47 protein-coding genes and 3 pseudogenes (2 of these 50 only partly in view) are annotated in these 57,671 nt (G+C 72.2%); 27 read left to right on the top strand and 23 right to left on the bottom strand.

Annotated features, from left to right (window positions below; all coding sequences use genetic code 11):
• From OG594_RS20470 to OG594_RS20460, 3 genes are all read right to left on the bottom strand, one after another.
• Positions 1-150 carry the 5' end (the start) of a thioredoxin family protein gene (locus OG594_RS20470; RefSeq protein ID WP_266600970.1) on the bottom strand. 618 nt of this gene lie to the left of the window's left edge, so only the first 150 of its 768 coding nucleotides appear in the window; its start codon is at positions 148-150; its stop codon lies off the left edge, out of view.
• Between the two features lie 403 nt (positions 151-553).
• Entirely contained in the window at positions 554-1,117 is a 564-nt protein-coding gene (locus OG594_RS20465) for a hypothetical protein (RefSeq protein ID WP_266600968.1), read from the bottom strand.
• Positions 1,118-1,329: 212 nt separating this feature from the next.
• Complete coding sequence (locus OG594_RS20460; protein ID WP_266600966.1) at positions 1,330-2,217, bottom strand: CAP domain-containing protein; 888 nt, start codon at positions 2,215-2,217, stop codon at positions 1,330-1,332.
• 342 nt (positions 2,218-2,559) lie between these two features.
• On the opposite strand from OG594_RS20460, the gene OG594_RS20455 reads away from it, so the two are divergent.
• The gene (locus OG594_RS20455) at positions 2,560-3,270 is read left to right on the top strand and encodes a hypothetical protein (protein ID WP_266600964.1); all 711 of its coding nucleotides are present in this window, start codon (positions 2,560-2,562) and stop codon (positions 3,268-3,270) included.
• Between the two features lie 54 nt (positions 3,271-3,324).
• On the opposite strand, the gene OG594_RS20450 is transcribed toward OG594_RS20455, so the two are convergent.
• A complete protein-coding gene (locus tag OG594_RS20450) occupies positions 3,325-4,020 on the bottom strand; it encodes a GNAT family N-acetyltransferase (protein ID WP_266600962.1) in 696 nt (231 codons plus the stop codon).
• A gap of 185 nt (positions 4,021-4,205) precedes the next feature.
• Between OG594_RS20450 and OG594_RS20445 the strand changes: the two are divergent.
• From OG594_RS20445 to OG594_RS20435, 3 genes and pseudogenes are all read left to right on the top strand, one after another.
• A pseudogene (locus OG594_RS20445) lies at positions 4,206-4,874 on the top strand (NADPH-dependent F420 reductase); the annotation flags it as partial.
• Positions 4,875-4,977: 103 nt separating this feature from the next.
• Positions 4,978-5,316 (top strand): PadR family transcriptional regulator, encoded by a 339-nt coding sequence (locus OG594_RS20440; RefSeq protein ID WP_266600958.1) that lies wholly within the window; start codon positions 4,978-4,980, stop codon positions 5,314-5,316.
• Positions 5,313-6,206, top strand: a complete 894-nt coding sequence (locus tag OG594_RS20435) for a hypothetical protein (protein ID WP_266600956.1) — start codon at positions 5,313-5,315, stop codon at positions 6,204-6,206. The genes OG594_RS20440 and OG594_RS20435 overlap by 4 nt, the downstream gene beginning before the upstream one ends.
• Positions 6,207-6,216: 10 nt before the next feature.
• On the opposite strand, the gene OG594_RS20430 is transcribed toward OG594_RS20435, so the two are convergent.
• Positions 6,217-7,017, bottom strand: coding sequence for a class I SAM-dependent methyltransferase (locus OG594_RS20430; protein WP_266600954.1), 801 nt, complete (start codon positions 7,015-7,017; stop codon positions 6,217-6,219).
• Positions 7,018-7,299: 282 nt separating this feature from the next.
• Here OG594_RS20430 and OG594_RS20425 point away from each other — a divergent pair, with 282 nt between their 5' ends.
• On the top strand, positions 7,300-7,704 hold the full coding sequence (locus OG594_RS20425; RefSeq protein ID WP_266600952.1) for a RidA family protein: 405 nt from the start codon (positions 7,300-7,302) through the stop codon (positions 7,702-7,704).
• Positions 7,705-7,734: 30 nt separating this feature from the next.
• Here the strand turns inward: OG594_RS20425 and OG594_RS20420 are convergent, their stop codons facing one another.
• Positions 7,735-8,574 (bottom strand): dienelactone hydrolase family protein, encoded by an 840-nt coding sequence (locus OG594_RS20420; protein WP_266600950.1) that lies wholly within the window; start codon positions 8,572-8,574, stop codon positions 7,735-7,737.
• A 287-nt stretch (positions 8,575-8,861) separates the two neighbouring features.
• Here OG594_RS20420 and OG594_RS20415 point away from each other — a divergent pair, with 287 nt between their 5' ends.
• Together OG594_RS20415 and OG594_RS20410 are read left to right on the top strand one after the other, a co-directional pair.
• Complete coding sequence (locus tag OG594_RS20415) at positions 8,862-10,763, top strand: alkyl/aryl-sulfatase (protein ID WP_266600947.1); 1,902 nt, start codon at positions 8,862-8,864, stop codon at positions 10,761-10,763.
• A gap of 63 nt (positions 10,764-10,826) precedes the next feature.
• Positions 10,827-11,477: an HAD family phosphatase gene (locus tag OG594_RS20410; protein WP_266600945.1), complete on the top strand. Its 651-nt coding sequence runs from the start codon at positions 10,827-10,829 to the stop codon at positions 11,475-11,477.
• Positions 11,478-11,486: 9 nt separating this feature from the next.
• Here OG594_RS20410 and OG594_RS20405 read toward each other — a convergent pair whose 3' ends face one another.
• The 3 genes from OG594_RS20405 to OG594_RS20395 form a co-directional block, all read right to left on the bottom strand.
• A complete protein-coding gene (locus OG594_RS20405) occupies positions 11,487-12,221 on the bottom strand; it encodes a hypothetical protein (RefSeq protein WP_266600943.1) in 735 nt (244 codons plus the stop codon).
• Positions 12,222-12,340: 119 nt separating this feature from the next.
• Positions 12,341-13,120: an IclR family transcriptional regulator gene (locus OG594_RS20400; RefSeq protein ID WP_266603068.1), complete on the bottom strand. Its 780-nt coding sequence runs from the start codon at positions 13,118-13,120 to the stop codon at positions 12,341-12,343.
• 953 nt (positions 13,121-14,073) lie between these two features.
• Entirely contained in the window at positions 14,074-14,649 is a 576-nt protein-coding gene (locus tag OG594_RS20395; protein WP_266600937.1) for an RNA polymerase sigma factor, read from the bottom strand.
• A 632-nt stretch (positions 14,650-15,281) separates the two neighbouring features.
• On the opposite strand from OG594_RS20395, the gene OG594_RS20390 reads away from it, so the two are divergent.
• Complete coding sequence (locus tag OG594_RS20390; RefSeq protein WP_266600935.1) at positions 15,282-17,174, top strand: hypothetical protein; 1,893 nt, start codon at positions 15,282-15,284, stop codon at positions 17,172-17,174.
• Positions 17,175-17,231: 57 nt separating this feature from the next.
• Positions 17,232-18,452 carry an FAD-dependent monooxygenase gene (locus tag OG594_RS20385; protein WP_266600933.1) on the top strand — a complete coding sequence of 407 codons (1,221 nt, stop codon included), beginning with the start codon at positions 17,232-17,234 and terminating at the stop codon, positions 18,450-18,452.
• Between the two features lie 179 nt (positions 18,453-18,631).
• On the opposite strand, the gene OG594_RS20380 is transcribed toward OG594_RS20385, so the two are convergent.
• Entirely contained in the window at positions 18,632-19,288 is a 657-nt protein-coding gene (locus OG594_RS20380) for a hypothetical protein (RefSeq protein WP_266600931.1), read from the bottom strand.
• A 135-nt stretch (positions 19,289-19,423) separates the two neighbouring features.
• Between OG594_RS20380 and OG594_RS20375 the strand changes: the two genes are divergently transcribed.
• Positions 19,424-20,101: a response regulator transcription factor gene (locus tag OG594_RS20375; RefSeq protein WP_266600929.1), complete on the top strand. Its 678-nt coding sequence runs from the start codon at positions 19,424-19,426 to the stop codon at positions 20,099-20,101.
• Entirely contained in the window at positions 20,094-21,560 is a 1,467-nt protein-coding gene (locus OG594_RS20370; protein WP_266600927.1) for a cell wall metabolism sensor histidine kinase WalK, read from the top strand. Before OG594_RS20375 ends, OG594_RS20370 begins: the two co-directional genes overlap by 8 nt.
• A 48-nt stretch (positions 21,561-21,608) precedes the next feature.
• On the opposite strand, the gene OG594_RS20365 is transcribed toward OG594_RS20370, so the two are convergent.
• A complete protein-coding gene (locus tag OG594_RS20365; protein WP_266600925.1) occupies positions 21,609-22,511 on the bottom strand; it encodes a nuclease in 903 nt (300 codons plus the stop codon).
• 508 nt (positions 22,512-23,019) lie between these two features.
• Here OG594_RS20365 and fusA point away from each other — a divergent pair.
• Complete coding sequence (gene fusA, locus OG594_RS20360) at positions 23,020-25,107, top strand: elongation factor G (protein ID WP_266600923.1); 2,088 nt, start codon at positions 23,020-23,022, stop codon at positions 25,105-25,107.
• Between the two features lie 345 nt (positions 25,108-25,452).
• On the opposite strand, the gene OG594_RS20355 is transcribed toward fusA, so the two are convergent.
• From OG594_RS20355 to OG594_RS20340, 4 genes and pseudogenes are all read right to left on the bottom strand, one after another.
• A complete protein-coding gene (locus OG594_RS20355; protein ID WP_266600921.1) occupies positions 25,453-26,322 on the bottom strand; it encodes an alpha/beta fold hydrolase in 870 nt (289 codons plus the stop codon).
• Between the two features lie 97 nt (positions 26,323-26,419).
• Positions 26,420-27,157, bottom strand: a complete 738-nt coding sequence (locus OG594_RS20350) for a cyclopropane-fatty-acyl-phospholipid synthase family protein (protein WP_266603066.1) — start codon at positions 27,155-27,157, stop codon at positions 26,420-26,422.
• A gap of 18 nt (positions 27,158-27,175) precedes the next feature.
• A pseudogene (locus OG594_RS20345) lies at positions 27,176-28,366 on the bottom strand (glycosyltransferase); the annotation flags it as partial.
• A 169-nt stretch (positions 28,367-28,535) separates the two neighbouring features.
• Positions 28,536-29,177 (bottom strand): hemerythrin domain-containing protein, encoded by a 642-nt coding sequence (locus OG594_RS20340; protein WP_266600919.1) that lies wholly within the window; start codon positions 29,175-29,177, stop codon positions 28,536-28,538.
• A gap of 244 nt (positions 29,178-29,421) precedes the next feature.
• On the opposite strand from OG594_RS20340, the gene OG594_RS20335 reads away from it, so the two are divergent.
• The 3 genes from OG594_RS20335 to OG594_RS20325 all read left to right on the top strand — a co-directional run bounded on the left by OG594_RS20335 (position 29,422) and on the right by OG594_RS20325 (position 32,130).
• On the top strand, positions 29,422-30,318 hold the full coding sequence (locus tag OG594_RS20335; protein WP_266600917.1) for a LysR family transcriptional regulator: 897 nt from the start codon (positions 29,422-29,424) through the stop codon (positions 30,316-30,318).
• 360 nt (positions 30,319-30,678) lie between these two features.
• Positions 30,679-31,221, top strand: a complete 543-nt coding sequence (locus OG594_RS20330; protein WP_266600915.1) for an FABP family protein — start codon at positions 30,679-30,681, stop codon at positions 31,219-31,221.
• Positions 31,222-31,341: 120 nt separating this feature from the next.
• The gene (locus OG594_RS20325; protein ID WP_266600913.1) at positions 31,342-32,130 is read left to right on the top strand and encodes a polysaccharide deacetylase family protein; all 789 of its coding nucleotides are present in this window, start codon (positions 31,342-31,344) and stop codon (positions 32,128-32,130) included.
• Here the strand turns inward: OG594_RS20325 and OG594_RS20320 are convergent.
• Positions 32,084-33,433 (bottom strand): cation:proton antiporter, encoded by a 1,350-nt coding sequence (locus tag OG594_RS20320; RefSeq protein ID WP_266600911.1) that lies wholly within the window; start codon positions 33,431-33,433, stop codon positions 32,084-32,086. The two genes, OG594_RS20325 and OG594_RS20320, sit on opposite strands and share 47 nt — an antisense overlap.
• Before the next feature lie 228 nt (positions 33,434-33,661).
• On the opposite strand from OG594_RS20320, the gene OG594_RS20315 reads away from it, so the two are divergent.
• From OG594_RS20315 to OG594_RS20290, 6 genes and pseudogenes are all read left to right on the top strand, one after another.
• Positions 33,662-34,369 (top strand): thioredoxin domain-containing protein, encoded by a 708-nt coding sequence (locus tag OG594_RS20315; protein WP_266600909.1) that lies wholly within the window; start codon positions 33,662-33,664, stop codon positions 34,367-34,369.
• Between the two features lie 122 nt (positions 34,370-34,491).
• Positions 34,492-35,385 (top strand): sigma-70 family RNA polymerase sigma factor, encoded by an 894-nt coding sequence (locus tag OG594_RS20310; protein WP_266600907.1) that lies wholly within the window; start codon positions 34,492-34,494, stop codon positions 35,383-35,385.
• A gap of 121 nt (positions 35,386-35,506) precedes the next feature.
• Positions 35,507-36,712, top strand: coding sequence for an NAD(P)/FAD-dependent oxidoreductase (locus OG594_RS20305; RefSeq protein ID WP_266600905.1), 1,206 nt, complete (start codon positions 35,507-35,509; stop codon positions 36,710-36,712).
• Between the two features lies 1 nt (position 36,713).
• Positions 36,714-37,379 (top strand): annotated as a pseudogene (locus OG594_RS20300) (sigma factor-like helix-turn-helix DNA-binding protein).
• A 482-nt stretch (positions 37,380-37,861) separates the two neighbouring features.
• The gene (locus tag OG594_RS20295; protein ID WP_266600903.1) at positions 37,862-39,880 is read left to right on the top strand and encodes an RICIN domain-containing protein; all 2,019 of its coding nucleotides are present in this window, start codon (positions 37,862-37,864) and stop codon (positions 39,878-39,880) included.
• A 116-nt stretch (positions 39,881-39,996) separates the two neighbouring features.
• Positions 39,997-40,632 carry a hypothetical protein gene (locus OG594_RS20290; protein WP_266600901.1) on the top strand — a complete coding sequence of 212 codons (636 nt, stop codon included), beginning with the start codon at positions 39,997-39,999 and terminating at the stop codon, positions 40,630-40,632.
• 137 nt (positions 40,633-40,769) lie between these two features.
• On the opposite strand, the gene OG594_RS20285 is transcribed toward OG594_RS20290, so the two are convergent.
• Positions 40,770-41,654, bottom strand: coding sequence for a RimK family alpha-L-glutamate ligase (locus OG594_RS20285; protein ID WP_266600899.1), 885 nt, complete (start codon positions 41,652-41,654; stop codon positions 40,770-40,772).
• Between the two features lie 179 nt (positions 41,655-41,833).
• Here OG594_RS20285 and OG594_RS20280 point away from each other — a divergent pair, with 179 nt between their 5' ends.
• Entirely contained in the window at positions 41,834-42,811 is a 978-nt protein-coding gene (locus OG594_RS20280; protein ID WP_266600897.1) for an endonuclease/exonuclease/phosphatase family protein, read from the top strand.
• Here the strand turns inward: OG594_RS20280 and OG594_RS20275 are convergent.
• The 4 genes from OG594_RS20275 to OG594_RS20260 form a co-directional block, all read right to left on the bottom strand.
• Positions 42,806-43,774, bottom strand: coding sequence for an NAD(P)-dependent alcohol dehydrogenase (locus OG594_RS20275; protein ID WP_266600895.1), 969 nt, complete (start codon positions 43,772-43,774; stop codon positions 42,806-42,808). The genes OG594_RS20280 and OG594_RS20275 overlap by 6 nt on opposite strands.
• Complete coding sequence (locus OG594_RS20270) at positions 43,771-43,974, bottom strand: helix-turn-helix transcriptional regulator (RefSeq protein ID WP_314246239.1); 204 nt, start codon at positions 43,972-43,974, stop codon at positions 43,771-43,773. Before OG594_RS20270 ends, OG594_RS20275 begins: the two co-directional genes overlap by 4 nt.
• 23 nt (positions 43,975-43,997) lie before the next feature.
• On the bottom strand, positions 43,998-44,426 hold the full coding sequence (locus tag OG594_RS20265; RefSeq protein ID WP_266600891.1) for a hypothetical protein: 429 nt from the start codon (positions 44,424-44,426) through the stop codon (positions 43,998-44,000).
• A gap of 143 nt (positions 44,427-44,569) precedes the next feature.
• Positions 44,570-45,313 (bottom strand): SOS response-associated peptidase, encoded by a 744-nt coding sequence (locus OG594_RS20260; RefSeq protein ID WP_266600889.1) that lies wholly within the window; start codon positions 45,311-45,313, stop codon positions 44,570-44,572.
• A gap of 289 nt (positions 45,314-45,602) precedes the next feature.
• On the opposite strand from OG594_RS20260, the gene OG594_RS20255 reads away from it, so the two are divergent.
• Positions 45,603-46,676, top strand: coding sequence for a hypothetical protein (locus OG594_RS20255; protein ID WP_266600887.1), 1,074 nt, complete (start codon positions 45,603-45,605; stop codon positions 46,674-46,676).
• Positions 46,677-47,036: 360 nt separating this feature from the next.
• Entirely contained in the window at positions 47,037-48,359 is a 1,323-nt protein-coding gene (locus OG594_RS20250; RefSeq protein ID WP_266600885.1) for a hypothetical protein, read from the top strand.
• Between the two features lie 27 nt (positions 48,360-48,386).
• Here the strand turns inward: OG594_RS20250 and OG594_RS20245 are convergent, their stop codons facing one another.
• Positions 48,387-50,354, bottom strand: coding sequence for a transglycosylase domain-containing protein (locus OG594_RS20245; protein ID WP_266603064.1), 1,968 nt, complete (start codon positions 50,352-50,354; stop codon positions 48,387-48,389).
• A 429-nt stretch (positions 50,355-50,783) separates the two neighbouring features.
• Here OG594_RS20245 and OG594_RS20240 point away from each other — a divergent pair, with 429 nt between their 5' ends.
• Together OG594_RS20240 and OG594_RS20235 are read left to right on the top strand one after the other, a co-directional pair.
• On the top strand, positions 50,784-51,923 hold the full coding sequence (locus OG594_RS20240; RefSeq protein WP_266600883.1) for an amidase domain-containing protein: 1,140 nt from the start codon (positions 50,784-50,786) through the stop codon (positions 51,921-51,923).
• A gap of 552 nt (positions 51,924-52,475) precedes the next feature.
• Entirely contained in the window at positions 52,476-53,792 is a 1,317-nt protein-coding gene (locus OG594_RS20235; protein WP_266603062.1) for a M1 family metallopeptidase, read from the top strand.
• A 15-nt stretch (positions 53,793-53,807) separates the two neighbouring features.
• Here the strand turns inward: OG594_RS20235 and OG594_RS20230 are convergent, their stop codons facing one another.
• The gene (locus OG594_RS20230) at positions 53,808-54,500 is read right to left on the bottom strand and encodes an N-acetylmuramoyl-L-alanine amidase (RefSeq protein ID WP_266600881.1); all 693 of its coding nucleotides are present in this window, start codon (positions 54,498-54,500) and stop codon (positions 53,808-53,810) included.
• A gap of 2,146 nt (positions 54,501-56,646) precedes the next feature.
• Here OG594_RS20230 and OG594_RS20225 point away from each other — a divergent pair.
• Positions 56,647-57,671 carry the 5' portion of an endonuclease gene (locus tag OG594_RS20225; protein WP_266600879.1) on the top strand. Its footprint extends 1,177 nt past the window's final position, so only the first 1,025 of its 2,202 coding nucleotides appear in the window; its start codon is at positions 56,647-56,649; its stop codon lies off the right edge, out of view.

Raw genomic sequence — 57,671 nt, 5'->3', positions numbered from 1 at the left:
GACGGTCTCGGAGGACGGCCCGCAGGCGGCGCACAGACCCGCCGCGACCACGGCAGCGGCGACGAGCGGCAGTCGGGCACCCAGGAGCGCGGCGGAGCGGGGCCGCGCGGTGTGGCCGGCACGGGCGGGTCGGAGTATGCGAGAAGTCATGACGAAGACACCCCAAGGCGCGCTGAGAACTACGGGAAGGGCGAGCAGCCTCCCGACTCGGTGAAGCCGGCGGTCCTGCGGTTCGCGGGGGCGGTGTGCCCGGGCGCCGGAGGCCGGTCGGCTGACGTGAGCATAGGACCGCGGCGGGCCCTGCGAACCGCCTGGGCGCGATCTTGAGGTTCCCCTAAGGAACAGCTCACCTTCCGCTTCACCGGGCCCCGTCCGATGAGTGCATACGGGGAGGGGAATCCGGCGAAAGGAGTCAGGGGGACCGAGCGGTGCGTACGGGCCGAAACGGTCACGCAGCCGCGGTCCGGCCCGGCAGCCGATCAGCCAACCCCCTGCCGACGACCGACGCCCGGCGACCGACCGGCGACCGACCGTCCGGCCGTCCAGGCAGCCCTCAGAACGACGTCTCGCGGACGCTGGCCTTGGCCATCGGGTCGATCGTCGCGGTGATGACCGACCGATGGTCCGAGCCGCTGAAGGTGACCGTCAGGGTGTCGTCGTCGGTCTGTGACGTGGTGGCCTTGAAGCCGCGGCTCGGCACCGCGGAGATCAGGCACACGCCGCGGCTCCCGTACCGCACCGTGACCTTGCCGCCCTGCGAAGGGACGGTGTGCAGGCCCGGTCCGCCGTTCTCGCAGTCGACGCGGGGCTTGGGCGCGGGGGTCCGAGCGGCTGCCGTGGGCTTCGCGGGCGGGGAGGACGGGGCCGAGGGGGTCGGAGCCTCGGTCACCGTGGGCGAGGGGCTCGGGGACGCGGAGGCGGTCGGGGACGGCGGACCCGGCGACGGTTCCTGCGCCAGCCACGCCGGCGGCGAATCGAAGACCATGGGGGCGGAGCGGGCCACCGGCGGCGTATGGCGGGTGGAGCCGACCACGAACTGGACCGTGCCGAGCACGGCCGTCACGCTGGTGGCCGTGCACGACAGCCATATGAACAGGTAGCGCGGAAATCGAGGCACGGCCCCATAGTGGCCGATGACCCGGCCGGCCCGTCACCGAGTCCCCCGCACAGCACGACGGAGCGCCGCCGCCCCGTGCTGCCACGCGTACGAACGCGCACGTCCTCCGACCCGCGTACGGGTCGGAGGACGTGTGCGGCCCGGCAGCCGGTGGGGGGTGACCGTTGCCAGGGGCCGGGGAGGGACCGGAGAGAGGAACAGGGGGAGGGTTCCTACTTCGACGTCCCGAAGTTCTGCGTCCACCACGGGCCGCCGTCGCCCTTGTGGACGCCTATGCCGATCTCCTTGAAGGAGCAGTTGAGGATGTTGGCCCGGTGGCCGGAGCTGTTCATCCAGGCCTTCATGACCGCGTCGGCGTCCGACTGGCCGCGGGCTATGTTCTCGCCGAGCCGGGACCACGCGTAGCCGGCGGCCTCCACGCGGCTGGTCATGGTGGACCCGTCGGGTCCGGTGTGGGACATGACGCCGCTGCGGGCCATGGTGTCGCTGTAGGCGCGCGCCGCGGCGCTCAGCTTGGCGTTCACGGTCAGGGGGCCGCAGCCGGCCGTGGCCCGCTCCTTGTTGACCAGGGCGAGGACCGCGGATTCGGCGTCGCTCGAGGAGCTGCCGGAACCACCGGACGAACCGCCCGAAGAGCCGCCGGACGAGCCACCGGACCCGCCCGACCCGCCGGACGTACCGGAGCCGCCGCCGGTGCTCCCGCCGGACGTACGCGGGGGCTTGCCGGCCGGGGCGGACTTGGCCGGGCTGTCCTCCTTCGCCGCGGGCTTCTCCGGAGCCGCAGACTCCGTCCCCTCGGCGGCCGGCGTCTCGGGCGGCAGCGAGCCCGTGGCGGCCGCGGCGTCGGCCGTCACCTCGGGGAGCGGAGCGGTGGGGCTCGCCGTCCCGGCGGTGTCCGCGGGGGTCGGCGTCCCGGTCTTCGATCCGGTGGCGCCGTCGGCCCGCTGGTCCACCTGCGTACCGCCGCCGGAATCGGCAACGGCGACGCCGACCGCCACCGCCGCGGCGGCCGCGGTGAGGGACAGGACGATGCGCGTGCGCACCGCCTTCTTCCGCCGCGCTTCGACGCGGGACGGCGTTGCGGGAGTTCGGCTGCTCATGCCTGTAGCACCTCACAGAGGGAAAGGGGGTGGGGTACGACCGAGCCTAGGGTCGTGATCAGTGAAATCCGCACGCTGGAGGGGTTCTTCAAGTTCTCTTAAGGAAGCCCGCAGGGTCGGTTCAGGGGACGAACCGGGGCACTCCCCCGTCGTTCGGTCGATACGGCCCCGACGAACCGGAGGCGAGCCCTCGACGAACCCGCGCCGAGCGCCCGTGCGTAGAGTTCGGCGCAGGTCACAGCCCGTACACCTCGTCTTGGGCTCGGGGCTCGGCCGCGGGCGGGCGCGCACCGGCGGCGTGTGATCATGTCCGTCGATAGATCCGCACCTCATGGGGGGACCATGCGCACCCGCACCACCACCGCCACGACCGGTCTCGTGACCGCGCTCGCAGCGCTGCTCGCCCTCGCCGGCTGTACCTCGCCGGGAGACGGCCGGCCCGCGGCGTCGAGCTCCGTGGCCACCGTGCCCGCGCAGGGCGGCGGCGGGTCCGGCTTCGAGGGACCGCGGCCGCAGGACCAGAACTTGCTGGCGTGGACCGGGGACCCCAATGACGCGGGGCACGTCACCGCCCAGTCGCCGGCCGGGGTCGGCGGTCGGGTCACCCTGGTACGCATCGTCCTGCGCGAGCAGATCACCTGGTCGAACGTCTGGCTGGGCCTGGCCGGCATCGACCCGAACGCCCAGCTCGCCAACTGCTACCTCGGCGTGTACGACGCCAAGGGCGCCCTCGTCGCGACCACTCCGGACATCTCCCCCCAGCTGATGACCGACGCGATCGCCAAACCGTTCGCCCTCGGCAAGCCGTTCACCGCCGCCCCCGGGACCTACTTCATCGCGCTGCTGCTCAACGGCACTTGGGCGACCAACGGCCTCACCCTGAAGTCCACGGGCGCCGGCATCTCGGTCAATGCGGGTCTGACGCCGCCGAACCTCCGGTACAGCACCCTGCTGACCGGTCAGACCTCGCTGCCGCCCACCGTGAACCTCGCCGAGCAGTCCACGAGCACCATCAACACCGGCTGGGCCAGCCAGTGGTACGCGATTTCCTGACCTGCGGGTTCCGCGAGGTCTGCCGGGTCTGGGGGGCCTGCGGGGCCCGCGGGCTCACGCCCGGCTGACCGCACTGTCCGGGAGTGCGGCGCAGCGGGAGGTACCGGTCGCGTCGTGCCGGTACCAGGCGCCGTCGACGACCCTGCCGTCGGGCAGCGTGTGCTGCTCCGGGCCGTCGTCCGGGACGAATCCCGCGGCGCGCAGGGCCCCCCGGCACCGGTGGTTCGCGTTCTCGGTGCCGGCCCGCACGGACTGCAGACCGAGGTGCTCGTGGCCCAACAGGGCGGTCGCCGCGACGAGTTCGGTACCCAGGCCCCGGCCCCGGAAGGCCGGGGCGAGCCAGATGCCGATGGCTCCGCCGTCGTCCCCGGCGAGTGAACTCATCCCGGCCACCCGGCCCGTGGCCGGGTCGACGGCGAGCAACCGCTCGTCCACACCGGGGGCGGGGAGCACCACCGGTCGCGTCAGCTCCCGGCGGACGTCCTTCGGGAAGGCGCGGAGCCGCTCGGCCCGGTTCCCGTCGTGGATTGCGAGGAGGTGCGCGGCGGTCTCCGCGGTGACGAGCGAGTCGGCGATCCAGCCGAACCAGCGCTGTGCGTCGGCGTCGGCACCGGCCGCGGCGCCGATCTCGACGTCCAGGACGTCGCGCGGTGTGTGCAGGACCAATCGCGCGGTCCGTATCGCGTGGCGGCCGTCGCCGCACCGGTCGGGCGCGGGCTGCGGGCCGCGCGCTCCCCTGCGCCAGATCATCGCCGTCTCCTCACGCGGGCACTGTATGCGGCTCCCGCCCGCCCGCCGCCGGAGGGGTCGCTCCCGGCCGGAGACGGCGGCGGCCCGGCCCCGTCGCCCGTCCGGGGGATGAGCGGTACGGGGCGGAATGCCGGGCCGCCGACGGGGGTTGATGCAGACGCGACACTGATCCCGGACGCACTGGAGAGCTCATGAAGATCGGCATCATCGGCGCGGGCAACATCGGCGGCAACCTCACCCGTCGGCTCACGGCCCTCGGCCACGAGGTCTCCGTGGCGAACTCGCGCGGCCCCGAAACCCTGGCCGCACTGGCCGAGGAGACCGGCGCCACCCCCGTCACCGTGGCGCAGGCGGCGCGCGGTGCCGAGATCGTCGTGGTCACGATCCCCTTCAAGAAGGTGCCGGACCTGCCGGCGGGCCTCTTCGACGAGGCCGCCGAGGGCTTCGCGGTCATCGACACCGGCAACTACTACCCGCGCCAGCGCGACGGCCGGATCGCCGGCGTCGAGGACGAGGGTCTCACCGAGAGCCGCTGGACCGAACGCCACCTCGGACACCCCGTCATCAAGGCCTTCAACGGCACTTACGCCCAGGACATCCTCGACCGGCACCGCCCGGCGGGCGCCGCGGACCGGATGGCGCTGCCCGTCGCGGGCGACGACGCCGCGGCGAAGAAGGCCGTACGCGCCCTGATCGAGGAGCTCGGTTTCGACACGGTCGACGCGGGCGGCCTCGACGACTCCTGGCGCCAGCAGCCCGACACGCCCGTCTACGGACTGCGGGACGGCGTCGAAGCGGTCACCAAGGCCCTCGCCGAGGCCTCGCCCACCCGCCCGGAGGATTTCCGCGGCTGACCGCCACCAAGGTTTCCGGTCCCGAGGGGGCGCTCTCCGCCGAGCCGCGGCGGGGCGCGTCCCCTCGGGCGGCATATGCCGGTGGGTGACCTATCATGCAGGCATGAGTGATCGTGCGATGCAGGAACCGACCCTCCTCCTCCTGACCGCGCTCGCGGACGAGCCCCGACACGGGTACGCGATCGCGCGCGAGGTGGAGTTGATCTCGGGCGGACGCGTCAAGATGCGCACCGGCACCCTGTACGGGGCCCTGGAGCGGCTGCTGGGTCAGGGACTGATCGAGGTCCACGAGGAGCAGATCGTCGACAGCCGACTGCGCCGCACCTACCGCCTCACCACCGAGGGCCGGCAGAGCCTGGCCGCCGAAGCGCAGCGGATCGCCGCCACCGCGCGCGAGGCGGCGCGCCGCCTCGGCGTCTCCGGAGAGACGGCCACGGCGTGAACCGCCGTCTGCTGCGCCTGTATCCCGCGGGTTTCCGCCGCGCGTTCGGCGACGAGATAGCCGAGGCCTACCGGGAGGCGACCGAGGACGCCGGTCCGCTCACCCGGCTGCGGGAGGCCGGGGACATCGTGGCGCACGCGCTGCGGCTGCGCCTGGGGGTGGGTTCGGCGCAGCGCGGCGGGCGCCTCTTCGCAGCGGCGGCTCCCTTCGCGCTGGCCGCCACGGGCGCACATGCCGCTTTCCTGCTCGCCTCGTCCCTCAACCGTGCGTACGTCACCGGTCGTCCCGACGTCGAGACCCCGTTCGGGTACGTGATGAGCGGCTTCTCCGTACTGACCCTCATCGGCGCCGTGGTGGCGCTGAGCGGGCGCTTCGCCGCCGGCGCGCGGACCACGTTCGCCGGCGTTGCGGGAAGCACGGCGTGCTTCGTCATCGCGGTGCTTCCGGACGCCCTGGAGATGCCGCTGGAGTACCTGGCCTACCTGGCCCCGCCCCTGGCGATCGCCGCGCTCCCGCTGCTCTGTCCCCCGGACCTGCACCCGCCCTGCCGGATCAGGACCACGACGGGGCTGGTCGCGCTGATGCTCTGGGCCCCGCTGTCCGTGGTGCTCCTGGGCCTGCTGGACGCGGGCGGGTTCGGCATGATCGTGCTGTGGCGCTTCGCCGTGACCGTGACCGCCGCCCTGGTCCTGGCGGGTCGTCCAGCGCTGTCGGAGATCCGTACGGCCGGTCAGTTCGCCCTGGCTGCGGCCCCGTTCCTCGTCCTGGGGTATTTCGCGGGTGTGGTGAGCGAGGACACCGCGCTGCCGTGCCTGGTCCTGCTCGCGTCCGCGGGCCTGGCCGTGCGCCTGTGGCGCCGTAGGCACTCGGACACGGCCGGCCACGCCTGAGCCGACGGGGTCAGACCTCGGCGTCGACGTCGGATCCGGCGACGCTGACCCGGATCTTGGACTGGCCGTGGCCGAGTTCCTCCCAGTCCTCCATGAAGCGCGCGGAGAGCCCGTGCCCGGCGGCGAGGTCGATGAGGGTCTCGGTGCGGTAGTAGAAGTCCTCGCGCAGCACCTGGTGTTCGGTGCCGGTGGTGCGGTCGAAGGTGAAGTCGAAGTGCCCCCCGGGCGCCAGGACCCGACCCACGTGGGCGAAGCACTCGTCGATGACGTCGAGCGGCGAGTGCGAGAAGACGCTGTGGGCGTGGACGACGTCGAAGTAGCCGTCGGGGAGGAAGTCCAGCGTCAGGTTCTTGGTGAGGGTCAGGTGCGGGACCTTGGCTTGGAGCCCCCGCTCGGTCAGGGTCCGCTTCGCGGCGATGAGGATGTCGGGCGAGATGTCGATGCCGTAGTAGTGGCCCGCGTCGAGGTAGTCGATGAACCGCCAGCCGGCGCGGAGGTTGCCGCAGCCGATGTCCAGCATGCGCGCCGCGGGCTTCAGGCCGTGCCCGAGGAGGTAGTCGAACTGCATCTGCCCGAGCACGAGCCAGCGTTCGTGGGTCTGGCTGCCGACCGCGGCCTCGGGGTTGCGCCGGGTGTCCGAGGCCATCACGGCCCGGTAGTAGCTGACGTGGTCGGGGTGCTTGAAGGCCAGCCACCGGTCGCGGGCGGCCCGCCTGAGGTACGGGGCGATGCGGTGGGGCCGGCTCGCGGCGTAGCGGACCTTGTGGACGAGGGATTCCCGGTTCGCGGTGAGGTTCTTCCTGGTGGCCATGAGCACTCCGTCTCCATCGCAACGTGAACCCCCGGCGGCGGGCAGGAGCGGCTGCCGCCGGGAGGGATCTTCAAAACCCACCATACGTCGACGACCGACATATACAAATCACTGGACTACCCAGGGAGGCGGAAGGTTTCAACACGACGCACACCTGAACAGTGAGCAAAATTGGATATTTACGGCGATATCGCCCAGGTTGCCACTCGATGACCCAGGGGTCCACGCAACGCGCCCGGGGGTATGACGCCTCGTCAGCCGCGCCTCTGGCAGCATGAAGAGATGGCAGACATACATCGGAAGGTCGGCTCGGGATCGCCGCTGGAGCCTCGGATCGGCTTCTCCCGGGCGGTGCGGGCAGGACAGTACGTCGCCGTCGCGGGGACCGCTCCCCTCGCGGACGACGGTTCCACCGTCGGCCCCGGCGACGTCCACGCCCAGACCGTACGGTGCCTGGACATCGCCGAAGGGGCCCTGCGGGAGGCCGGGGCGTCACTGGAGGACGTCGTACGGACCCGCGTCATGCTCACCGACGTGACGCGGTGGCAGGAGGCCGCGCGGGCGCACGGTGAACGGTTCGCCTCCGTCCGGCCCGTCACCACCTTCGTCGAGGTGTCCCGCTTCATCGACCCCGACTGGCTCGTCGAGGTGGAGGTCGACGCGGTCATCACCCGGGAAGAGTCCTGAGGGGGGCCGGGTCCCCGTCGTGCGAAGCGGTCACGCGGCAGGCGCGGGCCGTTCCCCGAGCAGCCGGGTGCGGAACAGGTCGAGGACGGCGTCGAGCGCCTGCCGGGTGGGCTGTCCCGGTTCGTCGATGAGGTGTTCCGTCAGGACGGAGTGCGGTGCGAGGGCGCTCTGCGGGTTCGCCGCGCTCGCGTCCAGCTCGATGGCGACGAAGGCGTCCCCGAGTTCCCGCCGGAGGTGGGCGAACCGGTCGCCGGGGACGAGCCGGTCGCCCCGGAAGCGCAGCCCGAGCACCTGGAGCCCCTCGCGCTCGCAGCGTCCGCGGACGACCGCGAGGTCCTCGGGGCTGATGTCGATGGCGCCCGCGCGGCTCGCGGTGCAGGCCAGCGGGAGCGAGGGCTGGGAGAGCACCGGGGCGACGAGGCGCTCGTCCGTGGCCATCGCCAGGGCGAATCCGCCCGTCAGGCACATTCCTACGGCGCCGACCCCGGGACCGCCGCAGCGCTCGTGTTCGGCGGCCGCCAGGGCGCGCAGCCACCGTACGACGCGCGAGCTGCGCCCCGTGGCCAGCAGCGTGAACTCGCGGCTCACGCACACCCGCCACAGCGACGAGGCCATGTAGCGGCCGGCGCTCGACCGGCCGACCGCGCCGGGATCCGCGTCACGGCCGGGTTCCCCGAAGAGCACCGGGAGTACGGCCGTGCATCCGGACGCCGCGACGTGCTCGGCGAACGCGATGACCTTGGGGGTGATGCCCGGGATCTCCGCCATGACGATCACCGCGGGGCCCGTGCCCCAGCGCAGGATCCGGCGGGTGGCGCCGTCGTGGGTGAACGTGCTCTTCTCGAACCCGCTCAGGTCGTGGTCTGCCACGCGCCCCGCTCCTTTTGACGGCCCTCTCCTGGACGACATCAAGTTACCGATAAGTAGAGCCCCGTGGTCAAGCGAACGGGACACGTTTCTCTGCGCCCGCCGAGGACGGGGCGAGCACCATGGTGGCGCGGAGCCGCCCGGTCCCTCCCCCACCACCCGGACGGCGGAACGCGCCGGGCGTGCGGAGTGCGGCCGGGTGAGGCTGGGGTGGAGCGGCGGCGCCCGCCGTGGGGCCCTCGCCCGGTCCGGTCGGGGCCGGTCAGGTACCGCCCGAGGAGGCTCACCCGATGGAGAACGGCCCCGGACACGACGCTTGCGAATCGATCGGCGCCGCTCACCGCACAGCGCGCGCCAGCGCCGCCTTCGCCGACCGCGCCGACTTCGACGACGCCACCCGCGGCTTCGTCGCCGCCCTGGAGCCCTGCGTGATCAGGGCCGAGGACGGGAGCGTCGTCTGGGACGGCGACGCCTACGCCTTCCTCAACGGGGACCGTCCGGACACGGTCCATCCCAGCCTGTGGCGCCAGAGCCGCCTCGTCGCCCTCCAAGGCCTCTTCCAGGTCGTGGAAGGCGTGTACCAGGTGCGCGGCCTGGACCTGTCGAACATGACCCTCGTCGAGGGCGAGCGCGGCGTCGTCGTGATCGACCCACTGATCTGCGAGGAGACGGCGGCCGCGGCGCTCGCCCTGTACCGGGCCCACCGCGGGGACCGTCCCGTCACGGGCGTCCTCTACACCCACAGCCACGCCGACCACTTCGGCGGCGTCAAGGGCGTCACCACCCAGGCCGAGGTCGACGCGGGCCGGGTCCCGGTCCTGGCGCCCGAGGGCTGCCTCGAACACGCGGCGAGCGAGAACGTCTACGCCGGCACGGCGATGGCCCGCCGCGCGGGATACATGTACGGGGCCGGTCTGCCCAAGGGCCCGCGCGGCCAGGTCGGTGCGGGCCTGGGCCAGACCACCTCCACCGGCCGGGTGACGCTGATCCCGCCGACCGTCGACATCACCCGTACCGGCCAGGAGGAGACCGTCGACGGCGTGCGCATGGTCTTCCAGCTGACCCCGGGCACCGAGGCCCCGGCGGAGTTCAACCTGCTGCTGCCCGATCACGGGGCGCTGTGCATGGCCGAGAACGCCACCCACACCCTCCACAACCTGCTGACCCTGCGCGGCGCCCTCGTACGCGACCCGCGCGCCTGGGCCGCCTATCTCACCGAGTCCATCGCACTGTTCGGCGACCGGTGCGACGTCGTCTTCGCCTCCCATCACTGGCCCACGTGGGGTCGCGAGCGGGCCATGTCGTACCTGGCGCAGCAGCGGGACCTGTACGCGTACCTCCACGACCAGACGGTCCGCCTGCTGAACCAGGGGTACACGGGCACCGAGATCGCCGAAACGCTGCGCATGCCGCCGGCGCTGGAGGCCGCCTGGCACACCCACGGCTACTACGGGTCGGTCAGCCACAACGTCAAGGCCGTCTACCAGCGGTACATGGGCTGGTTCGAAGGGAACCCGGCGCTCCTGTGGCAGCACCCGCCGGAGGAATCCGCCCGCCGCTACGTCGAGTTCATGGGCGGTGCCGCAGAGGTCCTGCGCCGTGCCCAAACCTCCTTCGAGGAGGGCGACTTCCGCTGGGTGGCCCAGGTGGTCGACCACGTCGTCTTCGCCGATCCGTCGAACGCAGAGGCCCGGGAGCTCCAGGCCGATGCCCTGGAGCAGCTCGGCTACGGCGCCGAGAACGGCACCTGGCGCAACTTCTACCTCACCGGCGCCCAGGAACTGCGCGGCGAGCAGATCGGGACACCGGCCACCGCCGCGTCCCCGGACGTGCTCGCCGCCCTGAGCCTGGACCAGCTGGTGGACTCCCTCGCCGTACGGATCGACGGGCCCCGGGCCTGGCACGCGGACGTCGCCGTACGGTTCGCCCTGCCCGGCTCGGACCCGCTGACGCTGCGCCTGGGCAACGGCGTCCTGACCGGTGTCCGCGGGGACAACCCCGCGGCCGGGCGCCCGCACGCCGTCCTCGTCCTCGACGAACCCCTCCTGCGCGGGCTCCTGCTCGGCGCCCTACCGCTGGACGACCTCCTGCGGCGCGATGGGGTGGCCCTCGACGGCGACCCCTCGGTCGTCGCCGAGCTCTTCTCCTACCTCGACTCCCCCGACCCGGACTTCGCGATCGTCACCCCCTGACGGCACGCGCAGGAGCCGGGGCCGACCTGCGTCGCGCCCCGGGGCGGCCCCTATGCTGCGGGGATGATCAAGCCGATTGAACTCGTCATATTCGACTGCGACGGGGTGCTCGTCGACACCGAACGCATAGCGCTGCCCCTCCAGGTCGCCCTGGGAGCGGAGCTGGGCTGGCCGCTGACCGAGGAGGAGGTCATGGACCGCTTCATCGGGCGCTCCAGCGCCTCCATTCACGAGGCCATCGCCGGCCGGCTCGGCGAGGAGACGGCCGGCCTCTGGCGGGAGTCGTTCGAACAGCGCCACCGCGAGGCGGTGGACGCCGGGTTGTCCGCCGTCGAGGGACTGCCACAGGCACTCGGTGCGATCACCCTGCCGACCTGCGTCGCCTCCAGCGGCTCGCACGACAAGATGCGCCACACCCTCGGTCGCACGGGCCTCTACGAGCACTTCGAGGGCCGCATCTACAGCGCCACCGAGGTCCGCCGCGGCAAGCCCGCCCCCGACCTGTTCCTGTACGCGGCACGGCGGATGGGCGTCGACCCGGCGGCGTGCGCGGTGGTCGAGGACAGCCGCCCCGGTGTCGAGGCCGCCCGCGCCGCGGGCATGCGGTCCTTCGGCTACGCGGGGGGACTGACCCCGGCCGAACGGCTCGAAGGCGCCGGCACCGTCGTCTTCCACGACATGCGCGACCTGCCCGGCCTCATCGCCTCGGATTGACCCTAGTGGTCACAGGTGCGCGTCGCGGGCGAGGGCGGTCATGACGGCCTCGGTCTTGCGCTCGCCGAACGGCGGCGGGGTGACGTCGCGGTCCCGCAGGGCCTGTTCGAGCTGCGCCTGGACCTCGGCGGCATCGGCGATGTCCGACCGCACCGACACTTCCAGGAAGCGCAGGCCGTTGTCGGTGCGCCATTCCTCGATCGCCACCTTGCCGGGCAGCTCGTCCCACTCGTCCTTCCACTTCACGGCGCGTACGGGGCCGAGCGCCGTCAGGTCGGCGAGCTCGGCCTCGGTGAGCTCGGCCACGCCCAGGAGTTCCCGCTGTTGCTCGATGAGCAGCAGCTCGGGCGGGCCGCCCTCGGCCTCCAGCGAGGCCGACAACATCGGCGTGAACTCCGGTCCCGTCCGGTCGTCCTCGATCTTGAACTTCCAGCCCTCGCCCTCCCGGTCACCCCGCCAGCGCTCCGGCAGCGGGGGGCAGGGACGCAGTTTGACGGTCAGGTCGGTTTCCCGCTCGGAATCGGGCCCCTCGTCGTCCCGGCGCCGGCGCAGGATGATGCCCCGATCCAGCAGGGGCAGGGTCAGCGTGCCGTCTGCCGCCCACTGCGGTCGGTCCCAGAAATGGATCGAGCGGCGGCTCCCCTCGTCCCGGTCGAGCTCCAGGGCGTCGAAGGCCGCCTTCGCCTCCGCCCCGGCGAAGCTGATCTTGATTTCCGCGGCCGTGGCCGTCGGGAGCTCGTTCATGGTGCCGTTATCCCACGCGGGGCGCAGCCCCGCATCTCACGCGGCGGCGCGCCCCGGGGACGGCGGACGGGCCCTCCGCACCCGGGGTGCGTCGGGCCCGTCCGCCGCCGTGGCCGCTCTCAGGCCGTCGGCGACAGGATGATGCCCTGCGGCCGCCGTGCCGTGGGCGGGGTGCTGCCGGCGACGATCAGGGCGAGTAAGACCGCGGCCGCCTCGCTCTGCAGGAGCCGGGCGGCCTGCTTCAACCGGCTGGGGTCGGGGACCGGGATGGACAGGGCCACGCATTCCGCTTTCGGGCCCGCGGTGATCGGCACCGCCGCGCACACCGTGCCGAGCGCGTACTCCTGTAGGTCGAGGAGGGGGGTGTTCGGCGGGCGGTCGTCGAGCTGGTGGAAGAGGTCCTGCTGGCTGGTGAGGGTATGGGGCGTGAACCGGGTGAGCCGGTGGCGGGCCAGGTGGTCCTTCCGGTCGGCGTGGTCGAGTTGGGTCAGCAGGGCCTTGCCCACGGCGGAGGCGTGGGCGGCGACGCGGAAGTCGACCCACTCCTCGACCACGGGTGCGGCCGGTCCGTCGGCGTACTGGGTGATGGAGACCTCGCCGTCGGTGTAGCGGGCGACGTAGACGGCGGCGCCGACGGCGTCCCGCACCCAGGCGAGGGTCTCGTGCAGGTGCCCGCGTCCGTCTCCGTTCGCCGATTCGGCCAGCAGGAGGGCGCTGCCGGCGACGTACGCGTCCGGTCCGGTCGGGGTGGCGAGGTTCGCGCGGATCAGCTGCTCCATGGCCCGGGCGAGGACCAGTTGCGGCAGTGCCGTTTCACGGGCGATCTGGGTCAGGTTCACGCCGCCCGAGTAGCGGTTGATGACTTCCAGGACGCGCAGTGCCTGGTGGGCGGATTCCAGTGCGGCGGGGGCGGGGCTCCCTTCGGGGGTGTTCCGGGCGGCGTGGGTCGGCCGGGGTTGTTTCAGTGCTTCGAGGGCCCAGGAGCTCGCCTGGTCCGTCAGGTGCGGGGTGCTGAGCCGGGCGTTCTGCGCGACGGCGACCGCCACCTGCGGGCCGGGGGTGACGACCTCCCCCAGATCGGGGTGCTCCTTGCGGGGGCGGGCCGTGACCGCCTGGCGCAGTCGTGCGGGGAGCCTGCACGGGGACCGGCCGGCCCGTCCGGGTCCGGTGGTGAGGGCGGTGAGGTCCTGGGTGGTGATGGGCGGGGTGGTCCAGATGACCGAGGCGCGGAGGGCTCCTTCGAGGTGTTCCGGGAGCGGTGGCAGGGGCGGCAGGTGTTCTTCCGGGGGCAGGGTCCGGGCCTGGCCCTTCCAGTGGCGGGCGGTCGCGACCTCGGCCCGGGCGAGGTGCAGGAGGTAGAGGCAGTGGGCGGCGGTCTGCGAGCCCGCCCCGGCCGCGTACTGGAACCAGAACTGCGCGTCCTCCATCCGGTCGGCCAGGTGGAGCAGGCAGCCGAACAGCAGGGCCGAGTCCACGCCGTGCGGCCAGGAGTCGGCGTCGAGGGCGAGTTCGGCGAAGGGCCGGCTCTCCACGAGGCACCAGGTGAGGTCGTCCAGACCCCGGGCGGCGCGCACGTGACAGGCGGCGTCGAGGATGAGGTCGTCGGCTGCTGTGGCGGACGCGGAGGCGCAGGCGGATGCGGCCGGTCCCCGCGGCGGCGGGGTCGCGGCGCCGGGAGGGCCGGTGGTGCCGATCGCCGAGCGGGCGCGGTCGGCGACGATCCGGCGGGCGATCCGACGGCGGGCCGCGCCCTCGTCGTATCCGGCGTACTCCTCCGCGAGTACCGTCGCGTCCGCAAGGGCCGCGTCCAGTTCGCACAGCGGCATGTCGCGGTGGCGGGGCATGTCGCTCACTAGTCCTTCTCCTCTCCGGGGATCCATTCCACCCCGAGCTTGCGGGACAGGGTTCGGCGTGCGCCGCGGATGTGCGAACGGACCGTCGCGGGGGTGATCCCCATCATCCGGGCGACCGTGTCGGAGTCGTTGCCCAGGAGGAAGGCCAGCAGCACCACGTCGTACTGCCGCTCGGACAGGCCCGCGATCGCCGCGTACAGCCCGAGCTTCGACTCCAGCAGTTCCAGCCGCTCTCTGGAGGAGCGGCGCAGCGCTGCGAACCACGCCGTCTCCACCATCGCCACCTGCCGGCCCAGGGCCGCAAGCCGCCTTTCGACGTGCTCGCGCAGCACCGCCCACGCGAAGCCGTGGAGGCTCGCCTCCTTCAGGGCCTGGCGCCACACCTTCAGCAGGAAGGTGAACACGTCGTCGACGACTTCCTCGGCGTCCTTGGGGTTTCCCAGCTGCAAGTGGGCGTAGCGCAGGTAGGCGCGGTGTTGTTGGGAGTGGAACGCGGTGAAGTCCACCGGCAGCACGCCGGCCAGTTCGCTGGAGACCGCCTGGTCCCCCGATGGATCGAAATCGCCTTCGCTCATACGCTCCCCCACAGCAGCTGTTCGTCGCCGCGCACCGGGGCGGCGGGGACCTCATGGTGGCGGGGGCGGGGAGCGGCACGGCGGTGGCCGGCGGATGGTCCGCCGGTTCCCGTCCGCACCCCCGCGCCCGGCAGGCGCATGGGCGCCCTGAACACATCGATGACGCGATAACGGGCACGGGTGGCTAACAGCGTGAGGGCGGTCGTCTCGGCAACATTCACGTCGGCGCGGAACCTTTCAAGTGGATCATGAGCAACCGGCATGCCTGCCCCCCGAACCGGCAGCCGTGGAGCAAGGGGCGCTCCCATTCACCACCCCATCGGAAAGCGAGCCCGATCGTGCAAGCCGGTCCCTGAAAATCTTCCGAAGCAAGCGCATCCGCTTCTTCGCGCGCCCTGGTCCGCTCGCGCGCGCCCCGGCGTGCCCGCCGAGCGCCTCCGCCGCCGACGCGCGCCCGATCGGGGCTTCTTCCGCTGTTCCTTTCACACGATCGGTTGTCAACGCGGCCCCATCCGGTGGAACACGTACCGGCTCCCCACTCTCCGGTGCCCCGTACCTGCATGGTGGGTCCAGCTTTCGGCGCCCCGGCCCCTGCGCCCCGCGCGCCCGTCGAGGAGGAAGGGGCTGTACAGATGGCGTTCGCGAGGACCTTGCTGCCCGCCGTGCTCTGCCTGGCACTCACCGGGGTGCCCGCCGCGCTCCCGCACGCCGCGGCCGCCGCGCCCTACGACGGCCAGGTCGGCCACGAGAGCGCGCTGTTCAGCGTGAAGGCCACGAACAACGCTGCGTCCCAGGAGTTCACGGTGGACGGCACCCGGCTCTCCCGGGTGAGCGTCTGGTTGGGCAGCGCGGCGGCTACGGGCACCGTGACCGCGCAGGTCCGCCGGGTCCGCGAGGACGCGGGGTCGGTGATCGCCTCGACGACCCTGGACCTCGCGGCGCTCGGCGGCGCCGGCGCCGGCTGGGTCGAGTTCCCGCTGAACGCCACCGTCACCGCGGGCACCACCTACCACCTGTTCCTCCAGGCGAGCACCGCGGACAGCGCGCCGATCGCCTGGTACGGCACCACGCGGTCGGTGCCCGGCTCGCTGACCAGCTGGAACTACGACAAGGCGTACTGGGGCGGCTGGCACGCCTACGGCTCCCGGCTCGCCTTCCACGTCAATCCCACCGGCAGCGAACGCTGCGGGGAGACCGAGCCCTGCTACGTACCCGCCTCGGCGCTCGCCGCCCGCACCTCGGGCCTGCTGACCAACCGGGTCGCCACCGAGGCCGTCCTGCCCTCCTTCGCCGTGGGCGCCTCCTACGTCGACGGGAGCAACGTGCTGCGCCTGCCGTCGGGCCGGTGGCGGTACCTGCCCGACGGGGACCCGGCGTCGGTGGTGGTCGAGGCGGACGACCCGGGCGCCCTGGCGCAGGTCGAGGAGAGCCGCGCGTGGTTGGCGGCGGGCGAGGTGCCGGGGACCACCGCCGCGCAGCGGGCCGCGTCACAGCGCGCCCTGCTGTCGATGCGGGCGCTGCTCAAGCCGAACGGCGCCTTCGCGGCGGCGTGGGCGCCGCCGTGGGAGTACTCCTGGCCGCGCGACGGGGCCTTCGCGGCGGTGGCCTTCGCCGCCACCGGGCACGACGAGGAGGCGTACCGGATCCTGGGCTACGACGCCCTCACCCAGCGGGCCGACGGGACCTGGGAGGCCCGTACCCTGCTGGACGGCAGCGGGCCGCCGGACGCGCGGAAGTGGCAGCTGGACGCCAACGGCTGGGTGCCCTGGGCCACTTGGCAGTGGTACCGGGCGGCGCCGCCCGACGGGCGGGAGGAACGGCTGCGCGCGCTCTACCCGATGGTGCGCGGGGCGGCCGACTACGCCGCCCGCTCCCTCGGACCGGACGGGCTGCCTCCGGCGTCCCCGGACTACTGGGAGCTGGACACGACCACGGCCAACATCGGTACCGCCGCTCCCCTGCTGGCCGGGCTCAACTCCGCGGCCGACCTGGCCGCGGAGCTGGGCCTGGGCGCGGACGCGGAACGCTGGGGTGAGGCGGCCCGGCGGCTGTCGGCCGCGATCGCCACCTCGTTCGCCCCGCTGGGGTACCAGCGGACCGTCGACGGCGAACACGGGCGGGACAGCGCGGTGGCCTTCATGGCGCCCCCGTTCAACGCCGCCCCGGCCGGTCTCGCCGAGGCGCTGGACTCCACCTACCGGGCGCTGCTGCTGCCGAACGGCGGGGTCTCGCCCGGCAACGACCCCTCCTTCAGCTGGGGTGCGTACGCGTGGACGGCCAGCACCTCCTTCTTCGCCCTCGCCTGGGCCAGTACCGGTGAAGCTGCGAAGGCGGGTGCGGTGCTCGACTGGGTGCTGTCGAAGCGGAACGGGCTGGGCGAGCTCCCCGAAACGGTGAACGGGGCCGGGCTGCCGTCCGCCGTGGCGCCCCTGGGCTGGACGGACTCGCTGGTCGTACTCACCGCCCTGGCCCTCCAGGGTGCGGTGCGGCCCACTCCCCCGGCGACGCGGTCTGGCGCGCAATGACCGGCCCTGTGAGGGTCACCCACGTGCTGTGTGCATCGACAGGAGGCGGAGGCGGTTATGCGCGGTAGAACGATCGCGGTGGTCGGCGGGAGCATCGCGGGGTGCGCCGTCGCGACGGCGGCGGCGCGGGCGGGCGCCGGTGAGGTGGTGGTGCTGGAGCGCACGAGCGGGCGGTTGCAGGACCGGGGCGTCGGCCTGTGCATCCACAACGAGCGGGCCGCCGAGCTCGGCGCGAGCGGCGCGCTGCCCGGGGGGATCGCCGCGCACCCGCTGGAGCGGCGCCGCTGGGTGGTCCGCGACGATGCCCACGGGCCGGGCGGCCGGGTGATCTGGGAGCAGCCGTTCCCCTTCCACTCCTACCACTGGGGCCTGCTCTGGCACGGACTTCGGGAGTCCGTTCCGCAGTCGGTGGTCTACCGGCAGGGGGAGGCGGTGACGGGGGTCGAGGAGACCGGGGACGCGGGCGCCTCGGTGCGGCTCGCGGGCGGGTCCGTCGAGCGGTACGACCTGGTGGTCGGCGCCGACGGGTACCGGTCGGTGGTGCGCACGGCGCTCTGCCCGGACTCCCGGCCGCAGTACGCCGGCTACGTGTGCTGGCGCGGCAACTTCGACGCGGCGCTGCTCGCGGGGATCGGCAGCGTGGCGGACTCGGTGCCGGAGGCGGGGACCACGGTCTGCTTCCCGGGCGGTTCCTGCGTCATCTACCGGATTCCCGGGCCGGACGGACCGCGGGTGAACTGGGTGCTGTACGGGTCTGCGCCGCAGGACGGGCAGCTGCGCCGGGGCGATCCGACGAGCTTCCCGCCGGGCGGCCTCACCCCCGCACTGGCGGGGCATCTGGCGGCCCTGCTCGATCGCGAGTTCCCGCCGTACTGGGCGCGGGCGCTCGCGCTGACCGACCCGGCGGACACCTTCGTCCAGCCGATCTACGACATGGAGACCACGCTCACCGCCGCCGGGCGGCTGCTGCTCGCGGGGGACGCGGCGAGCGTCGTACGCCCGCACAACACGAGCGGCGCCGCCAAGGCGCTCCAGGACGCCACCGCCCTCGCCGACGGCTGGCGCCGCTGCGGGTCCTTCGAGGAACTGCTGCGCGGATACGAGGAGACCCGCGGCGCCGCCGGACGGGAGCTGGTCGCGCTGGCCCGCCGGCTGGGCCGCGCCCAGGTCGAGCAGACCCCGGCGTGGGCGGGCATGGACGGCAGGGAGATGGAGGCCTGGTGGCGGGGCCAGCTCGGCGGGGCCCCCGGTATCGGGGGCCGGGCCATGACACCGTAGGCCTCGGTGGTCCCCGGGCCCGCCCATTCGGATCTTGTCGGCCGGGCCCGCAGCATCCGGTGCCGTGTACGGCGAGGTGGCAGGGGCGCACCGTGTACTGGACGTACTCGGGCGCCCCGACACAACGCGGCAGGTGCCGTGCCCGGCGGGCCTGGCCGGCACTATCCGGAAGGGACGGCCTAGTGGTCCTTGGTGGTGTTGCTGGTGATCGTGCCGTCCGTGCCGGACACGGTGACCGCGTGCCGGACGCCGTCGGATCCGATGACCACGGCCAGCCAGGCGCTGCCGCCGCCCTCTTGGGCCACCGCGCGCAGGCCCGCCACCTTTCCGCCCGGCACGGCCGCGGCGGCCTTCTCGGCCGCTTCGCCGATGGCCAGGGAGGGGATGGGCGCGGGCGCCGGGGCGTTCCTGGCGGAGCCTGCGCGCCCGGCAGCGCCTCCGGGTCGGCCCTGCTCCCCGGGTGCCTTGGGGCCCGCGGGGCGGCCGGGCTCGCCCTGCTGCCGTTCGTGCCGCGGTTCGGCGGCGTGCGGGCCGCCGCGAAGGCCGCCCTCGGGTCCCGGTCCGGCCCAGGCCATGCGCGGGCCCCGCTCGACCCGCCCGTGGTGGTCATGGTGTTCGGCCACGGCCACCGCCGTCACTCCGCCGACGACCACCACCGCGACCGCGCCCGCCGCCACCCAGCGGGCGCGCTTGCCCCGGGGGACGAGGCGGCCCGGGGCCGCGGACTTGCGGGCCTCCGTCTCGGGGGCGGTCACCGGGGCGGTCACCGGGGCGGTCGCCGGCGCGTTCACGGCGGCGGTCTCGGCCGGCTCGGACGGCGGGACGGAATCAGACATACGGGCACTCCTCAGGACAACCGGGCGCGGTGCACGGCTCGTTCCCGAGCATGCTGAGCGGAAGCTGAAGCCCCGCTGAAGCCACCTGAAGACCTCTTCAGGTGGCGGCGGGGACGGCCTGAGATCCTGTCCGGCATGCGCGTACTGGTGGTGGAGGACGAACGGCGGCTCGCCGTGGCCCTACAGCGAGGGCTTCAGTCGGAGGGGTTCTCGGTGGACGTGGCCCACGACGGGACCCAGGGCCTGTGGATGGCCACGGAGCACGACTACGACCTCATCGTGCTGGACATCATGCTGCCCGGGCTGAACGGGTACCGGGTGTGCGCGAGGCTGCGCGCGGCCGGCAACGAGTCGGGGATCTTGATGCTCACGGCGAAGGACGGCGAGTACGACGAGGCGGAGGCGCTCGACACCGGCGCCGACGACTTCCTGTCCAAGCCGTTCTCCTACCTCGTCCTGGTCGCCCGGCTCCGCGCGCTCGGCCGGCGTACGGGCCGTCGGCGGCCCCAGGTGATGCGCTTCGGCGACCTGCTGCTCGACCCCGCCCGGCACTCCTGCTCCCGCGGCGGCACGGAGATACGACTGACGGCACGGGAGTTCGCGGTCCTGGAGTACCTGGCCCGGCGCTCGGGCGAGGTGGTGCCCAAGCGGGACATCCTGGAACAGGTGTGGGACAGCGCCTTCGACGGCGATCCCAATGTGGTCGAGGTCCACGTCAGCGCCGTCCGCCGCAAGATCGACGCACCGTTCGGCCGCGCCGCGGTGGAGACCGTGCGCGGAGCGGGATACCGGCTGGCGGCCGACGGTGGCTGAGGCCGGGCGGTCCGGTCCGCGCGAGCGCGTGCGCGCCGCCCTGCGTGCGGTCCCGCGCGCGGCCCTGCGCCGGTGGCCGGTGCTGCGCCGGCTGTGGCCCACCACGGTCCGGGCACGGGCCACCGTGGGCGCGAGCGTGGTGGTGGCCGCGGCCCTGGCGCTCGCCTCGTTCGCCCTGCTCGGGCTGCTGGAGGCGAACCTGCTCCGCAACGCGGAGGACGACGCCCGGCGCCAGGCCGAGACCGTGGCACAGCTCGCCGCCACCGGGAAGCTGGGCCGCATCCGGCCGCCGGCCCGCGGCATCGACTTCGTCCAAGTGGTGGGCGCCGACGGACGCGTCCTGTTCTCCAGCCCGAACCTGGCCGGCGCGCCCGCCTTCCCACCGCCCGGTCCCGGCATTCCGGGAACCCGGTTCCACACGTGGCGGGTCCGGCCAGTGGACGGTGAGTACCGGCAGCGGGTCGTCCAGGTCGTCACGCAGACCCCGGACGGGATGGCCACCGTCTACGCCGGCGCCTCCCTGCGGGACGCGGACGCGGCGGACGACACGACCACCGCCGCCCTCGTCATCGGCATGCCCCTGCTGCTGGCCACCGTCGCCCTGGTGACCTGGCGGGTCACCGGCCATGCGCTGCGGCCGGTGGAGGAGATCCGGGCCGAGGTCGCCGAGATCTCCGACCGGGGCCTGCACCGCCGGGTTCCGGTGCCCGCCACCCACGACGAGGTCGCCCGGCTGGCCGAGACCATGAACGCCACCCTGGACCGGTTGGAGGCCTCCGGGATCCGCCAGCGGCAGTTCATCGCCGACGCCTCCCACGAACTGCGCAGCCCCATCACCGTCCTGCGCACCCAGTTGGAGGTGGCGCTGGCCGTCCAGGATCCGGAACTGTGGCCCGAGCTGATCTCCGGGGCCCTGGAGGACATCGAACGGCTCCAGCACCTCACGGCCGACCTGCTGTTGCTCGCCCGGATCGACGCGGCCCAGCCGGTGGCCGCCGCTCGGCTGGACCTGACCGCCCTGGTGCGCGAGGTGGTGGAGGGCCGGCTCGGCGACCGCGTCCCCGTACGGCTGCGACTGGAACCGGATGTGCAGGTCACGGCGGGGGCGCTGTGGCTCGGTCGGATCGTCACGAACCTCGTCGACAACGCGCAGCGGTACGCGGACGGGCGCGTGGACGTCACGCTGCGCACCACGAAGGGGGCGGGTCCGGGTACGGCCGTGCTGGAGGTCGTCGACGACGGCCCCGGCATCCCCGCGGCCGACCGGGAGCGGATCTTCGAGCGTTTCACGCGTCTCGACGACTCGCGCAGCCGCGACCACGGCGGAGCCGGGCTGGGGCTCGCCATCGCCCGCGACCTGAGCACCCATCACGGCGGAACGCTCACGGCCGAGGGCGGTGCGGGCGGGGTCCCCGGCGCGCGGCTGGTGCTGCGCCTGCCGACGACGCCCCGGCCCTGACGGGGCCGGCGTGGCTGGCGTGGCCGGGGTGGCCGGGGAGGCCCCTGCTCACCCGTTCACGAAGAGGATGTCCTCGCTGGGGTGGGTCATCCGCAGGATCTGGTCGTCCGTGATCTCGACCAGCCGGTGGAAACCGGTGAGGACCTCGTCGCCGGGCAGGATGCGGAACTTGTCCTCGGCCCCGGCCAGGAAGGCGGGGAAGCCGGCCAGCGAGTAGTTCTCCGGGTCGAAGTCGAAGTAGTCCTTCAGCCTGCGGAACAGCTTGGGGAGGATCACCACGCCGGTGTCGTCGTCCGTGATCGAGCGGATGCCGTCGATCTCCGCCCCTTCGACGGTCACGTCCTTCGCCCACAGTCCCTTCGGCGGCGTGTTCTCCTTCGCCTCCAGGGCGGCGGCCTTGAGGGCGTCCCGCAGGTCCACGGGCAGGCCTTCGTAGAAGGTCGGGTAGGCCAGGCCGCTCCTGAGCAGGTGGTGGTTGGCGGTCCGCGCCACCCTCTCCTTGTCGACGTCGATCTGATAGCCGCTGTACGCAGGCGGGTTGCCGCGGCCGACCAGGGCCACGCAGCGGCCGAACATGTCGGTGCCGCTGGTGAGGATGTAGCCGGGCACTCTGTCGGGCTTGGTGGTGACCGTGCCGTCGTCGTGCCACTCGATGCTGGTGAAGTGGAGCCAGGTCAGCAGGGCGTGGGCGGCCTTGCGCGCGTACTCGATCGGCTGGCGCCGCTCCGGCCCGTAGCTGCCGTTCGTGTAGTGGGTCTCCAATGCGTCCATGCCCTCCAGGCGGACGGAGACACGACCGTCCGCCTTCGGCAGGACCCCGGTGCACCCCGGCACGAGCCTCCAGTCCGCCACGTCGTCCGGGGTGAAGGGGACGGTGTCCCCGTCCGGCTTGGCTCCGCCGTTCACCCGGAACGACCCTCTGATCAGCAACATGGACACGACGACTCCCACGGACGCAACCGTACGATCACTTTCAGTAGCAGTACGTCACTCACAGTACACGCACCCTCCGACATCGCCGCTCGTGTCCCGCGGGAGCGCCGGAAAACCCGGTGCCCCGGCAGGACGCGATCACTAGACTCGCCGTGCGCGCTGCCGACAGGGCACCGCGCGCCTCATGCCGAGTGAAGAGAAGGGGAGCCGCGCCATGTGCACGTACCGCACCGCCGCCTTCGCTCCCCCGACCCGGTACGACGTGATCCCGGTGTCTCGCAGCGCGCGGTGCCGGCTGCGCGGCCGTCACCGTATGCCCGTGACCCACTTCTAGGGTTCCGTCCCCTCCCGCCTTCCGTACACGCCCGCCAGCCCGCGAGCGAGCCCGTACGTCCTCCCGCCCGGACTCCTTCCGGACGGGACGGACGGCGACGCCGCCGTGCGCTGCGGCTGCCCGGCAGGCCCGGGGCCGGCTTCCGGGAATCGCGCCGCCCTCTTCCTCCGCACGTACGAAAGGCCTCGGGCCATGCGCGCCAACAGGCAGCCCCGCACCACCTCTTCCCCCACCACCGTCCGCAACCTGGGCATCCTCGCCCACGTGGACGCGGGCAAGACCACCATCACCGAGCGGATCCTCTTCACGACCGGCGCCATCCACAAGCGCGGCGAGGTCCATCACGGCACCACCGTCACCGACTACGACCCCCAGGAACGCGATCGCGGCATCACCATCTTCGCCGCGGCCGTGAGCTGCGCCTGGGGCGGTCATCGCGTCAACCTGATCGACACCCCGGGTCACGTCGACTTCTCCGACGAGGTCGAGCGTTCCCTGCGGGTGCTGGACGGGGCGGTCACGGTGTTCGACGCCGTCGCAGGCGTCGAACCGCAGAGCGAAACGGTGTGGCGGCAGGCCGACCGGCACGGTGTGCCGCGGATCGCGTTCGTCAACAAGCTGGACCGGGCGGGCGCCGACCTCGACACGGCGGTCGCGTCGATCCGCGAGCGCCTGGGCGTCGTTCCGCTGGTGGTACAGCTGCCCATCGGCGCGGAGGACTCGTTCTCCGGCGTCGTCGACCTCCTGGCGATGCGCTCGCTGCACTGGCGGACCGGCTCCGACTCCGACTCCGACGGCTACCAGGAGGGCCCCGTCCCCGAGGCGCTGCGGGAGGAGGCGGTCCGGCGCCGCAGGCTCCTGGAGGAGACGGTGGCGGAGCTGCACGCCGACGCCCTGGAGGAGTTCTGCTCGGCCTCGGCCCTGACGGAACGGACCCTGGTCCGCGCCCTGCGGGAGCTGACGCTGCGTGGTGACGGTGTCGTGGTGCTGTGCGGATCTGCGTACCGCAACCGCGGGATCGAGCCGCTGCTGGACGCCGTCCTCGCGTACCTGCCGTCGCCCGCCGACATGCCCGCGGTACGGGGGCTGGTGGCGGACGGTGTGGAGCAGGAGCGTGCCCCCGACCCGGCGGAGCCGTTCACGGCCCTCGCCTTCAAGGTGACGGCGACGGCGACCGGGCGGCTCACGTACCTGCGGGTCTACGCGGGCACCCTGCGCAAGGGCGCGACGGTACTGGACGCGGCCACGGGCCGTACGGAGCGGGTCGGCCGGATCCTGCGGGTCCAGGCCGACCGGCACGAGGAACGGGAGGAGGCGGTGGCCGGTGACATCGTCGCGGTGATCGGGCTGAAGGCCGCCCGGGCGGGCACGACCCTGTGCGCGCCGGGCGCCCCTCTGGTCCTCGAACCGCCTTCGGTGGCCGAGCCGGTGGTGTCGGTCGCGGTCGAGGCCCGGCGCAGCAGCGACACGGGCCGGCTGTCGGCGGCGCTGGCGCGGCTCGCCGAGGAGGACCCGTCGTTGGTGGTGCGGTCCGACGCGGAGAGCGGCCAGACCGTGCTGTCGGGGATGGGCGAGCTGCACCTGGAGGTCGCGGTGGAGAAGATCCGCAGCGGCCACGGGGTGGAGGTCGTCGTCGGCCGGCCGCAGGTCTCCTACCGGGAGACCGTCGTGCGCGGGGTCAGCGGCCTCGTCCACCGGCACGTCAAACAGGACGGTGGGGCGGGCCAGTTCGCGCACGTCGTCCTCGACGTCGAACCGCTGGAGGAGCCGTGCTTCGAGTTCCGGTCGACGGTCGTCGGCGGACGCGTACCGCAGGAGTACGCGCGCGCCGTGGAGGCCGGCTGCCGGGACGCGCTCGCCGAGGGCCCGCTCGGCGGGTTCCCGGTGACGGGGCTGCGGGTCACGCTCACCGACGGGGCGACCCACTCCAAGGACTCCTCGGAGATGGCGTTCCGGGCGGCGGGCCGGTTCGGGCTGCGCGAGGCCCTGCGCCTGAGCACGATGGAGCTCCTGGAACCGCTCGTCGAGGTCACGGTGACGGTTCCGGAGGACGGTGTCGGGGGTGTGCTGGGTGATCTCGCGGCCCGGCGCGGCCGGGTCTCCGGTTCCACGACCGAGGCCGGGACCGCGGTGATCACGGCGGCGGTGCCGCTGGCCGAGCTGTTCGGCTACGCGTCCCGGCTGCGCGGCCGGACGCAGGGCCGGGGCACCTTCACCACCCGGCCGGCCGGTCTCGCACCGGTCCCGGCCTCGGTCGCGGGAGCCCTGCCGGCCCGTTGAGACCGCCGGGTGAGTGCCTGACTGCCGCCCGCCCCGTCCCCGTCCCCGTTCGTCGGGGGCGGGGACGGGCCGCCGGACGAGACGGCTCCCGGGCCCGGGCCGTCCCTTCCGGATCTTGCCGTGCCCCGACGCCCGGCACCGCACCCCGCTGCGTCGTCGGGCTCGCCCCAGTACGCCCAGTACTACGCCCGGTACGAGGGCGACCCTCCGCCCGGAAGCTCCTCCCAGCATGAACCGGGGGAGATCCACGGCACCGGAGGCCGCGGTCCTGACCGGCGAGATCCGCAAGAAAGCGCCCGGCCGCGCCGCCGCCGCGGCGCGCACCGGCGGGCCCGGGAATGCCGATCAGGCCTGCGCGGACGGGGCCGGCAGCGTGGCGAGTTCGCCGAGGGCGCGCGCCGCCGGCGCCGGGTCGACCAGCCACTTCAGGTGGCTGCCCGCCAGCGTACGGACGTCGTAGGGGTTGTCCGGCGTCAGCTCGTCGCCCTCGCGGATCAGCCGGTCCTGTAGGGCGAGGGGCAGGCTCGCGTCGTCGGCCAGGCGGATGTAGGTCTTCGGGATGCGCCCCCAAGTGGCGGCCTGCGCCCGGTCGGCGGAGCCGCCGACGTCAAGGTTCTCGTCCGGCTGGAAGGTGTTCAGGAAGGTCAGGAACTCCTCGTCGGTGCCGTCGGCGAAGAAGGCCTCCTTGAACGCGGCGAGCGAGTCCGGGTTCGCCGTGCGGAAGTTGACGCGGAGCAGCCCGAGGTCGGCGGGGTTCCCGGCCAGTGCCGAAGCGAAGGCGGCGGGATCGACCCCGGCCATCTCCGGCTCGGCGTAGTAGTCACCGACGTCGAGACGGACCGGGCACCAGGCCGAGACGTAGACGATGCGGTCGATCAGGTCCGGGCGTGCGTTGGCCGCGGCCGTGACCGTGACGCCGCCCCGGCTGTGGGCGACGAGAATGACGGGGCCGTTCCGCTTCGCCCGCTCGAGGATCCCGATCAGGTGCGCGACGTTGTCGGCGAGCGTGACGCCTTTGATGGAGCCGGGCGCGGTGGCGAGCCCCCCGGGGTCCTGCGGTGACTGATAGGCGCGGGTGAAGGTCGCCCTGAAGCCGTGGCCGGGCAGGTCGACGGCGACCGAACGGTGCCCGAGGAGGCCGAGTTCGGCCTGAAGGGGGGCGAAGGAGAAGGAGTTCGCGAAGGCTCCGTGGACCAGGACGAACGTCGGTTGCATCTGTGTACTCACTTTCCCGCCGCAGCAGTTCTGCGGCGGCCATGACGGGCTCAGACGGGCTCGGACGGGCTCGGACGGGTAGGGAAAACGGACTCGATCAATCCGATGTGCGGCGCAGCACCAGGCAGAGGAAGCCGAAGCTGTCCCGGTAGCCGTGCAGCCACTCCGTACGCGCGGCGGTGGCCGTCTCCAACGCCTGTGCGGCGGCCGGATCGTCCGGGTGCTCCAGGGCCCATGCGGCCAGTGAGCCCCAGCAGGCCCACTCGTAGGCGTCCAACTCGCTGCGCGTGCTGACGTGGCCGTGGACGGGGGTCCATCCGTCGGCGACGACGAGGTCCACCGTGGTCGCCAGGTCGGCGAGGTCACCGAACATCTCGACGGCCTCCGGTGAAGGGGCGCGGTCCCAGAACGACTCACCGATCAGCACGCGGCCGCCGGGAGCAAGGTGGGTGCGGGCCGCGGCGAGGGTGGGGAGGAGGCCGCCGAAGGCATGTGCGGCTCCGACGCTGATCACCAGGTCGAACGGCTGTGGGGAGCCGAAGTCCGCGGCCTCCTGCTGGTGGAGGACCAGGCGCTCGTCGACTCCGCGTTCGCTCGCTGACCGGCGGGCCTGCGCCAGGGCGACTTCGGAGACGTCGACGCCCTCGGCGTGCAGGTGCGGGCGCGTCTCCAGGGCGCGCAGGAGCCACTCCGCCGTGCCGCATCCGAGGTCGAGCACGCGCTCGTCGCCCCGCGGCAGGCCGCGTTCGAGCAGCCGGCTGACCGAGTCGTCGGCGAGCGGGGACTTGATCGGGTGCTCGGCATGGGCGATCGCGGAGATCTGTTCGCGGCTCATCGGCGCGGCGTGCCCCGCATCGAGGAGCAGTTTCGCGGCCACCGCCGTGCCGTCGGTGCGGATCGTGTCGGCGACGGCCTTCGCCCGTGCCCCCGTCTCGGGGGTCAGGGCCGTCGCGAGTGCGGCCGACAGGGACTCGAAGGTCGGGGTCGGACCGTCGTGTGCCGCGCCGATGCCCAACTCGGCCACGCGGGCGGCCCAGTACGGCTGGTCCACGAACTGGGCCACCACCACCTGGGGTGCACCGGCTCGGGCGGCGGTGGTCGTGGTGCCCGCGCCGCCGTGGTGCACGACGGCCGCGACCCGGCGGAACAGGGACTGGTGGTTGACGTCGCCGACGGCGAAGCAGTCGTCCGCGTCGTCCACCAGGCCCAGGTCCGCCCAGCCGCGGGAGACGAGCACCCGGCGGCCCTGCGCGCGGACCGCCTCGACGGCCGTCCGGGCGATCTCGGTGGCCTCGCTCAGCGGCATGCTGCCGAAGCCGACGTACACGGGTGCGGTGCCGGCGTCCAGGAACGCCTCCAGATCGGCGGGCAAGGGGCGTTCGTCGTGCAGGATCCACGCGCCCGTCTGCACGACGTCGAGGTCCGGCAGTTCCTCCCATGGGCCCAGGACCGGGTCCACCGCCAGCCAGGGCCGTTCGGTGAAGACGTGGGCGCGTACGTCGTCCACCGGTGCGAGGCCGATCGCCGCACGGTGGGCGTTGAGGGGCTGCCGGTAGAGGGCGTTGACCTTCTGGGTGTCCAGGTCCCACAGGGCCTGGTTGTCGGTCATGTCGGGCGGGGCCGGCGGGCCGGGCCGGGGCGGCGGCGGGTAGTGCGGGGAGGGCATCTCGAAGGGGTGGAAGCCCGCGTACACGTAGCGGATGCCCAGTTGCTCGGCCACCGAGCGGGCGCCGGCCGGCATCAGACCGCTCGCCACCAGCACGTCACAGCCCTCGGCCGCCTTGCCGACCGTGTCGAAGTGCGCGGCGACCAGCTCGGCCGCGAACGCGGCCGCGTCGGACGGCGGCGCTCCCGTCCGCAGCGCGCGCACGTCCCGCCCGAAGGGCACCAGTTCCGCGCCGACACCGGCCAGCAGCTTCGCGAACTCCTCGTCCGGCGGTGCGCACACGCGTACCTCCGCGCCGAGTTTCCGCAACTGCGCCGCCAGTCCCGCCAGCGGCGCGATGTCGCCGCGCGATCCGTACGCCATCAACAGCACGCGCATGTCGTGTACCTCATTCCTGTGGATGCCGGCGTCGGCCGGCGATGGTGCGGCAGATCCGGGCCTTCCGGGTCTCCGCGGGCCCCTCGGATCGGGTTCGCGTGGGGCGGTGGTGGTCGGTTCGGTCGTACGTGGTGCCGTCAGGCCGTGGTCCCGTCAGGCCGTGGTGCCGTCAGGCCGTGGTGCCCGGACTCCAGCGGTCGAGGGCGGCGTACGCCGGGATCCACCGGGCGGTGCAGGCGGCGTATGCGGGTGCGGGCAGCCGGGCGAGGAGCCTCTCCGCCGTCCGCTCGTCGGCACCGTCCAGCAGCCACGGCAGCAGCAGCGGTGCGTCCTGATCGACGTGCTGGTCCTGGATCCGGCCGAAGTGGCCCCACTGATCGGCCGTCAGCACCCGCTGGATCAGCGGGAGCACCGCTTCCTCCTCGTGCTCGAGGTGGCCCGCCAGGCCGCGGGTCAGCGCGTCGGCGAGCTGTCCCAACCGCAGGGAGCCGGCAACGGGGTCGGCCAGCGCGCCGTCGATGGCCCGGATCACCGTGCCGATGGCGGCGTGTTCGGCCTCCATCACCTCCAGCAGCGCCAGGTCTCTCGGCCGGCCGGCCAGATTCCGCCGCAGCGCCGGCCACAGCGCGTCGTCCTCGGCCGTGTGGTGGGCATGGAGGGCCTTCTTGAACAGCCTCCAGCCGGCAGCGGTGGCCAGCACCTGCCGCGGGTCTTGGTCCGCGGCGGTGGTGAGCCGGTCCAGATGGGCCAGATCCCGGCGCAGGGCATCGTGCATCGCGTACGTCACGGTGAGGTCGATGGCGCCGCTCATGGGCGGATCGGAAGGGTTCCGGTGTGCTCGCCGATCACAGCGTCGACGTGGCTGAAGGCGGGACCCGCCGACGACGGGACGGCGGCGCTGGCGGGACGACGCCCCACCGCGTCCGACCGTACGAGCGGGGGCTTTTGCACGCGTGACTGCATGCCTCAAGGGTCTTGCGGCTCGCACGTATGATCAAGGAACCATTGTGCGCGGTTCGATAACCGCCAGGTTATCGACGAAGGGCCGTGGGCCGGTGGAGCTGCGGGACATCGAGATCTTCCTGGTGCTGGCCGAGGAGCTGCATTTCGGCCGGACGGCACAGCGGCTGCACATCTCCCAGGCTCGCGTCAGCCAGGCCATCAAGAAGCAGGAACGGCGCATCGGGGCCGAGCTGTTCGCCCGTACCAGCCGCACGGTGCGCCTGACGGAGGTCGGCCGCCAGTTCCGCGACGATCTACAACCGGTCTACGCAGGCCTGCACGAATCCCTGGAGCGCGCCCAACTGGCGGCCCGCGGGATCACCGCACAGCTCCGCGTCAGCCTGATGCCCTTCAACGTCGCCGATCTGTACCCCTATTGGAAGGCGTTCCGCGCGCGGTACCCGCACTGGGGACTCCAGATCCGCCAGGCGACCTTCACCGATGTGTTCGGTCAGCTCCGCAGCGGTGCCATGGACGTCGTGGTCGTCTGGCTGCCCGTGGAAGAACCGGACTTCACCGTCGGACCGACCCTGTGCACCGACTCCCGGATCCTCGCCGTGGCCTCCGACCACCGGCTCGCGGAACGGGACTCGGTGCCGCTGGAGCTGCTCGCCGACTTCCCGCACGGCACTGCGCACGGCCTGCCGGACTATTGGGAGGACAGCTACCTGCCCTTCCACACCCCACGGGGCCGCAGGATCGAGCGCATCATGTCCGCGGCCTCGGACAACGCCGATGAGCTGATCAGCCACGTCGGCATGGGCGAGATCATCCATGCCTTCCCCGGCCATGTCACCAGGCACTGGGGCATGTCGAACATCCGATGGCTTCCCCTCCCCGACATGGCGACCATGCAATTCGCCCTGGTCTGGCGGACCGAGGCCGAGAACGACCTCGTCCGCGCCCTGGCCGATACCGTGCGGGACCTCGGCGTGTTCCGCTTCTCCTGAGCACCTCGGCAACCATTCGGGCCCCGCTCGGGTCCTCGGTACGAGGCCCCCGCGCGGGGGCGCCGTCGTCGGGGTCTCGCCGCCCTGACCACGGCCGGCTTCGCCCTGACCGCGGGGACGGCCGTCTTCCTGTTGTTCTACGGCACGGGCTGCGACTGCTTCTGAGCACGCTCGACTCCGTACGCGGACCCGGTCCCGGACCCGGTCCCGGTCCCGGTCCCGTCAGAGCTCAGTCCGGCGCCCCCAGAAGGATCCGTACAGGCCGACCTCGGCGGTCGTCATCCCGGTGCTTCCTTCGCCGGTCGAGCGCAGCCCTTAAGCTGCGGGAATCGGCGGTACTCGCAGACAGACAAGGTGAACATGTTCGAGTCGGTGCAGGAAAATCCCTACCCTGACAGCCACGTCCTCGGCGAGGGCCCCGAGCCGCACCCGCTGCTGCGACCCGTACTGCCCCTGCTGGGACGCTGGCACGGCCGGGGGCAGGGCGAGTACCCGACCCTCGAGAAGGACTTCCGCTACGAGCAGGAGATCACCTTCAGCCACGACGGCCGCCCCTTCCTGCGCTACGAGGCACGCGCGTGGCTGATCGACGGGTCCGGGTCGCCGGTGCGCCCCGCGAGTCGTGAGGCCGGGTGGTGGCGGGTGGCTCCCGACGCCGTGCTGGAGGTCGTGCTCGCCCACCCGACGGGCGTCGTCGAGACGTACGTCGGGCGCGTGTCCGGTACGGAGATCGAGATCGAGACCAAGGACGTGGCGCTGACCCCGCTGGCCAAGGAGGTCACCGGCACACGGCGGCACTACACCGTCGAGAACGACGGGATGACGGTCGTCCACGACATGGCCGCCGTGGGACAACCGCTACAGCACCACCTCACGACGCACCTGCGGCGGCGCCCGTCGTAGGTGGCGGCTGCGGGAGATCACCCGGGTGCCCCGGCACGGGCTGCGTGTGCTGCGGACCGCGCCGTCGCATAGTCGGTGACGGGCCGGTGCCGACGGCCGTGACCGTGGGGAGTGACCGTGGTGGATGTGGAACGACGCTCCGCCCTGGCGGGCCTGCTGTGCGCGGGGGTCGCGGGGATCACCGGGTTCGTGCGCTCCTCACCCGCCGCGGCCGCGCCGGGGCGCACCGCCCGGGCCGCCGCCGGTCCGCGCCCGCCGGCCGCGCTGCTGGGCGAGGAGATCCGCCGGCTGCCCACCTCCAGCAAGGCACTGGCCCTCACCTTCAACGCCGCCTGGGACGTCGACGGGATCGACACGGTGCTGGCCGAACTGCGCCGGCGAAAGCTGCCCGCCACCTTCTTCCCGACCGGGGAGTTCGCCGAGGCCCACCCCGCGGCGGTGCGCTCCATCGCCGACGCCGGGCACGGCCTCGGCAACCACTCGTACAGCCACCCGTCCTTCGACGACCTCAGCACCGCCGAGCGGGCGGACGAGGTGCGCGGGGCCGACGCGGCCATCCGGGCGGCGTCCGGGACCGAACCCCTGCCGTTCTTCCGGTTCCCTTACAGCTCCACCACCCCGGAGTCCATCGCCGACGTCAACGACCTGGGCTACGCGGCGATCGAGTTCAGCACCGACACGAACGGCTACCTCGGCCCGCAGGGCGGCATGAGTGTGGACAAGGCCGTCGAACGGGCCGTCGACGCCTTCGCTCCAGGGGCGATCATCCAGATGCACGTCGGCAGCAACGGCTCCGGCGTCGTCCTCGACGCCGAGGCCCTTCCCCTGATCGTCGACGCCGCCCTGGCCGGTGGCTACGAGGTCATCGACCTGCGCCGGTTCCTCGAGGCCGAGGCGGCGCTCCGCTGACGGTCGCCGTCATGAGGCGGTCGGCGGCCTTCGCCAGCCGGTGGCCGGCGATCTGGCAGGTCACCAGGGAGACGAGGACCAGGACCACGAAGAACCGGTCATTGATGAGGTCCGCCTGACGGGTGACTCCGGCCAGCACGATGCCGATCGTGCCCCGGGCGTTGAGGGCGAAGGCGAGGGACGAGGAGAAGAGCGGATCCTCTCCGGCCAGGCGGGCCGCGGCCCAGATGCTGATCGTCTTGATGCCGCAGGCGAGCGTCAGGAACCACAGGAAGAACAGCGGGTCCCAAGCGCGTACCAGGTCCAGTCGCATGCCGACCAGGACGAAGAAGACGGGGATGAAGAAGGCCGTCGAGAACTGCCGGATGGCCGCCCACACGGCCGGTCCGTCCTTGGCAACCGCTCCATCCCCGGCGGCCGCCTGATCGCCGCGGACGGCACAGATGCCGGCCATCAGCGCGCCGAACACCGCGTTGATGCCGAGCCCCAGGCACAGCAGCACCATGACGCACAGGAAGATCAGCCGGAAGGCCACCGGGTTCTGCCGGGCGACGATGTTGGCGCGATGCCCGGCCAGTCGGGTGAACAGGCGGGCGCCCCAGGACAGGCTGGCGGCGAAGAACAGCAGACTGACGGCGGTGAAGTACGCGACCGTCGGCACGACCGCGGTGGTGCCGATCACGTCCCACAGTCCGGCCGAGTGGCCGGTGCCGGAGCGGGCGAGGCCGAGGACCACGGCGAGGACGACGTAGAGGATGACGTCCTCGATCACGGCGACCATCAGGACGATCCGGCCGAAGGCGGTGTCCATGATCCCCAGGTCCATCATGATCCGTGAGATGACCGGGATGGCGGCGACCGCCATCGCGAGTCCCACGACGAGGGCCGTGGTCACCGTGGAACCCCGGGGGCCGGCGAACACGCCCGGGACCCGGGCCGCGAGGGCCGCGCCGGCCGCGAAGGGCACCACCAGTCCGGCCGCCGCGACGATCGCCCCCGTCCGGCGTTCCCGGCCGCCCGCCCGGATCCGTAACTCCGCGCCGGCCAGGAACATCAGTAGTAGCTGGCCCAGTTGGTAGAGCGCGTCCAAGGCGCTGGTCACCGCCCCGGAAGCGGGGAACAGGGCGGCCCTGGCCCCGGGGGCGACCAGCCCGAGGAGCGAGGGGCCGAGCAGGACGCCTCCGACGACTTCGCCGATGACCGGCGGTTGGCGCAGGGCGCCGAAGAGGAAGCCGCATCCGTGTGCGGCGGCGCAGATCACCGCGAGCGCCGCCACCAGTCGGATCGTATCGATCGCCGTCATCCTCGTTCCTTTCGCGGGGTGCGGGGCGGGGTGTCAGGGCGCGCCGTTCAGCGGCCCGCTCGACGACGGTTCACCGACGGTCGGATTTCGGCGGGCGGTTCGGCGGACCGTTCGGGCGGACGGTTCGGCGGACGGTTCGGCGGACGGTTCGGCGGCGGAGAATTCCAGTGCGCGCCGGGGCCACCGACCACGTACTGTCTCCCTGTCGATCACGGGGAGAGAACATTCATGCAGGTCAGATCCAGACGCGGCTTCCTGGTGACGGCGGCGGCCATCACCGCCTCGGCGACCGTCAGTGCCTGCCGCAACAGGAACGACGGGAGCGGCGACCCGCTCGACGTCTCGGCGAGCGCGAATCTGCCCGCGGCTCGGGAATCGCTCGCCGCCGACGGCACCACCATCGTGCTCGGCGACCCCGGCGCTCCCCTCACCGTCCGGCTGTACGAGGACATGAGCTGCCCGGCCTGCGCCGAGTTCGAGACGGAGGGCACCGCCCCGTACCTGAAGCGCGCGGCCCGCAACGGCGCACTACAGCTCCAGTTCACCCTGGGGTCCTTCCTCGGCCCGGGATCGAAGTTCGCGGCGAACGCCCTGCGCGCCGCCCTGGATCAGAACAAGTTCGCCGACTACCACGACCTGCTCTACCGCCAGCAGAGCGCTGTACGGAAGTCCGGGGGCTTCACGCGGGACCGGCTGCTGGGAATGGCCGTCATGGTTCCGGGCCTGCGCGGCCCGGAGTTCGACGCGGCCGTGCTGGAGACGAAGCACCGGGACTTCGTCGAAGCCGCCGACGAGGTGCTCCGCACGTCACCCGTCCTGGGAACCCCCGCCATGGCGATCGACGGAGCCTTCGTACCCTCGGACGGCCACGATCTCTTCACCGACCGCAACCGACTCTACCGGCGCCTCAAGAAGGCGGCCCGGGCCACGGAGTAAGCGCGGCCGCCACGACGGAAGAGGTAGCTCCGGCTCCTCAACTCCGCTGCGAAACAAGCCCGTTGCCCGGTCGGTTATCGTCCGACTCGGCACTGTCGGTTCGAAGCACGGGGATGTGACGGGTGAGCGAGAAGGAAGTTCTGGCGCAGCGCTTCGAGGAGCACCGCTCCCACCTGCGGGCGGTGGCCTACCGGATGTTGGGTTCGCTCAGCGAGGCGGAGGACGCCGTACAGGAGGCCTGGTTCAAGCTGAACCGCTCCGACGTGGCCGCGGTGGAGAACCTGGGCGGCTGGCTGACCACCGTGGTCGGCCGGGTGTGCCTGGACATGCTCCGCTCGCGCGGCACGCGGCGCGAGGATCCGCTGCACGACCGGGACGGGCAGGTCCGCCTTCCCGACCCGATCGTCAGCCGTGCGGACGGACTCGACCCCGAGCAGGAGATCCTGCTCGCCGACTCGGTCGGCATCGCCCTGATGGTCGTCCTGGACACCCTCGCTCCCGCCGAGCGCCTGGCCTTCGTCCTGCACGACCTGTTCGCCGTGCCCTTCGACGAGATCGCCCCCGTCCTCGGGCGTTCCGCCGCCACGACCCGGCAGCTCGCCAGCCGGGCCCGGCGCCGCGTCCAGGGCGCGGCGCCCGCCCCGGACCCCGACCGGGCCCGGCTGCGCGCGATCGTCGACGCCTTCCTCACCGCTTCGCGCGGCGGGGACTTCGACGCCCTGGTCGCGGTCCTCGACCCGGACGTGGTGGCCCGCTCCGACGGCGGTGCGCTGCGCCCCTCGCTGCTCCGGCGCGGCGCGGCCGCGGTCGCCTCCCAGGCGATCACCTTCGCCCGGTTCGCCGAAGCCGCCCGTGCGGCACTGGTCAACGGGGTCCCCGGGGTCATCGCGATGGCGGAGGGCCGGCCGCTGTCGGTCATGGCGTTCACCATCCGGGACGGCCGGATCACCGCGCTCGACATCCTCACCGACCCCGAGCGGCTGGCGCGCATCGATCTGAGCGTCCTCGACGGCTGAGCCGCCATCCGGCTCCGCACGGCCGCACCCGACTGCTTCAGTGATCCACCTCACACCCTGTCACAACTCGGGAGGGTGCGGTGTCTTGATGTCGAACCGCTCAAGACAGAGGAGAAGCACCATGACCCAGCACACCGAAGTGGTCGTGATCGGCGGCGGATACGCGGGCGTCATGACGGCGAACCGCCTGACGCAGCGGGACGGCGTGACGGTGACCCTGATCAACCCGCGCGCGACGTTCGTCGAGCGGATCCGCCTGCACCAGCTGGCGGCCGGGACCGACGACGCGGTCGTCGAGTACCGCGAGGTCCTGGCCGCGGACGTTCGACTGGTCGTGGACACCGTGACCCGGATCGACGCGGGCGGGCGCGCCGTGGAGCTGGCCGGCGACGCCCCGATCGGCTACGACTACCTGGTCTACGCGGTGGGCAGCGGCAGCGCCGACCCGAGCGTGCCCGGAGCCGCCGAGTTCGCGTACCCGATCACCACCCTGGAGGAGGCGCAGCGACTGCGGCCGGTCCTCGAGGACGCCGCCCCCGCGACGGCGGTGACGGTGGTCGGGGCGGGTCCGACCGGCATCGAGACCGCCGCCGAACTCGCGGAACAGGGCCGCCGCGTGACCCTGGTCTGCGGTGGAGTGCTCGGCCCCTACTTGCACGGCCGGGGCCGCCGCTCGGTCGCCGGGCGGCTGGCCAAGCTCGGGGTGACCGTGCTCGACGGCCCCGGGACGAGGGTGACGGCGGTGACCCGCGATGCGGTGGAACTCGCTGACGGCCGCGCGGTGCCGAGCGGGGTGACCATCTGGACCGCCGGCTTCGGCGTGCCGGACCTGGCGGTGCGCAGCGGGCTGAGCACGGACGCCCTGGGCCGCCTGCTCACGGACGAGACGCTGACGAGCGTGGACGACGTACGCATCCTCGCTGCCGGGGACTCGGCGGCGCCGTCGGGCCTGCCGCTGCGGATGAGCTGCCAGGCCGCGATGCCGCTGGGCGCGCGCGCCGCCGACACGGTGTTGAGCCGGATCGACGGAGAGCGGCCCTCGACCCTCAACCAGGTGTTCGCCGGACAGTGCATCAGCCTGGGCCGAGGCGCCGGCATCTTCCAGTTCGCCCACAGGAACGACGTGGCGCTGTGGTTCCACATCGCCGGTCGCCCCGGGGCGAAGGTCAAGGAGCTCGTGTGCAGGGGCACCGTCAAGCACCTGGCCGACGAGGCGGGCAAGCCCGGTTCGTACGGCTTGCACCGGGTCTCGGGAGGGGACCAGCGCGGACGGCGACTGCGGGCCGAGCTGGGTGAGACGGCGACCACCGCCGACCGGCCGGTCTGACATCGGCGACCGGGCCACCGACACGGCGACCGGGGCCTTCGCCGCGTACGCAACCTGCTGTTCACCGTGGCCTACGAGTTGTTCGGCTCGGCGGGCGACGCCGAGGACGTCCTCCAGGAGACCTGGCTGCGCCGGGTGGAGGTCGAGGTGGAGCAGGTGCGCGAGCGGCGCGCCTACGGGGTCCCCGACGGAGCGCGCCGTCTTCGTACTGCGCGAGGACTTCGACGTCGGCTGCGCGGAGATCGTGGCGGCTGTCGGCAGGAGCCCCGCGGCCGTCCGCCAGATCGCGCACCGCGCCCGCCGGCACGTCGACGCCCACCGTCCGCCGTCCGCCGTCCGCCGCCCGCCGCCCGCGCGAGGTGGTCCCCGAGTCAGAGCCGGGCGGCTCTGGAGTCGTTCCGGCACGCTACCGAAACCGGGGACCTCCAAGTCCTGCTCGCCGTACCGACCCCCGAGGCCGCCTCCGCGGGCGACGGCGGCGCCGAGCAGGCCTCGACCCGCCCGGTCGTCGGCGCCGACGAGGTGGCCCGCTTCGTCATCGGCGGCACCGGCCAAGAACGATGCCGCCCCCTCCAGCGCCCTCACCGCGGCCACCGGCATCCCTTACGTCCGCAACCCGCAGAAGCTGACCCACGTCGCCTCGGAGACCCTGCTGTCCCTGCGGTGAATCAGGGGCCCGGTGCCGATGGGGGAGGCGTGACGTCGGGTTCTGCGGGCTCCCCGGGCGAACTCCCGCACCCCGGACGTCCTTCCGCGGCCCTCCGGGGCACATCCCGCCCATCACACCTCACGGGTCGTGACCAAGAGAATTCAGCAGGTAGTAATTAGGTGAATTCCTGACTGAATTCCCGTCAACAAGCCTCCGGTTCATATCTCGATTTGATAACAACCCATCCGGAAAGGACTGGACCATTGGGACGCGACGCGCGTAACTAGCTTTGTTTTGAGGAGAGTTGATTGTTCGTCAAATCAAGCGGACAGGTAACGGAATGATTTCTCGGGGCGCGCCCCCGTTTGTCCGAATTCTCCTCCGCATTCGTCTGGCAGGCTTCCGCGCACCCAGTCTTCCGACAACGATTTGAGGTGCCCATGACAGGACGTCGCAGACGGCCTGCCGCCGCCGCCGACCACCGCCGCAAACCCCGGCGGTTGATACTCGTCACTGCCGCCACGGCAGCGGCGGGGCTGATAGCCGCAGGCATTGCCTACTCCGGAATCGGCGACGGCGCCCAGGCGGCGGCTCCCGTGGTGGAGGCCGCAGCAGAGGCCCCCGCCGCCGCACCGGCCCGTGACCAGGAGCCGGATCCGATCTCGGCCGCGCCCGCCAACGAGACCGCGCGCGGCATGATCTACGACGGCCTCCAGGCCGCGCCGAAGGGCGACCGGTGCGTGGGTGTCTACCGCACCGACACCGGGCTGTGCACCCACGGCCCCGACGCCCCGCCCAAGGGCGTCGACATCACGAAGGACATCCCGCCCGCCGTCAAGGAGGCCGCTCCGGCGGCCGATCCGGCCCGCCCCGCGGCCGATGATCCGGCGAGCAAGGAAGGCGACGGGCGTCCTCAGGACGCGCCCGCGGCCGATGCGTCGACGGCCACCAAGGCCTCCGCACCCGAACCCGCAGCCGCGGCCGCCGCGCCCGGCAGCCAGAACGTCGCCGCCGGTCCCGCCGGCCAGACCGTCCAGTGCGACGGCGACGGCAGCACCGGCAACCGCGTGCAGGTCGTCTACGTCCACGCACCGGGCAAGGACCGCTACTCCGAGTACGTCGCCTCGTTCCGCAAGTGGGCGGCCGACGCCGACCTCATCTACTCGGCGAGCGCCAAGGAGACCGGCGGGGTACGTCACATCCGCTATGTGACGGCCGCCGACTGCACCCCCACCGTGCTCAACATCGAGCTCCCGGCCAACGCCCTCGCCGAGTTCAGCGCGACCAACAACGCGCTCGCCGGCAAGGGCCTCGACCGTCGCGACCGCAAGTACATGATCTTCGCCGACTCCCAGGTCTACTGCGGCATCGGCACCTTCGCGGGCGACGAGCGGCCCGGCCAGGCCAACCAGAGCAACTTCGGCCCCTCCTACGGGCGTACCGACTCCGGTTGCTGGGGCGGTCACACCGCCGCGCACGAGCTCGGCCACAACCTGGGCGCGGTCAACAACAGCGCCCCGAACACCAGCCGTGGCGCGCACTGCACCGACGAGTACGACGTCATGTGCTACTCGGACACCCCGTACTACCCGCAGATGCGCAACATCTGCACCAACCAGGCGTCCGAGAACATCCTGGACTGCAACCACGACGACTACTTCCACACCAGTCCCAAGCCCGGAAGCTACCTGGCCACGCACTGGAACATCGCGGACAACCAGTTCCTGATGAAGAGCAAGGGCGGCGGTGGCGGCACGGACCCCGGTCCGAACCCCTCCCCCACGCCGACCAAGAAGCCCTCGCCGACGCCGACCAAGAAGCCCTCCGGCGGACCGGCCGTGACGGCGGGCCAGATCCAGTCCACCTCGGTCGTCGTGAGCTGGCCCAAGGTCGACGGCGCATCCTGGTACGCGGTGCAGCTGAACGGCAAGCACCTGACGTGGGTCCAGTCCCAGGTGCTGCGCATCTACAACCTGCAGCCCGGCACCGCCTACAAGGTCACCGTCTCGGTCCGCGACGGCGCCGGCCGTGACAGCGGCCCGGGCAAGGCCGCGTCCTTCCGTACGACGGGTGCGGGCGGCGGCGCCACCACTCCGGGCACCAAGTACGTGCTCGGCAACGGCAGCAGCGGCATGGCCGCGGAGCTGTGGGGCGGCCGCACCGCCGACGGCACCGTCCTCGTGGGCGGCCGCACCAACGGGTACGCCCAGCAGCAGTGGTACTTCGACGACGCGGGCAACGGCCAGGTGCGCATCAAGTCCGCGGCCTCCGGCAAGTGCCTCCAGCCGGGCGGCACCCCCGCCGCGGGCATGTGGGTCGCCCAGCAGCCCTGCGCGGGCGGCAACGGCGCGCAGGCCTGGAAGCTGACGTCCCGCGGTGGCGCGGTGACCGTGACGGACGCGAGCGGCGGCTTCGCCCTCACCGTCAGCAACCGCCCCTACTACGGGTACTGGCTGCTCGACCTCCAGCGTGCGGACGGCCGCGCGACGCAGGCCTGGACCCTGCAGAAGTCCGGCTGATCACTGCCACGGCGCAGCACGCCCTGACGCCCTGACGGCGTGAACCCACCCCGGCGGACGGCCGCACCGCGCGGCCGTCCGCCGGTACCCCTCATCTTGACCGGAGCACCCCGACGATGCGCATACGAATCGTTTTCTCGGCCGCCCTGGCCGCACTCGGCCTCATGTTCCTGCTCCCCGCCGCGGCCCACGCCCACGGTGACACCGTGAAGGTGGTGGTGACCGGGCAACGCGAGGGTCACGTCACCGCCGATGTCACCTGGGAGAACGACGGCGACGCCGTCGACGAGACCGTCGCCGCGACCGTGAACGCGTCCAGCGTCGACGGCTCCCGCACCATGGGGCCCTGGCGCCTGGTGCGCGACCCCGCCGCGAAGCCCGCGGGCTGGACCACGGCCGAGGCGCTGCCGCCGGGTTCGTGGAAGGTCAGCGTCGACGTGGGCTTCCCGGCCCTGGGGCACGGCGAACTCGATGTGGCGGTCCCCGTGGTGGACCCGGCTCCGGTCGCTGCGACCCCGGTCGCCTCCGCGGCGGCTCCCGAGCCGTCGTCGGCCGCGCCGGTGGCCTCGGCGGACTCCGCCGCCCCGGCCCCGGCCGCTTCTTCGGCACAGGCCGCGAAACCGGCCGCCGACACCGAGGGGTACGCCGTCTGGTGGACGACGGCGGGTGTGGCAGTGACCGCCGTCGCCGGCGCGGCCGTGGGTCTCCTGCTCCGCCGCCGCCGGCGCCTGCGGCTCGACCGCCTCGGCTAGAGCGTCTCGACCGGAGCGTTTCGGCCGGACCCGGTCAGGGCGGGTCCGTAGGGCCCCGGTCACCGGGGTCGGAGCGCCAGGGGGTGTCATGTCGATCGGGCCGGTCCCGATCGACGGGACACCCCCTGCGCCGTGTTCTACCGGCCCGTGGGCACCGCGGCGGCGACCGCCTCGGCGAAGCGCTCCAGCCCCTGCGGGTTGATGCTCAGGAACAGGTTCGGTTCGATGAGTTCCAGCTCCATGACCACGGGTTCCCTGGCTCCGTTCAACGCCAGGTCCACCCGGGCGAAGAGCAGGTCGCCGGGGGCGGGAACCGCGGCCAGCGCCGCCCGTGCCGTACGGAGCTCCGCCTCGGACGGCTGGTAGGGGGCGGCCCCGGGGTGCGGCACCCGGAAGTTGTCGATCAGCCCCGCCTCCGTCAGCAGCGCCTGCTTGCGGATCGCGTGGCTGAAGGTGCCGCCGAAGAAGACCAGCGCCCGCTCCCCCTCCTCCACCAGCGGCAGGTACGGCTGGACGATCGCGGTGCGGCCCTGGTCCAGCAGCATCCGCGCGTGGCGCTCGGCGTCCGCCCTGCGGTCCGGCTCGTAGCGCGCGGTGTCGCGTGCGCCCGAGGAGACGGCCGGCTTGACCACCACCCCGTGCGGCCCGTCGAAGTCCGCCGCGTCGCAGACCCCGCCCGGTTCCACCACCCGGGTCGGTACGATCGGGACTCCGCGCGCGGCGAGCTCCAGCAGATAGCGCTTGTCACTATTCCAGCGCACCAGCGGCGCCGGATTCCACAGTCGGGTGACCCCGGCCGTCGCGTCCGCCCAGGCCAGGAACTCTGCGAGCCGGTCCGCGTAGTCCCAGGTGGACCGGATGACCGCGAGGTCGTAGCCCTCCCAGCGCGGCGTGTCCGCGTCCCAGGCCACCGCCCGTGCGGACAGGCCCGCGGCGCGCAACGCCGTCAGGAGCAGCGGGAGGTCCGCGTCCTGGTCCGCGCCGCCCTTGCTCGTCACGACCGCGACCCTCGCCGTACCCATACGCGTCTCCCGCCCTCGCTCCCCCGACCGCCCGGTGCGGCCGCAAGCCCGGACGATCACTCTTCCACACCCGCCCCGGTGGGAACCCGGCCGCCCGATCACGCGTCGTACCCGAGGTGGAAGTCGGTCCGAGGCGGACGAGCGGGGCTCTGGTGGTGAGGGACGCGGCGGGGAACGGCGTGCGGCGCACCGCCCGGTGGCGCTGGGGTACCGACGCCCGGGGCCGTACTCCCTGGACGCGCGGGCGCGCTCTCGCGGTGCTCGCCGTACTGAGCGCCGCGCTGCTGGTGTTCCACTCCGCGGTCCCCAACGCGGTGGGCCGACTGGGCAGTGCGCTGGAGGCCTTCCTGCCCTGGCTGGGACTTGCGGTCCCGGTCCTGCTCGTCTCGGCCCTGGTGCGCCGCTCGTTCACCGCGCTGGTGGCCGCCCTGCTGCCCGCGGCCGCGTGGGCGGGCCTCTTCGGCGGGCTGCTGCTGCCGGCGGACCGCGGCGCGCACGACATCACGGCCGTCCAACACAACGTGAGTGACGAGAACCGGGACCCCACGGGCACGGCGCGCGCCCTGATCGACTCCGCGCCGGATCTCGTCGCCCTGGAGGAGCTGACACCCTCCGCGCTGCCGGCCTACGAGGTGGCGCTGGCCGCCGCGTACCCGTACCACGCGGTCGAGGGCACGGTCGGCCTCTGGTCGAGGCATCCGCTCACCGACGTCCGCCGGGTGGACATCAGGCCCGCGGGCATCGGGGAGGGCTGGAACCGTGGCCTGCGCTGTGGCGTGCGCACGCCCCGGGGTGAGATCGCGGTGTACGTGGCGCACTTGCCCTCGGTCCGCTTCCGGGCGAGCGGTTTCGGCTCCGGCCCGCGGGACGAGAGCGCACGGCTGCTGGGCGCGGCCGTCGCCGCCGAGGAGCTGGAGCGGGTGATCTTGCTGGGTGACCTCAACGGCACGGTGGACGACCGGGGGCTCGCCCCGCTGACCTCCCGGTTGAGCCCGCCGCGGCGGGGGCTCGCCCTCAGCTGGCCCGCGGCCGTCCCGGTCGCCCGGATCGACCAGGTCCTCACCCGCTCGGCGACCGCTGCCGAGGTGTGGACGCTGCCCGCCACCGGCAGCGATCACCTGCCGGTCGCCGCCCGCATCAGGCTGGACGCCTCATAGCCGGATGGCGATCTTGCCGCGCACCTGGCCGTCCCGCAGGCTGCGAATGGCGTCGGGCACCTCGGCCAGCGGGTAGGTCCGGTCGACTGCGGGCGTCACCGAGCCGGCCTCGATGAGCTCCGTGAGGGCCTCGAGGGCGCGGTGGCGCACCAGGGTGCCGTGGGCACGCAGCCGGTGGCCCACGAAGGGCGATAGCAACATCGCGCCCAGCTGCCGCTGGTTGCCGCCGATCCACTTGCCGCCGCCTTCCCCGCCGACGATGACGAGGGTCCCGCGGGGGGTGAGGGCGCGGCGCAGCCGGGCGATGGGCCGGTTGCCCGCGATGTCCAGGATGACGTCGTAGCGGCGGCTGCCGTCGACGGGGTCCTGCTGGGTGTAGTCGAGGACCTCGTCGGCGCCGAGGGAGCGGACCAGGTCAGCCTTGGCGGTGCTGCACACTCCGGTGACGTGGGCGCCGTAGGCCTTGGCCACCTGTACGGCGAAGCTGCCCACGCCGCCCGAGGCGCCGAGGACGAGCACGCTCTGGCCGGCCTTGACCCGTCCGCTGTCCCGTACCGCGCCCAGGGCGGTGCACGCGGAGACGGGCACCGTCGCGGCCTGTTCGAAGCTGAGGCCGGCCGGCTTGGGTGCGAGGGTGCCCTCCTTGGCACGGGCGTACTCGGCGAACGACCCCGTGCAGTTGCCGTACACCTCGTCGCCCTCCCGGAAGCGGGTGACGTCCGGGCCGACGGCCTCGACCACCCCCGCGACGTCCAGGCCCCGGACGCGCGTCCTGGGTCTGCGCAGGCCCGACACGGCGCGGACCGCGTAGGGCAGGCCCGCCATGAGGTGCCAGACGCCCTGGTCGACGCCGGCCGCGTGCACCCGTACGAGGACTTCGCCCGGGCCGGCGACCGGCCGGTCCAGCTCTTCCATGCGCAGGACCTCGGGCGATCCGTAGACGTCCTGGACCATGGCCTTCATGCTTCGTCTCCCTCGGTGGATGTGTACTGGAACACGGTGTCGAGCGGCACTGCGAACACGCGCGCGATCTCGAACGCCTTCTCCAGGGAAGGCGAGTAGCGGCCCTGCTCGATGGCGATGACGGTCTGGCGGGTCACGCCGATCCGGCGGGCCAGTTCGGCTTGGGTCATCTCGCCGTTGGCGAAGCGCAGGGCCCGGATGCTGTTGGTGACCCGGGTGGGCCTCACCACGGGTGGAAGCCGAGCCGGTAGGAGACGATCTTCGCGGTGGACGCGAGCAGCGCCGACAGGACGAATCCCAGGTAGATCGCGTTGGCGATCCAGAACTGGTCCGCCTCGGCCATCGCCAGGAGCATCCCGGTCACGGCGCCGATCACGACGAACGACTGGCCGATGTGTTCACCGAACTGGTGGATCTCCCGGTCGCGCTGGTCCTTGACCTTGCCGTCCTCGGGCGAGAGCAGCGACACGGTGATGTGGAGCGCGATCGAGGCGACGATGGCCGCGCCGACCGTCCACAGCAGCGCGGCCGCGTAGGGCTGCTGCGTCAGGGGGCCGCTCCCGGACCGCCCGAGAACGACGGCCAGATAGGCCCCGTACGACGCGACCGTGACCACGATCATGATCCACGCGCGTTTCTCCTCGACTGCCACTACCACTCCCCATGTAAAGAAAACCCGACATCGGTAGTGTCAAGGAATCAAGACACCATGTCAATATTTCTTTACCTCGTCGCGCAGCGGTCGGCATACCGCCGGCCGGAGCGGGAGCCGAAGCCGGTGCCAGGAGGTGCTGCTCAGCGCCCCGGGGCGGGGGGCGCCTCGAGGAGCTCGGGCCCGTTGTTGCGCACGTTGTTGACCGCGGTCGACACGGCGCGGACGTCGAGCCGGCCGCCCGCGGGAGCGGCGAGCAGGGCGCGCAGTGCGTCCGGGTCCTGGTGGGACGGGTCGAGCCAGGCCTCGTAGTCCGCCGGGGCGAGCGCGAGCGGCATCCGGGGGTGGACCCGGCCGGCGGCGTCGGTGGCCTCGGTGGTGATGATCGTGCAGGTCGCCCACCACGCCGCCGGATCGTCGTCGGCGGCGACCGCGGGGTCGCGCCAGAACTCGTACAGCCCGGCCATCGCCATCACGTCACCGTCCTCGGGACGGATGAAGTACGGCTGCTTGTAGGCCTTCACGGAACCGGAAGCGGGCACGGGCTCCCACTCGTAGAAGCCGTCGGCGGGCAGCAGGCACCGGCGCTTGGCGAAGGCGCGCCGGTAGGCCGGCTTCTCGTGCACCGTCTCCACCCGTGCATTGATCATCTTCGCGCCACTGGACGAGCTCTTCGACCACGAGGGCACCAGCCCCCACCGCAAGGGGCGCAGGTGCCGCTCCAGTACCCCGCTCTCCCGGTCGGCGCGCTCCAGCACCGCCCACACGGCATCGGTGGGGGCGACGTTCCAGCTCGGCTCCAGCACGTGCCCCGGGTCCGGGGGCGTGGCCCGGAAGAGGCCGGACAGGTCCTCGGGACTGCGGGTGGAAGCGTATCGGCCGCACATACCGTCCACCCTGCCACCTGAACCGGGTCCGCGCGGGCCACGCCGCGAAGTCGCCCGGGCCGGGGGCCGTCGTGGCGGTTCACCTGAGGGATGCGCGGCGCGATTTGGAGCCCCAGGCCAGCTGCTTTCGGCCGGCACCGGGGCGGGTCCGTCCGACGACGGGCCAACTGCGCCATCCGAGGCGCTCGTTGCCGCCCCTCCGACTACCCGGCCCCGTAGGCGAACCGGGTCCGTCTCGGTTGAGTCAAGTCGGCAGCAGGGCCACACCGCCCACCGAATACTTTCCGCCATGAACGCATCACCTACGGCGACTCGCACTACGGGGTGCCGCCGCGCCCGCCTGGCCAGCACAGCGGCGTGCATCGCCCTCGCGGGCACGCTGCTGGCCGCCTGCACGAGCGCGACCCCCGATTCACCGGCGCAGAACTCCAAGGACCGGCGCACCACGGGCACGGGCCCCAGGGCGACGGTGCGGTTCGTGCCCGACCGCACCCTCGGGGCAACCGAACTCTCCGGCGCATCGGAGGTCCTGCGCCAACGTGCCGCCGGCCTCGGCCTCACCGGCGTTCAGGTGACACCGGACGCCAACGGCATCACGGTATCCGCGGACGGCGACAGCGCCGATCCGCTCTCCCGGCTCGCGGATCCTGCGCAGCTGGTCCTGCGCCCGGTCGTGGACTTCGCGCCCTCCGGCGTCACGATGCCGCCCCCGGCCCGCCCGAGCGCGCAGGCCGGAAACGGCACCACCGCTGGCGCCACCCCGTCCGCAACGGCCGCGGCGTCCAGCCCCGCGGTTTCCTCGCCCCGTGCCTCGCCGGCCCCGGTGCCAGCCCCGGGCGACGTCAGCGGGGCCCTCCCCGCCGACACGGCCCTGTCCGAACTACAACAGCAGTTCGCCGCCCTCGACTGCTCGAGCGCCGCCCAGCGCCACGACCACCAGAGCTCGCCCAGCCGCCCCGCGGTCGCCTGCGGCCGGGAGGAAGAGGAGCAGCTCTGGTACAAGTTCGCGCTGGGTCCGGCCGCCGTCAACGGGAGCGACATCACCAAGGCCGAGGCTGCCTTCGACGACCAGCGGAACGCCGGCTGGCAGGTCACGCTGACCTTCAACGATCGCGGTGCGAAGACGTTCGCCGAGCTCACCGGCCGTCTTGCCGCCCAGCAGCACCCGGCCAACCAACTCGCCGTCGTCATCGACGGCGCCGTGGTCTCCCACCCCTCTGTCTCGCAGGCGATCACCGGCGGCGCCGTTGTCGTCTCCGGCTCCTTCTCCGAGCAGCAGGCCCGCACCCTGGCGGCTCAGCTCGCCAACGCGAAGCTGCCTGCGACCTTCCGAGTCAGTGAGGTCGAGGTCCCGCACAGCTGACCTCCCACCGGGGCTGCCCGGCTGGGCAGCCCCCTCGTCGTCCGGCCCGGAGTCCCTGGCCCGTGGTCCGGTGCCGACACGTGCTTGCGACCGGCTGTCGTCGTGGACGACACACGGCCGCTCATCACCTGGTGAACCCTCGATCCGGCATCGGAAGCGACACGGTCCCCGCCACCCCGTCTTCCGAAGGACTGACCTTCGCTGGACACCCCGTCCCCGAACGGCCGGCGCAGGGCTGTGGGGTGGCTGTGAATCGACGCATATGGGGATCCGGAGTGCGGGAGGAGTGCAGATAAGTTCTATATTCCTATGAACCATCCGCACGCGACACGTCTGCGGTGATGAGGAGGGACGACTGATTTGGTCGACACCGACGCCGCTCCGAGCACCCGCACGGAGTCCCGGAACATGCGCAAGGTCCGCAGGAAGGCGCAGTACCGCAAACGCCTGGGCATGGGCGTTGCCGTGGTCGCTCTGGGCGGGGCCGCTGCAACCGCGGGCGCCTTCGTGCTGGGCGACTCCTCGGATACCGCCCCGCGCGACGCGAAGTTGACGGCCCCGGGCGGTGCGGCCGAGGAGGCCGCCGCCGCGAAGGGCGCGGAGGAGACCTGGGACGGCAAGACCAAGGTGCTGGGAGACGGCTCCACCTCCTACACCGGGCCCCAGCCGGGACAGCTCAAGCCCGAGCGGCTGAAGCCCGGCGAGAAGCCACCGCAGTTCGTGGTGTTCTCCTGGGACGGCGCGCTGGAAGGCGACGACCACCTCTTCTCGCACTTCCGCCAGGTGGCCAAGCAGAACAAGGCCCACATGACCTTCTTCCTCACGGGCATCTACCTGCTGCCGGAGGACAAGAAGTCGCTCTACCGCCCGCCGCAGCACAACCAGGGCGCGGCCGCGATCTCGTACCCGACCGTCCCGCACGTGAAGAGCACGCTGGGGCAGCTGCGCGGCGCCTGGACGGACGGCAACGAGATCGGCTCGCACTTCAACGGGCACTTCTGCGGCCCCAAGGGGGGCGGGGAGTGGAGCCCCACCGAATGGAAGAGCGAGATCGACCAGACGTACTCGTTCATCAAGAACTGGAAGACGAACACCGGTTTCACCAAGGAGGCGCCCCTGCCCTTCGACCCGGACCGGGAAGTGGTCGGCGGCCGCGCGCCCTGCCTCGAGGGCCAGAAGAACCTCCTGACCGCGATCAAGCCGTACGGCTGGCGCTATGACGCGAGTTCCTCCGGAGACTTCCAACTGTGGCCGTCCAAGCAGGACGACATTTGGAACTTTCCCCTCCAGCTCATGCCCCTCCAGGGCAAGGAAGTGCAGGTCCTCTCCATGGACTTCAACTTCCTCTTCAACCAGTCGGGCGACAGCACCCAGGGCGACCCGTCGAAGTTCGCCGCTTGGCAGGCGCAGACCCGGGGTTCGTACATGAACGGCTTCAACCGGGTCTACAACGGCAGCCGCGCGCCCATGTTCATCGGCAACCACTTCGAGGACTGGAACGGCGGCATCTACATGAAGGCCGTCGAGGACGTCATGAAGGACGTCTGCCCGCGCGAGGACGTGCGCTGCGTGTCGTTCCGAGAACTGGCGGACTGGCTCGACGCCCAGGACCCGAAGGTCCTGGCCCAACTGCGCACGCTCGACCCCGCGCAGGCACCGGACTGGACCCAACTGATCAAGTAGACGGGCGGGCGGCGTCAGCCGCCCGCCCTACTTCACCGCCTTGATGTAGTCGCCCCACAGGCGCACCGCCCGCTCGCTGCCGAGCGTGCCCGGGCCGTCGCCACCCAGCCCCGTGAGCGGCAGCGGAACCAGGTCGGTGAGCGACATCCGGTAGACCACGACCGCCGTGGACTCGGCCTCGGTGCTGGCCACGAACCAGCCCGCCGTGTTCGCGGCCGTCGTACCGGTCTTGCCCGCCGTACCGGGGTGGGCCTTGCCCACCGTCTTCGCCGACCCCTCGGTGACGGCGTCCCGCAGGGCGTCCGTCACCGCGCGAGCGGTCTTGGCCGTCACGGCCCGGGTCGGCTTCGGCGCGTCGAGCGGCACGGCGGCGCCGTTGCGGGTGACCGAGGCCACCGAGTACGGGTCGGTGTGCATGCCGTCGGCGGCGAAGGTCTGGTAGGCGCCGGCCATGCGGATCGCGCTGGGCGTCGAATTCTCCCCGAGGGTGAACGCGGGGATCCGTGGGCCGAGGCTCGATTCGAGCAGCCCCGAGCGCTGGGCGAAGTCCTCCACCCGGTCGAGGCCGACATCGAGGCCGAGCTGGAGCATGGGCGTGTTCACGGATTGGGCGACGGCCTGGCGCAGGGTCACCTGGCCCCAGTTCCGGCCGCCGTCGTTGCGCCCCTTCACCACCTTGCCGCTGCGGTCCCAGTACGGTCCCTCGGGCGTCTGCACGGTCACCTGGTCATTGCCGTCGTAGGTGCTGGAGGGGGAAACCGGCGTACGGGCCTTGCCCCGGGCGCGCAGCACCCCTTCGTCGAGCGCGGCGGCGTAGACGATCGGCGTGAACGCCGTGCCGACGGGGATCGTCGTCGCGTTCGACTCGTTGAAGCCCTGCTTCAGGTAGTCGGGGCCCCCGTACACGGCGAGCAGCCGCCCGTCGGGAGCGACGCTCGCCGCGCCGATCTTGGCGTGCTTGTCGGTGTCGGGACGCCGCTCGGCGTCGAAGCCCTTCTGGGCTTCCTGGACGGCGGCGGTCAGCGCGGTCATCCGGGTCCGGTCGAAGGTCGTGTAGATCTGGTAGCCGCCGAGGTCGAAGTCGGACTCCTCGATGTGGCTGGTCTTGATCGCGTACGCCTTGGCCATCTCGACCAGGTAGCCGGTCTGCGCGCCGGGTATGCCGACGAGCGACGAAGCCGAGGGCTCGGGAAACGTCGTGTAGGTGGCGCGCTCGGCGCGCGAGAGCCGGCCGGTCTCGACCATGCGGTCCAGGATCCAGTTCCAGCGTTCGACGGCCCGCTCGTGGTTCGCCTTGCCGAGAGCGGGGTCGTAGAGGGCCGCGCCCTTGAGGAGGGAGGCCAGGAAGGCGCCCTCGCTGGGATTGAGCTGCGAGACGTCCTTGCCGTAGTAGGCCTGGGACGCGCGCTGGATGCCGTAGGTCCCGCGCCCGAACCAGCTGGTGTTGAGGTAGTCCTGAAGGATCTGGTCCTTGCTCTTCTGACTGTCCATCTTCAGGGCGAGCATGAGCTCGGTGAACTTCCGGGAGACGGTGCGGTCCTGGTTCAGATAGGCGTTCTTCACGTACTGCTGCGTGATGGTGGACCCGCCCTGGGTCTCGCCCCCCGTCAGCGCGGCGCCCACGGCGCGCAGGACTCCGAACGGCGAGACCCCGGGGTCCGAGTAGAAGCTCGCGTTCTCGGCCGCGAGCACGGCCCCCTGGACCTTGGCGGGCACCTTGTCCAGCGGCATCTCCTGGCGACTGACCCAGCCCGTCCGGGCCATCGTGGAGCCGTCTGCCCAGTAGTAGACGTTGTCTTGTTGCGTGGCGAACGAGTTGAGATCGTCGGGTATGTCCGTGGTCGCGTACGCAATGGTGACGAAGCTCACCATGCCCAGGAACGCGTACACGCAGGCGCCCAGCCACTGGCGCCACGAAGGCGACCACCGGCGCCAGCCGGTGCGGCCCGGCCGCGGGAAGTCGGGGCGCAGACGCCGCAGTTGCGTGCGCGCCAGGGCAACGGCCGGAACGAGGGCCCGCGCGAAGGCATCGAATCGGCCGGAACGCGCCCGTGGTTTGGCGCGCGACCTCGACTTCCCCCGGCGGCCCGGGGCGGCTCCGCCGCCGCCCTCCGGAGCCGCCCGCCCGTCCCGAGATCGCCCCCTACCAGCCAAATCGTTCCCACCCACTCCGAATGCCCCCTCTGCCGTGCTTTCCCGCACACCCTAAAGGCACTTGCTGTGGGGCCGGACCAGTGGTTGGCGGGATCACTCCGTGCACTCCGGAGACGACCCCTGGTGATCAAGCGGAGGCAAGTCGGCGGCGCGTGCGACCACTTCCGCCGGGGCAGTCGGCGACGAAGCGGAACGTGACGAAATAGTCGGGTAGTTGTGCGAAGATTCCGTCCCCCGGTTCGTGTGGACCGGGTGACAAGGGGAAACAGAGTGATACCTAAGAGGTTCAGGCCCGCCGCCATCGCGGCCCTGACCGTGGCCCTGGCGTCCGGAAGCATGCTCGCGTACTCCGCGACCGCGGCTTCCGGGCCCCGCGACGCCGACCGTGCCACCGCCGACACCTTCGCCCGCGTGGCCAACGACGTGCTCTCCCAGCGCACGCAGGCCCTGGTCGAGGATCAGCCGGGGCGTCACGGCTCCGGCAAGGCCGGCCCGAAGACCCGGCTGTCGGCCCAGTTGAAGAAGGACGAGGACGCCGCGCTCCAGTCGCTGCGGTCCCGCAAGACGCGACTGGCGGAGCTCGGCGAGGCCTACACGGACGCCGCCACCCGAGTCGTCGTGGACCGGGCCACGGTGACCGGCGGCAAGGCCGTCGTCCAGGTCACCGAGCAGACCACGCTCACGTACAAGAAGCTCCGCGGGGACGAGCCGGCGACGACCGACATCGGGACGCGCTACCAGTTGACGCTCACCAGCAAGCGGGGAGGCGACTGGGAGCTGACCTCGATCACGTCCCAGGAGAACGGCCCCGTCGCGGTCAACGAGCCCGTGGCGGCCAAGGTGAACGCCGTCAAGGACGACGGGAAGCAATACCCGGACGGCACGCCCGCGTCCACGAAGTACCCCGCGACGCCGAAGCCCAAGGCGAAGACGGGCGGAGCCTACGACTACGCCGCGATGGCGAAGTACGCGGAGAAGCACTGGAGCAACTACAACCCGGCGTACCGCAAGTACAACGGGGCCGGGGGTGACTGCACCAACTTCATCAGCCAGGCGTTGAAGGCGGGCGGTTGGAAGGCCGTTCCGGGTTCCACGTCGGACTACAGGAACTGGTGGTACGACGGCTCCCGCCAGAGCGACTCCTGGGTCGGTGTGAACGAGTGGGCGTGGTTCACGCTGTCCAACAAGCGGGCCGCCAACCTGGCCAACGTCTACCAGTCGGACGTGGGAGACATCCTGCAGGTGGACTTCAACCGGGACGGGTCCAAAGACCATTCGATGATGGTGACCTACCGCAGCAGCGCCGGGATGCCGTACCTCACGTACCACTCCACCAACACGTACCGTAAGTCGCTCGCGAGCATCATCGCATCCTACCCGAACGCGAACTACTACGCGTACCGCACCTGACGGGTGCCCTTCCGGTCCTCCTGCCGCGAGGTTCCGCGGCAGGAGGACCGGGCCGGCTGACGGGGCGGATCCGGTGGGCATGGCCGTAGGGGCGTCGGGGCGCAGCCTCCGCGATCATTCTGGTGAGTGGCGTCGCCCAGGCCCCGCACGTCTTGCAGGCCGATTCCCGGAAGGCGCAGACATGGCGATCTGCGTTCACTACGTCACGCTACGCCCCGAGGCGGACGAGAACGACGCACCGACCGTCACGGCGGGATGAGCCAACGCGACCGGTCCATGACGCCCGAGCCGTTGTGAGGACTCGTGCCGCCGGAGGGGCCATGGGCACGGCGTGGCGAGGTCGGGGCGCCGGGGGGCTGGGTCATGATCGGCTGCGTGAAGACTTCCGGACGTCTGGCCGCCTTCGCGGTCGCGGGCCTGCTCGCCGCACTCCCTGCGTGCTCGGGGTTCGACCGCCCTGGCGAGGGTGGGGCGGAGGCCCGTACCGGAACAGACGTGAGGGCGGGTGCCCGTTCCGACGCGGGCACCGCCCGGACGGGGACTGCCGGCACGGTGTTCCGGGGCGGGCACCCCGCTGCCGCGGGCGCCGGTGACCCGTACTTCCGGACGCTCGGCAACGGCGGTTACGACGTCACCCACTACGCTCTGGCCCTGGCCTACGACCCCGGCAGCGGCCGCCTCGAGGGCACTGCGGAGATCACCGCCAAGGCCACCGAGGACCTCAGCGCCTTCAATCTCGACCTCCTCGGCATGGAGGTGCTGAGCGCCACCGTCGACGGCCGCACGGCGCGGATCCGGCATGACGGGCAGGAGCTGACCCTGCAGCCGCGCGATCACCTCAGGAAGGGCGCCGCCTTCCGCAGCGTCGTGCGCTACGCGGGCACGCCGGAGTCGATCACCCATGACCACGGGTGGCGCGAAGGCTGGTTGAGGACGGGCAACGGAGCGGTCGCGTTCGGTGAGCCGACGGGCTCGATGTCCTGGTTCCCGGGCAACCACCACCCCTCGGACAAGGCCTCGTACGACATCACCGTCACGGTCCCCAAGGAGGTGCAGGCGATCTCCAACGGGCAGCTGCGCTCCCGGCGCACCAGCGGCGACCGCGCCACGTTCCACTGGCACCAGCCCGAGCCCATGGCCAGCTACGTGGCGACCGTGGCCATCGGCAGCTACGACATCAAGACCTCCCGGACCCGTTCGGGCGTGCCGGTCGTGTCGGCGGTGGACACCACCGCGGGCGTGGACGAGGACGGAGAGGTCCTCGACCGCTTCCCCGAGGTCATGGAATGGGCCGAGGGGAGGTTCGGCCCCTACCCCTTCTCCGCCGCCGGGCTGATCGTCGACCAGGCCGCCGACGTGCCGTACGCCCTGGAGACCCAGACCAGGCCGATCATTCCGGCCGGCGTCTTCCACACCACCAACGTGGTGCACGAAATGGCCCACCAGTGGTTCGGCAACTCCGTCACCCCGCGGACCTGGCGGGACATGTGGCTCAACGAGGGCTTCGCGACCTACGCGGAGTGGCTGTGGTCCGAGGACCACGGCGGGGCCAGCGCCCAGGAACACTTCGACCGCAACCACGCCAAGGCGGCGGACGACGACGAGTGGGACTTCCCGCCCGCCGAGCCGCCGAGTGCTGCGGACATCTCCGGCCAGCCGGTGTACGTGCGCGGCGCGATGGTGATCCACAAGATCCGCCGGGCCGTGGGCGACGAGGGCTTCCGTGCCCTGGTGCGGGGCTGGACCCTGCGCCACCGCCACGGCCTGGCCTCCACGGACGACTTCACCGCGTACGTGGAAGCCAAGGCCGGCCGGGACCTCGACTCGATCTGGGACCCGTGGCTCTACGGAGACGGCAGGCCCGCGTGATGGGTCGACGCGGCGTCAGGTCCTGATCCGCCGGCGGGCGGTCTCGACGAGCTTCATGTACTTGTCCCAGTTCCACGCGGTCCCGGGGTCGTCGTGAGTGGACATCGGGACCTCGACGTGGCCCAGAATGTGGTCCCGGTCGACGGGCACGTCGTACTTCGCGCAGATCGTGGCCGTGAGCACGGCGGACGCCTCGTACATCTGGGCGGTGTAGACGGGCTGATCGGTCCAGCCTTCGTGCTCGATGCCGATGCTCCGGTGGTTGTACCACACGCTGCCGGAGTGCCAGGCCACGTCGCGCTCGCGCACGCACTGGGCGATCCGCGTACCGGTTGAGCTGATCATGTAGTGCGCGGACACCCTCTCGGCGGGGTCCTTGAACTTGGTGAACATGATCGGCATGATGTCCGTTGTCAGGTGAATGACGACGTATTCGATGGGATATGCCTCGGGACGGTCCGAGGCCGTGTAGTTGGACTCGGAGGCTTCGACCCAGACCGCGGGGGCGTAGTCCACCGAGGGGTCCGTTCGCAGGGTCGCAGGCGGCCCTGCGGCGACGGCGGCCTTGCGCGCCGGGCCCGGCAGCGCGGCCTTCACCTCCTCCTCGGGCTTCATCAGCAGGGGCAGCCCGGCAGCGGCCAGAGCCGTACCCGCCGCGCCGGCGGCACCCCACAACAGCCGTCTACGGCTCAGCGGGTTGTCTTCCATGACCACTCCTCATGAAGTCGAGCAGGCAGGTCGAGACGACGCGCGGCGCATCGTGACATCACGGTGCGGAGGCGGTACGTCCCGTAATCTGATGCTTCACCAGTGCCCGCACCCCGGCAAGCCGGTCCTCCACCACTCGGCGCAGACCCTCCCCCTGACCGGGACCCTCCCCGCCGGCACGCGCTGCTCCGAATGCTCGGTGAGCATGTGGCTGACCGAGCACATGAGGGTGGGGCCGCCCGAAGGATCACGTTCGGAAGGGGGATCCCAACGGGCAAAGCGAAGGGGTGGGGAAGGCGTGTCTTCGGTCCGGCGCGCAGGGCGAGGCGTTCGGCGCCGTCATGGTCCCCGGCCGCATCTCGTGTCTCCGCCAGACCGGCGGGGCAGAGGTCACGCTCAGGTCGGCGCCACTGTACGAGCCGCGCTCGGGTGGGGCGGGGCGTTCGGCCTCGTGAGGGGCTGCGGCCTCCTCGCATAGCCGGGACAGCCGGATCAGGGCCCGGGTGTCGCCGTGATCGGCCGCTTGCCTGCGTCCCCGGCCGACTCTGCGCCTCGGCCACTGGGTGCAGGGGATGGGCCTCACCCAGGTGAGCAGCCTTCTGGGCGAGCCGCTCGGCCCAGCGCAGGCGGTGGCGTTCGCGAGCGGCCCGGGCGAGTGAGATGGTCGCCGGCGGATTGCCCGAACGGGGTGCGCGGGCACACTGCGCGCCGAACCGTCCGTCCGAGCGTGTCGCTCGAGGTAGCTCGCCAGCCGGTAGGAGGGTTCGTCCGAGGACGTGGTCGGGGCGTGCGGGTCGACGAGGGGCGCGGCGGCGGCTCCGGTGCATCTCACTGAGGTAGCCCCCGGCCGCCTGGGCCCAGCAGGCAGCCCGTAGGCGCGGGCGGCCCACGCCCAGACGCACGTGGTCCATCTCGGCCTCGAGCACCGCCCGTGTCGGCGCCGACACCGACGCGTTCTGGAATCGTTCCACCGGTGCTGGCGCGCCTGCCAAGCCAAGTACTGGGCGACCTGCCCGTCTTGCGCCTGTACGGGCCCAGGACGAGGACCGGGGTGCGGGCGGGGTCGCGGAGCAGTGCGCGCAGGGCCGCCGACAACCGTTCACCGGCCTCGGAAGGCCGAGATGGCGCTGCGCCTCGTGCAGACCTGCTCGAGCTCGGCAAGCGTGGCGTCGACGTGCGTGGGCTCGTAGGGGTGCCGCAGTCGCCACCCTTGCTCGGCCAGGGGCTGTCGGCCCTGTCGTCAACGTCCCGTCGGGCCCCGGGCGCCCCGGCACCGCACCCGATCCCCCAGGTTGTCGGGGCGCCCGAGTACGTCCAATACACGGGCGCTCCTCCGCCTTGCCCTGCTTCCCCTCGGCCCTGCGGGCCCGGGGAGACCCCATGGCACCGGACGCCGCGGTCCTTACCGACGCCACTGTGACGACAGGACCCAGGGCCTCCCCACACGCGCGTGTCTTGCCGGTGGAGGACTCCCCGACCGGGGACAGCATGCCGCTCTCTCCGGCGGACACTGCCTCGACCAGGTCGGCCGGAGCGCGGTCTCCCTCCCGTTCCTCGGACACCATGTGTCCGATTCCCCCCGGTATTGGCGCGCCAACTCGCCTGAGATGCCTTGCCGACAGACGGGGGCGACAGTTTTCGTCATCGTGCGACGGAGTTTCAGATGTCCGCCTGCGGACCGTCCGCGACCGGTCATCGCGCACCGATACCCGCGCTCGGCGGGCCGGCGAAGGCTCGCCCACGAGGGCCCTACGTTCCCGATGTGCTGCTGGATCCTTGGATCACGATCGCGAGTCCCGCGCAGAGCCCGCTGGCTGGTCACGTACTCGTCCGAGGAGCGGCGGTTCGCCGTGTAGGCCTCCGGACGTCTGGCCTCTGCCACGCGCCCGTCCCGAAGGATCAATCCGTTCTCCTTACCACTGCGCAGCAGGAAGACCACTCCCCCGGCTCCCACGGCGGCGACCAGCGGTCCGCTCGACTCCATGCCCAGCCCGTTCGCCGGACCGCGGTGAGAAATTGACGCAGCAACCACTCCGGAGCGCCGCTCTGTTCGGCTGAGCGGCCCCCAGGCCCTGTCCCCATACTGGAAGGAGGGAGGAACTCCAACATGTGAGCATGAAGCGTGCCGCCGAGGAGGCGAGCCGATATGACCGTGGAGCAGTTGTCACAAGTCGACAAGGGTTTCCTGGAGCAGATGGAGGAGGCCGGTCGGCGCTACACGAGCCGCGCCGGAGAGCGTGACGGCCATCTGGAGGCGCTCAATCAGCACGGCATCCTCTACGCAGACACCCGGGAGCGGGTCAACAGCCGGCTGAACCGCCTGGGCATCGACTGGGCGATGGCCGCAGCGATCGAGCAGACACCGGCGACCGCCACCACCGGTACGAGCCTGGATCTGGACCCCGAGCTGGTCAGTACCGACCTGTTGACGCTTGAACGGTTCATGGGCCGCAACGATCTCATCGGGATCGACTACCTCGAAGGTGGCTTCCTCGCCGCCCGCTCGGTCGGCCGAATCACCGTCCGGAGTCCCGGGGCGTCCCACCAGGGAACCGGTTTCCTGGTGTCCCCCTCACTGCTGATGACGAACAACCACGTGCTGGCCTCCGCCGAGGAAGCGGCCGCCGGAGTGATCGAGTTCAACTTCCAGGCGGGCTTGGACGGGCAGCCGCTGGTCCCGGTCGTGTTCCCGCTCGATCCGCAGAGCTTCTTCGTCACCCACCGTGACCTCGACTTCACCGTGGTTGCGGTCTCCGACCGCTCCCGGGACGGTCAGCCGCTCGCGGCCTTCGGGAGACTGCCGCTCAAGGAAGCCCAGGGCAAGGCCGTCATCGGGGAACTCGTCAACATCATCCAGCACCCCAACGGGGAGCCCAAGCAACTTGCTCTCCGGGACAACCAGATCGTGGACGTGCTGGACGACTTCGTGCACTACTCGGCCGACACGGCGCACGGCTCCTCGGGCGCTCCGGTTTTCAACGACCAGTGGGAGGTCGTGGCACTGCACCACGCCGGTGCTCCCCGCAAGGACCGCGACGGCAACGTGCTGGCCGTCGACGGAACCCGCTGGCATCCCAGCATGGGAGAACACCGGGTGGACTGGAAGGCCAATGAGGGCGTGCGGGTCAGTCGCATCCTCGGCATGATCCAGCAGTTCTCCCTGTCCGGCGG

Source organism: Streptomyces sp. NBC_01214 (assembly GCF_026340975.1).
In the GTDB taxonomy this organism is placed as follows: domain Bacteria; phylum Actinomycetota; class Actinomycetes; order Streptomycetales; family Streptomycetaceae; genus Streptomyces.
This window is presented reverse-complemented; position numbering and strand designations above follow the sequence as displayed.

Bases quoted from the DNA above. Each gene is read 5' to 3' on its own strand.
- OG594_RS20460 (WP_266600966.1), bottom strand. From the start codon at position 2,217: ATGAGCAGCCGAACTCCCGCAACGCCGTCCCGCGTCGAAGCGCGGCGG.
- OG594_RS20455 (WP_266600964.1), top strand. From the start codon at position 2,560: ATGCGCACCCGCACCACCACCGCCACGACCGGTCTCGTGACCGCGCTC.
- OG594_RS20450 (WP_266600962.1), bottom strand. From the start codon at position 4,020: ATGATCTGGCGCAGGGGAGCGCGCGGCCCGCAGCCCGCGCCCGACCGG.
- OG594_RS20440 (WP_266600958.1), top strand. From the start codon at position 4,978: ATGAGTGATCGTGCGATGCAGGAACCGACCCTCCTCCTCCTGACCGCG.
- OG594_RS20430 (WP_266600954.1), bottom strand. From the start codon at position 7,017: ATGGCCACCAGGAAGAACCTCACCGCGAACCGGGAATCCCTCGTCCAC.
- OG594_RS20425 (WP_266600952.1), top strand. From the start codon at position 7,300: ATGGCAGACATACATCGGAAGGTCGGCTCGGGATCGCCGCTGGAGCCT.
- OG594_RS20415 (WP_266600947.1), top strand. From the start codon at position 8,862: ATGGAGAACGGCCCCGGACACGACGCTTGCGAATCGATCGGCGCCGCT.
- OG594_RS20410 (WP_266600945.1), top strand. From the start codon at position 10,827: ATGATCAAGCCGATTGAACTCGTCATATTCGACTGCGACGGGGTGCTC.
- OG594_RS20405 (WP_266600943.1), bottom strand. From the start codon at position 12,221: ATGAACGAGCTCCCGACGGCCACGGCCGCGGAAATCAAGATCAGCTTC.
- OG594_RS20395 (WP_266600937.1), bottom strand. From the start codon at position 14,649: ATGAGCGAAGGCGATTTCGATCCATCGGGGGACCAGGCGGTCTCCAGC.
- OG594_RS20390 (WP_266600935.1), top strand. From the start codon at position 15,282: ATGGCGTTCGCGAGGACCTTGCTGCCCGCCGTGCTCTGCCTGGCACTC.
- OG594_RS20385 (WP_266600933.1), top strand. From the start codon at position 17,232: ATGCGCGGTAGAACGATCGCGGTGGTCGGCGGGAGCATCGCGGGGTGC.
- OG594_RS20380 (WP_266600931.1), bottom strand. From the start codon at position 19,288: ATGTCTGATTCCGTCCCGCCGTCCGAGCCGGCCGAGACCGCCGCCGTG.
- OG594_RS20375 (WP_266600929.1), top strand. From the start codon at position 19,424: ATGCGCGTACTGGTGGTGGAGGACGAACGGCGGCTCGCCGTGGCCCTA.
- fusA (WP_266600923.1), top strand. From the start codon at position 23,020: ATGCGCGCCAACAGGCAGCCCCGCACCACCTCTTCCCCCACCACCGTC.
- OG594_RS20355 (WP_266600921.1), bottom strand. From the start codon at position 26,322: ATGCAACCGACGTTCGTCCTGGTCCACGGAGCCTTCGCGAACTCCTTC.
- OG594_RS20350 (WP_266603066.1), bottom strand. From the start codon at position 27,157: ATGAGCCGCGAACAGATCTCCGCGATCGCCCATGCCGAGCACCCGATC.
- OG594_RS20340 (WP_266600919.1), bottom strand. From the start codon at position 29,177: ATGAGCGGCGCCATCGACCTCACCGTGACGTACGCGATGCACGATGCC.
- OG594_RS20330 (WP_266600915.1), top strand. From the start codon at position 30,679: ATGTTCGAGTCGGTGCAGGAAAATCCCTACCCTGACAGCCACGTCCTC.
- OG594_RS20320 (WP_266600911.1), bottom strand. From the start codon at position 33,433: ATGACGGCGATCGATACGATCCGACTGGTGGCGGCGCTCGCGGTGATC.
- OG594_RS20315 (WP_266600909.1), top strand. From the start codon at position 33,662: ATGCAGGTCAGATCCAGACGCGGCTTCCTGGTGACGGCGGCGGCCATC.
- OG594_RS20305 (WP_266600905.1), top strand. From the start codon at position 35,507: ATGACCCAGCACACCGAAGTGGTCGTGATCGGCGGCGGATACGCGGGC.
- OG594_RS20290 (WP_266600901.1), top strand. From the start codon at position 39,997: ATGCGCATACGAATCGTTTTCTCGGCCGCCCTGGCCGCACTCGGCCTC.
- OG594_RS20285 (WP_266600899.1), bottom strand. From the start codon at position 41,654: ATGGGTACGGCGAGGGTCGCGGTCGTGACGAGCAAGGGCGGCGCGGAC.
- OG594_RS20275 (WP_266600895.1), bottom strand. From the start codon at position 43,774: ATGAAGGCCATGGTCCAGGACGTCTACGGATCGCCCGAGGTCCTGCGC.
- OG594_RS20260 (WP_266600889.1), bottom strand. From the start codon at position 45,313: ATGTGCGGCCGATACGCTTCCACCCGCAGTCCCGAGGACCTGTCCGGC.
- OG594_RS20255 (WP_266600887.1), top strand. From the start codon at position 45,603: ATGAACGCATCACCTACGGCGACTCGCACTACGGGGTGCCGCCGCGCC.
- OG594_RS20230 (WP_266600881.1), bottom strand. From the start codon at position 54,500: ATGGAAGACAACCCGCTGAGCCGTAGACGGCTGTTGTGGGGTGCCGCC.